Origin of the sequence: Vibrio chanodichtyis, assembly GCF_028863985.1 — a bacterium.
Lineage (GTDB): Bacteria > Pseudomonadota > Gammaproteobacteria > Enterobacterales > Vibrionaceae > Vibrio > Vibrio chanodichtyis.
This window is the reverse complement of record NZ_JARBFT010000014.1, coordinates 1-57671: the sequence shown is the minus strand read 5'-3', so window position 1 is coordinate 57671 and position 57671 is coordinate 1. Positions and strand designations below refer to the sequence as shown.

Genomic DNA, 57671 nt, shown 5'->3' with positions numbered 1-57671 from the left:
TTATCGCTCTCACCAATGAAGATGAAACCAACATTATGTCGGCCATGCTCGCCAAACGGATGGGCGCTAAAAAAGCCATGGTGTTGATCCAGCGCAGCGGCTATGTTGACTTAGTACAAGGCGGGGTGATTGATGTGGCAATTTCACCACAACAAGCGACCATTTCCGCGCTACTGACTCACGTGCGGCGAGCCGATATTGTTAACGTTTCCTCACTGCGCCGAGGCGCGGCAGAGGCGATTGAAGCGGTAGCGCACGGCGATGAAACCACCTCCAAAGTGGTCGGACGCGCAGTGGGAGATATCAAACTGCCCCCCGGCACCACGATTGGCGCCATCGTACGTGGTGAAGAGGTGCTGATTGCTCATGATCGCACCGCCATTGAGCAAGGCGATCATGTGGTGATGTTCTTGGTCGATAAAAAATACGTGCCCGACGTGGAAGCCCTATTCCAGCCGAGTCCATTCTTCTTATAGATAAAGGTTGGCGCTATGCTCAACTTACGGCCGATTGCTTTTATTATTGGGTTGGTGCTGTCTAAGCTTGCCCTATTTATGTATGTACCGACACTGGTGGCGTTTGTGACCGGCAGTGGCGGTTTCCTCGATTTTGCCCAAGCGGTGATCATTACCCATGTAGTGGCATTTGCTTGTTTGAGCGTTGGCCGTACCCAACACTTTCGGCTCAATGTGCGCGATATGTTTTTGATCACCAGCTTAGTCTGGACCATCGCCAGTGCATTTGCTGCGCTGCCTTTTGTGTTGATCAACCACATCAGTTTTACCGATGCCTATTTTGAAACCATGTCCGGACTCACCACCACGGGTTCAACAGTACTCAGTGGATTGGACTCTATGCCACCGAGCATTTTGCTGTGGCGATCCATTATCCAGTGGCTAGGTGGGGTTGGATTTATTGTGATGGCAGTTGCGGTGCTGCCGATGCTCAACGTCGGCGGTATGAAGCTATTCCAAACCGAATCATCCGATAAATCGGATAAAAGCAGCCCACGCGCCAAAACGGTGGCCAAAAACATTATGGCGGTCTATCTGGTGCTGACCATCTTATGTTTTATGAGCTATCTCGCCACCGGCATGACCCCCTTTGAGGCGATTAATCACGCGTTCACCACCCTTTCGACCGGGGGCTACTCAACTAGCGACAGCTCTATGAATCGCTTTTCCCATGGTGCACATTGGGTTGGCACCTTATTTATGTTTCTTGGCGGGCTGCCGTTTCTGCTGTTTGTACAAGTTCTGCGTAAAAAAAGCCCGCGCTCGCTACTCAGCGATGAACAGGTGCGCGGATTTTTCTGGGTAGTGCTCATCTCCAGCTTAATGGTTGCCAGCTGGTTATGGCTAAAAAACGGTTATCAGATAAGCGATGCACTGCGTGTCGCGATGTTTAACATCGTCTCAGTGATGACCACCACCGGCTTTGGGTTGGATGACTTCACCGCCTGGGGCGCATTGCCTTCGACCATTTTTGCTTTTTTATTAATGGCCGGTGCCTGCTCGGGCTCAACGTCCGGCGGCATCAAAGTGTTCCGTTTTCAAATCGCGATGGCGCTCCTCAAAAAACAACTGCTTAATCTTATCCATCCATCCGGCATCTTTATTCAGCGCTATAACCAACGCCCAGTCAACGAAGAGATCATCCGCTCGGTGGTAGCATTTGCACTGACTTACTTTATTACTATCGTGGTGCTCGCAGGGGCGTTATCGGCCATGGGATTAGACTCGATCACCAGCATTTCTGGCGCTGTGACGGCAGTGGCTAACGTCGGCCCCGGCATGGGAAGCGTGATTGGTCCAACGGGGAATTTTGCCTCGCTCCCAGATGCCGCCAAGTGGCTATTAAGTTTGGGAATGTTAATGGGACGCTTGGAAATCCTGACCATATTGGTGCTGTTTTTCCCGGCATTTTGGCGTCACTAGCCACCATGCGAACATCCTCACTAGCCAGCAGTAATCGGATCGACGTACCAATAAATCGCTAAAAAATGGCAGGTGCAGCCAACGAGCACAAAGGCGTGCCAAATGGCATGGTGGTAAGGAATGCGCTTAGCCACGTAAAAAATCACCCCCAGCGAGTAGATGATTCCGCCCGCCGCCAACAAGGTTAATCCGCCGACAGCAAGGTGAATCGCTAACTGATACACCACCAGCAAGGATAACCACCCCATAGTGAGATAAGTCAGCAACGACAATTTTTTAAAGCGATAAATAAAAGCGATTTTGCCTAAGATACCGATCAAAGCCAGCGACCAGATGACAATCATCAATCCCACCGCCAGCGGAGTGCGCAAACTGACCAACAAAAATGGGGTGTAACTTCCGGCAATCAATAAATAAATCGCACAGTGATCAAAGGTTTTTAACCAGCGTTTTGCCCGTTGATAAGGGATGGCGTGATACAGAGTCGACGCTAAAAACAGCACGATCATGCTGCTGCCGTAAACACTCAGACTGGCGATAGTCAAACTATCTGCGTGCTGGGCGTTGGCTTTTACCAGCAATAACACTAAACCGACGATCCCCAAAATCAGCCCAAGTCCGTGACTGATCGCGTTGGCGATCTCCTCTCTGAACGGATAACGATTCAACATTTCATTTCACTCAATCATACCATTGGCCGCTAGTATTGCACATTGAGCTTACACGCGTTAGCTAAAATTAATCATTATGCTCATTACTAAGCTGGTCAACTATCGACCATTCAAACTGCAAGTGCTATTCTGTATGCGATATGAACACATATCGCTATTCCTGATTCATGATTCGGATCGGCCAGCGCCAAAAGCAGTCGTGCCCAATGATGTTCATCACTCAAGTGCGACGAGTAATGATTCAGGGTTTACTCTCGGCAATGGATATGCCTGACAGTTAGGTTATGTTATGCGCCCAACAACCGTCAGGTTTTCAAATACCAATCGTAGTGCAATGCGTCGCCGTAGTGGCTTTGCCATGGCTCCGGTTGGCAAAAAAACAGCCACCGCACCCACCTTGGTTGAAAGAAAAGTGTTAACCACCTTTCCTGAAACCAAAATCGGTCAGGCGGCTTAAGCGAAAAGCGCAGTTTAGCTGCGCTTTTTTATACGCGCTCTTGGCGTGCAAGACGCTTTTGGCACTGATGTTTTTAACGATTCACTTTTTTTTACCGATCAATTGGTATTGCCGAGCGCTTTTGCTACCTTTAGTCACAAATCACTATAATAACTGTGGAGAAAGTCATGCAATGCCATCGCGTAGAAGAACTACTGCAACTACTGGAGCCTGAATGGCACAAAGATTCTGAGCTCAATCTGATCCAATTTCTGCTCAAACTGGCGCAAGAAGCAGGCTATCAAGGCGATCTGCAAGATTTGACCGATGATGTACTGATCTATCATCTAAAAATGCGCAATAGCGCCAAAGATGAAGCGATCCCAGGGCTAAAAAAAGATTATCAGGATGATTTCAAAACCGCGATTCTCCGGGCGCGCGGTATCATTCAATAGCCAATGATCCTGCGGTGTTTGGCCGCTTAAACCTGTGTCACACCATTCAAAATATCTATCCAGCGGCGTCAGCCGCTTTTTTTACACTGGGTTAACTCAGTCACCGTAGGGGCGAACAGTGCTGATGACACAATGAGTCTCGGCCACCAAGATCTGCAGATTAACACTATACTTAATCGCCAACTCGCGATTGCCTTAGGTTGGTGTGAGACCATAAATTAGTGCTTTAAATAGGTGGTTAATATTGTGCTTATGCCAACAAGGATCGCGCCATGAGTCAGGATAAAATCGATGTCAAACCGATCACGCTGCCAGAGCACGATCGCAAAGCGCCCCACTCCAGACCCGCGCGCGTTAACCCCAATCATCACATTTATGTTCGTCACAGTCGCGGTCGCTACCAACAACTGCGCCGTTATGCTGGTGGCTTGCTCCTGCTGCTGTTTGGCCTGCTGCCATGGCTCACTTATGGTGATCGGCCGGCGATTTTACTCGATATCACGCATCAGCAATTTAATCTGTTTGGCACCACCCTCTACCCACAAGATCTGACGTTACTCGCGCTGCTGCTGATCATCGCCGCCTTCGCTCTCTTTTTTATCACCACCTGGTTAGGCCGAGTTTGGTGCGGTTATCTCTGTCCCCAAACGGTCTGGACATTTGTCTATCTCTGGTTTGAAGAAAAACTCGAAGGCAGTGCCAATAAAAGACGTTTGCAAGACAGCGGCCGCCTCACCCTATCCCTTGCGCTACGCAAAACCATCAAACATGGCGCTTGGTTAGCGATTGCCTTGCTAACCGGGCTGACTTTTGTCGGTTATTTTGTACCGATTCGCCAATTGACAGTCGATGTGCTGACCTTCAATGCCGAGTTCTGGCCACTGTTTTGGGTATTGTTATTTACCGTCTGTACTTATGGCAATGCGGGATGGATGCGCTCAATTATGTGCATTCACATCTGCCCTTATGCACGCTTTCAATCCGCGATGTTTGATAAAGACACCTTGATCGTCGGCTATGATGCGGCACGTGGCGAAACACGCGGTCCACGCACCCGCACCACCGATCGCCAAGCCCAAGGCTTAGGTGATTGCGTCGACTGTGAGCTGTGCGTGCAGGTCTGTCCAACCGGAATCGATATTCGCAACGGCCTACAATATGAGTGCATCAACTGCGGTGCTTGCATCGATGCCTGCGATCATACGATGCAGCGAATGGGCTACGCCACAAAGTTGATCAGTTACACCTCTGAACATCGGCTGCGCGGTAAACCCACCAAAATCATGCGCCCCAAACTACTCGGCTACGCTGGCGTATTGTGCGTGATGCTCGGTCTATTGTTCGTGCAAATCGTCAATCTCGATCCCGCGGGCCTTAGCGTGCTAAGAGATCGCAGCCAACTGTTTAGAACCAACAGCTCGGGTGAAATTGAAAATACCTACACGCTCAAAGTGATCAATAAAACTCAGCAAGTGCAAACTTACCAGCTATCCGTCACCGGACTGGATCAGGTCTCATGGTACGGCAAGCAAACTGTGGTGGTGCACCCGGGTGAGATGATCAATCTGCCGATGGCCCTTGGGGTCGAACCAGAAAATCTCAGCTCTGCGGTAACCACAATTCAGTTTATACTGCACGATATAAGCCACCCATTTACCCTTGAAGTCGAGAGCCGGTTTATTCAGCCGCTCTGACAATCACCCGCATGGTAAAGGGCTCAGTAATGAGTTCTGATGATTTGATGACCCAAGCTACTTTTCACTTTAATGCTTTAACGCCCGATCTGATCTGGTTCGCGCTAGAAAGTATCGGTATTCGTGCAGAATCTGGTTTTTTACCACTCAACAGTTACGAAAACCGCGTCTACCAGTTTAGCGATGAACAGCGACGCCGCTTGGTGGTCAAGTTTTATCGACCACAACGCTGGAGCGATCAACAGATCCAGGAAGAGCACGATTTCGCACTGGAGCTACAACAGCAAGAGATCCCCGTTGTCCCTCCACTAGAGATCAACGGTGCCACGTTACATCACCATCAAGGCTACCGTTTTGCCCTATTTAACAGCATGGGTGGACGCCAATATGAAGTGGATAATGAGCAGCATTTAGAGTGGGTCGGACGCTTTCTTGGCCGGATTCACAAGGTGGGAGCGAGCAAATCATTTCATCACCGCCCCACTCTGTCACTGGATGAATACCTCTATCAACCGCGGCATATTCTGGAATACAGTCACTGCGTTCCCGCGCATTTACAGCGTGTTTTTTTTGAGCAGCTCGACTTGTTAATCAATGAGATACAGCAACACTGGCCAGCGAATCAATCACACATCCGCCTACACGGCGATTGTCATCCCGGCAATATACTGTGGCGTGATGGCCCGATGTTTGTTGATCTGGATGACGCACGCAGCGGCCCTGCAGTACAGGATTTGTGGATGCTACTGCATGGCGATCGCCAAGAAAAATTACTGCAATTGGACATTCTGCTGGAAGGCTATCAAGAGTTTTGCGATTTTAACCCGCAGCAATTGAAACTAATCGAGCCACTACGTGGTCTACGCATGGTGCACTATATGGCATGGCTCGCCAAACGCTGGCAAGATCCGGCCTTTCCGGTAGCCTTTCCTTGGTTTAACGATGCCAAATACTGGGAAAGTCAAATTCTCGCTTTCCAAGAGCAGATTGTCGCCCTGCAAGCCCCTCCGCTATCACTGCAGCCGCAGTGGTAAGCAAGCACAATTATTTTAAGCACCATCAATTTAATGGAGAAAGTCATGAAAAAGCTGTTTGCACTGGTTGCAACCCTGATGTTAAGCGTGTCAGCCTATGCGACTCAATTTAAAGCGGGCGAGCATTACCAAGTGCTGAAGACACCGGTTTCCTCAACCCCTGTGGTCAATGAATTTTTTTCATTCTACTGCCCACACTGCAGTAGCTTTGAACCGATCATCGCCCAATTAAAACAGCAGCTACCAGAAGGCGTTAAATTACACAAAAATCATGTCTCTTTCATGGGCGGTAACATGGGTAAGGTGATGAGCAAAGCTTACGCCACCATGCTAGCTCTCGATATCGAAGAGCAAATGGTGCCAGTACTATTTAACCGCATCCATAGCCAACGTAAGCCACCAAAAGATGAATCAGAACTACGTCAAATTTTCCTAGATCAAGGTGTCGATGCTGCAAAATTTGATGCGGCTTATAACGGCTTTGCGGTCGATTCGATGGTGCGTCGTTTTGATAAGCTGTTCCAAGATAATGGCTTAACTGGTGTACCAGCGGTAGTGGTCAACAACCGCTACTTAGTACAAGGACAGTCCGTTGCCTCACTGGATGAATATTTCGCACTGGTCAACTACCTACTGACCCAAAAACACTAAATGCTGCAAAAACACCAAGCGTTCTGTGCTAAAAAACTTAGCGAGCCAAGCGCTCGCTAAGTTGGATGCTCATCATTAGCGGGTACACCAAAATTACACATTCTGCGCACTAAGCTGTCTAAGCAAGCGATCCATCGAGCGATAACCGAGTGCTTCGGCCAAATGAGCCCGCGTGATCTGCTTTTCATCCTGCAAATCAGCGATGGTACGTGCCACCTTAATAATCCGGTGATAAGCCCGAATCGACAAACCGAGCCGATGCAAGGCACTCTCCAAAAACTCAGCATCCGCCTTCAGCAATGGGCAATCACGATCAATCTCACGGCTTTGCAGCAAAGCGTTTACCTTGCCAGCACGATCTAACATTCGCTCACGCGCCACCATCACACGCTGACGCACCGCCGCGGTCGACTCACCACGATCGCCGCCATGAGCTAAAGTGCCTTTCGGTAGCGCTGGGATCTCAATCGACATATCAAACCGATCCAACAACGGGCCAGAGAGCCGACTTAAATAGCGCAAGATCGTCTGTGGATTGGCCCGCGCTTGGCTGCCTTGATAATAACCGGTTGGGCTGGGGTTTAACGCGCCAACCAACTGAAAACGAGCGGGAAAACGGGTTTTACCTTGCGCACGAGAAATCACAATCTCGCCCGACTCCAATGGCTCACGCAGCGAATCGAGCACCTTGCGTTCAAACTCAGGCATTTCGTCCAAAAATAATAACCCGTTATGCGCTAACGATATTTCGCCAGGACGCGGAATCGTACCGCCACCAACCAATGCCGCCATGGAACTGGAGTGATGGGGAGCGCGAAACGGGCGCAATTTCCAATTGTGTTGGTTAATCTCCTGCTGAGTCAGCGAAGCAATTGAGGCGGTTTCGATCGCTTCTTGATCACTCATGGGCGGCAATAAATCACACAAACGAGACGCCAACATGGTTTTTCCGGTGCCGGGAGGACCTAAAAACAGCAAATTATGACTGCCAGCGGCGGCAATTTCTAACGCGCGTTTCCCTTGCTGCTGACCAATAATATCTTGTAAATCACGGCTGCTTGGCGGTAGCTGCTCGCTCGGCGCACTTTGAAACAGCGACAAGTTTTGTTGACCACACAGATCGGCACACACTTCAAGCAAACTGTGCGCTGATTTATGCGCTGCACCCTTAACCAACGCCGCTTGATCGCCATTAGCATGTGGCACCACTAAACTTCGCTGCACTTGGTTGGCCGCCAAGGCGGCAGGCAACACCCCTTTTACACGACGGATCTTCCCCGATAGCGCCAGTTCACCAATAAATTCGTAACCTTCCAGCTTAGTTCGTGCAATTTGCTCTGATGCGACCAAAATGCCCAGCGCGATCGGCAAATCAAATCGTCCTCCCTCCTTAGGTAGATCCGCCGGCGCTAAATTAACGGTTATTCTTTTGGCTGGAAACTCAAAGCGGGAATTAATAATCGCGCTGCGCACCCGATCGCGTGATTCTTTAACGGTGGTTTCTGGCAGACCGACTAATGTGAAACCTGGCATTCCGTTACTGATGTGCACCTCAACCGTGACCGGAGGAGCCTGCACACCAATACTGGCCCGACTGTGAATAATCGCAAGTCCCATGACATCCCTCTAGGTTGATTTAAACCGCCGGCACCACTAGCAACAGTGACGATAAACCGTGCAGAACAGGTTATATAGCCTGATGAGATCGAATAATAATGTGAAAAAAGAATGAGTTTTTGCTTGTCATGTAACGAACATGTGTGTTAACACTAGAGACAGAAAACGATTGGTAAGATATTAGTTCAACCTAAAGTACGAATTGACTATGAATTTGAACACTCGCATTAACGCTCTAATTAACCTAATTATCGTGGTCATTCTGGTGACGACGCAGGGGCGAGTGGACGAAAGATAACCAAACAAATCCAAAAACCCCCGCACTGAAAAGTCCGGGGGTTTTTTACCATTTAGACAGTACAAAAAAATACATTCTGACCTTGTGTCCGCAAACAACTTAGCGTTGCAGATAGACAGCAAGTGAATTGATCACCATGAACATAGCAATAAACAAGTTATACGATTGGGAATTCATTTCACTAACACCACTGTAGCGTCAAGCAGGATAGGGAGAATCTCTCGCCACTGGCAGTTGCCGTTCAGCAGCCCGTCGCAAGAGTCGCGTTCAGAATCAACAGGAAGCATGGGAGCAGCACATGAAGTGCAAACACAACACCCGCAGCAACAGCAATTGTTGCCGCAAGGAGGCACGATGACTGGCGCACAATTAGTCGTTGCAGCATTACAACAACAAGGCATTAAAACCGTATTCGGTTACCCCGGTGGCGCAATCATGCCGATTTATGATGCGCTATACGATGGTGGTGTCGAGCATATCCTGTGTCGTCATGAACAAGGTGCGGCGATGGCCGCGATTGGTATGGCTCGCTCAACCCAGCAAGTCGCGGTGTGTATGGCGACCTCTGGCCCTGGAGCAACCAATTTGGTGACCGGACTCGCCGATGCACTGTTGGATTCGATACCTATCGTGGTGATTACTGGCCAAGTCGCCAGCTCACATATCGGCACAGATGCCTTTCAAGAGATGGATGTGATAGGCATGTCACTCTCTTGCACCAAGCACAGCTACTTAGTCACCGACCCAAATGAGCTTGCGCCAACCCTGGCGGAAGCCTTTCAAGTAGCACAAACCGGCCGACCAGGCCCGGTACTGGTTGATATCGCCAAAGATGTGCAACTTGGCCAAGTTCCCGTATCTCGTTTACCCAATTTTACTCCGCCAGCGATGCCACAAGTGGATGGTGCACAGTTAACTGCCGCGCAAGCTCTGCTCGCGCAAAGTGAACGTCCGGTATTGTACGTCGGTGGCGGTGTCCAACTGGCACATGCAACCGATACAGTACGCACGTTTTTGCGCGACAATCCAATGCCTGCAGTCAGTACTCTCAAAGGGTTAGGTACGATTGAACGGCACGACCCGCATTATCTCGGCATGCTCGGCATGCATGGCACCAAAGCGGCCAACTTGATCGTGCAAGAGTGTGATTTGTTGATCGCGGTAGGCGCGCGTTTCGATGACCGTGTGACCGGCAAGCTCGATACCTTTGCCCCCCACGCTAAAGTGATCCACCTTGATATTGACGCCGCCGAGTTCAATAAACTGCGCCATGCGCACGCCGCACTGCGTGGCGATATTCAGCAGATTTTGCCGCAACTTAAGCTGCCTCACACTATCGCACCCTGGCTCGATTACAGTGCCAGCCTGCGCCATGAATTAAAATGGAATTACGATCATCCGGGCGAAAAAATCTATGCCCCACTGCTGCTTAAGCAACTATCCGACCTGATGCCAGATAGCGCGATCGTCTCCACCGATGTCGGCCAACACCAAATGTGGGCTGCGCAGCACATTCAACCGCGCGCACCACAAAACTTCATCTCATCAGCAGGCCTTGGCACCATGGGCTTTGGCTTACCAGCAGCAATGGGCGCAGTCGTGGCACGGCCTGACGATCAATCGATCCTGATCAGCGGCGACGGCTCATTTATGATGAATGTGCAAGAACTCGGCACGCTCAAGCGACGCCAGATCCCAGTCAAAATAGTGCTACTGGATAACCAACGGTTAGGCATGGTGCGTCAATGGCAATCGCTATTTTTTGATGGTCGCCACAGCGAAACGATTTTGGATGACAATCCAGATTTCGTAATGCTGGCCAAAGCCTTCAACATCCCAGGGAAAACCATCAGCCGCAAACAAGAAGTTGAGCCTGCGCTACGGGCAATGCTTGCCAGCCCGACCGCTTATCTGCTGCATGTACAGATTGATGAAGAAGAGAACGTGTGGCCATTGGTACCACCGGGCGCATCCAATACTGACATGCTTGAGAATACTTAGGGAGAAGCCACATGCAACGTTATCTACTCGATATTAAAGCCGATGATAAACCCGTGTTATTAGAGCGCGTGCTGCGCGTAACTCGGCATCGTGGCTTTGTGATCAAGCAAGTCGCGGCGACCCAAAACCATGCCAGCAAAATCGCCAGCGTTGAGATTATTGTCGACAGTGACCGTCCGATCTCAACCTTGACCAATCAAATTGAAAAACTGTGGGATGTACGCTCGGTGGAAGTCACCGTGATCCGCAATGACGAACTCCCCAACAACAATTTACAGCAAAAACTTTATGCATAAGGAAGGCAATCATGGCAACAAAAACTGCTGATTATATTTGGTTCAATGGCGAAATGATCCCATGGGCAAATGCGACCGTTCACGTACTGACCCATGCAATGCACTATGGCACTTCGGTGTTTGAAGGTGTGCGCTGCTACAACACGCCAAAAGGCCCAATCATCTTCCGCCACCGTGAACACGCGCTGCGCCTGCTTGATTCTGCCAAAATCTATCGCTTCCCGATCCCCTACTCGATAGAAACCATTATGGAAGCGACCCGTGAAACCTTGCGCGCCAACAAACTCGATAGCGCCTACATTCGTCCACTGGCCTACGTGGGTAACGTCGGTCTTGGTGTGTGTCCACCGACGGGTACAGAAATGGATCTGATGATTGCCGCGTTCCCTTGGGGTGCTTATCTGGGTGACGAAGCGCTGGAAAATGGCGTAGATGCGATGGTGTCTAGTTGGCACCGTGCCGCGCCGAATACTATTCCAACCGCCGCTAAAGCTGGTGGTAACTACCTCTCGTCACTGTTGGTGGGTGGCGAAGCACGTCGCCACGGCTACGCAGAAGGCATCGCGCTGAGTGTCGATGGTTATCTTTCAGAAGGTGCGGGCGAAAATATTTTCGTGGTCAAAAATGGTGAATTACTCACGCCCCCAACCACCAGCTCGATCCTGCCGGGCATCACCCGTGATTCGATCATTACCCTTGCTCGTGACATGGGATACTCAGTGCGTGAAGCCAATATCTCCCGGGAAGCGCTGTATCTGGCCGACGAAATTTTCATGACCGGCACCGCCGCCGAAGTAGTTCCAGTACGCAGCGTCGACAAAATTACCGTCGGAGCTGGCAAACGCGGCCCGATCACCAAAGCCATCCAAAACGCTTATTTTGGCCTGTTCAACGGCAGCACCGAAGACAAGTGGGGCTGGTTGGATTACGTTTACCCAGCTGCGCAATAAGGAGTTTCCATGCCTAAGTATCGTTCCGCCACCACCACTCACGGGCGTAATATGGCGGGGGCACGCGCATTATGGCGTGCCACTGGCGTCAAAGAGCAAGATTTTGGTAAACCGATCATTGCAGTGGTCAACTCCTTCACCCAATTTGTTCCCGGCCATGTACATTTGAAAGATCTCGGTCAACTGGTCGCACGTGAAATTGAAGCCAGCGGCGGGATTGCCAAAGAGTTCAATACCATTGCGATCGATGATGGTATCGCGATGGGGCATGGCGGCATGCTCTATTCACTGCCTTCTCGTGAGCTGATCGCTGATTCAGTCGAATATATGGTCAATGCCCACTGCGCCGATGCGATGGTGTGCATCTCCAACTGTGACAAAATTACCCCGGGAATGCTGATGGCGGCAATGCGCCTCAATATTCCGACCATTTTCGTCTCTGGCGGGCCAATGGAGGCGGGCAAAACCCAGCTTTCTGACCAGATCATCAAGCTCGATCTCGTCGATGCAATGATGCAAGGTGCAGATCCCAAGGTTTCCGATGCGCAAAGTGAACAGATCGAGCGTTCGGCTTGCCCCACGTGTGGCTCGTGCTCGGGAATGTTTACCGCTAACTCGATGAACTGTCTCACCGAAGCGCTCGGTCTCTCTCAACCGGGGAATGGCTCGCTCCTCGCCACGCATGCGGATCGCAAACAGCTATTTTTGAGCGCAGGGCAACGGATTGTTGGACTCACCAAGCGCTACTACGAACACGATGATGCCGCAGTTTTGCCACGCAATATTGCCAGCAAAGCCGCGTTTGAAAACGCGATGGCGCTGGATATTGCCATGGGTGGCTCGACCAACACCGTATTGCACCTGTTAGCCGCAGCACAGGAAGGTGAAATCAGCTTTGATATGGCTGATATTGATCGCCTATCTCGCCAAGTACCACACTTATGTAAAGTGGCACCCTCGACCCAGAAATACCATATGGAAGATGTGCACCGCGCTGGTGGCGTGATGGGCATTTTGGGCGAATTGCAACGGGCAGGCTTACTTAACGATCAAACCCGTACGGTGTTAGGTCTTTCACTACGTGAACAATTGGCACAATACGATGTGAAACAGAGCGAAGATCACGCGATCAACGTCTTGTTCCGCGCCGGTCCAGCTGGGATTCGCACCACCCAAGCGTTCTCACAAGATTGCCGCTGGGAGACGGTCGATGACGATCGCCAAACCGGTTGTATCCGCGATCAAGCCCACGCTTACAGCCAAGATGGTGGGCTGGCGGTGCTAAAAGGCAATTTGGCACTCGATGGCTGCATTGTCAAAACCGCAGGGGTGGATGCCAGCATTCTGCAATTTTGTGGCCGCGCGGTCGTGTTTGAAAGCCAAGAAGAGGCGGTATCCGGCATTCTAGGTGGCCAAGTGCAAGCGGGTGATGTGGTGGTGATCCGTTATGAAGGCCCGAAAGGTGGACCGGGTATGCAAGAGATGCTCTACCCAACTACCTACCTCAAATCAATGGGACTGGGTAAACAGTGTGCACTGCTCACCGATGGACGCTTCTCGGGTGGCACCTCCGGCTTATCGATTGGGCATGTCTCGCCCGAAGCCGCCAATGGTGGCAGCATAGGTTTAGTGCGCAATGGTGATAGCATCGCGATTGATATTCCCAACCGCTCGATCACGCTCCAAGTCAGTGAAGCTGAACTGGCTACCCGCCGCGCTGAGCAAGATCAACTCGGCTGGAAACCGGTTGATCGCCAACGACCCGTGTCACTGGCACTCAAAGCCTACGCTAGCTTGGCGACCAGTGCCGACAAAGGTGCGGTGCGCGATAAGTCGAAACTTGAGGGCTAAATCATGGAACAAACACAACCAACGGGCGCAGATTATCTGCGCCAAATCTTACGCTCTCCAGTCTATGAAGTGGCCACGATCACCCCTTTGCAAAATATGCCGCGCCTTTCGGCACGAATTGCCAACCAAGTACAAATCAAGCGGGAAGATCGCCAACCGGTACATTCCTTTAAGCTGCGTGGTGCCTACAATATGGTGGCACATTTAAGCCAAGCGCAAAAAGACGCCGGCGTGATCGCCGCTTCAGCCGGTAACCATGCACAAGGCATGGCGCTGTCGGGCAGCAAACTCGGCATCAAAACCACCATTGTCATGCCACGCACGACGCCAGACATCAAAGTCGAAGCGGTGCGTGGTTTTGGCGGTGAAGTGCTGCTGCATGGTAATAATTTTGATGAGGCCAAAGCCGAAGCGGAACGCCTCGCCAAACAGCAAGGCTACACCTTTGTGCCGCCGTTCGATCATCCGTTGGTAATTGCTGGCCAAGGTACGATTGGTATGGAGATGCTGCAACAAAATGGTCATCTCGATTACATTTTTGTGCCGGTCGGCGGCGGCGGTCTAGCCGCTGGAGTAGCGGTATTGGTCAAACAGTTGATGCCCGAAATTCAAGTGATCGCGGTTGAACCGGAAGACTCGGCCTGCCTGAAAGCCGCCTTAGATGCCGGCAAGCCGGTCGTGCTCGATCAAGTCAGCATGTTTGCCGATGGCGTGGCGGTGAAACGGATTGGCGATGAAACGTTTCGCCTGTGCCAACAATATCTCGATGGCCACATCACCGTCTCCAGTGATGAAATTTGTGCCGCTGTGAAAGATATTTTTGAAGATACGCGCGCCATCGCGGAACCTTCTGGCGCACTGGCGCTAGCTGGATTGAAAAAATTTGCCGAACAGCAGCAACTGAAAGGCAAACAGCTCGGCACGGTGCTTTCTGGTGCCAATACCAATTTCCATGGTTTACGTTATGTTTCTGAGCGTTGTGAGCTGGGGGAGAAGCGAGAGGGCTTACTCGCGGTGACCATTCCGGAACGCAAAGGGGCCTTTTTCGAATTCTGTCATATTATCGGCAATCGAGCGGTAACCGAATTTAACTACCGCTATAGTGACGATAAACTGGCCAATATTTTTGTCGGGGTGCGCTTAATTGGCGGACCGGAAGAGTTGAAGTCGATCATCCATGAGTTACGCCAATCTGGTTATCCGGTACAAGATCTCTCCGATGACGAAATGGCCAAACTGCACATTCGCTACATGATTGGTGGACGCCCCTCCAAAACTCTGACTGAGCGGTTGTACAGCTTTGAGTTTCCCGAATACCCCGGCGCACTGCTCAAATTCTTAAGCATGCTCGGTACTCACTGGAACATCAGCTTGTTCAACTACCGCAACCACGGTGCCGACTACGGTCGGGTATTGTGCGGTTTTGAATTGGATACGCCAGATTTAGGCCGCTTCTCGGAACACTTGGTTGAACTCGGTTATCGTTATAAAGATGAAACAGATAATCCGGCCTACCGTTTCTTCCTCGCGAAATAGTCTCCGCCCCACCTTATCCCCACTTTATAGTGGGGCTTTTCTTATGTTCTACCACCTCAAACCATACCTTGAATAAAACTATGCACATGAAGCATAGCGATCATGCTTAACTTTCATTTAATTCATAGTCCAATCAAGACTAGACTAGAGCCAACGCTGACCATGAATGGAGAATCCCATGTTTCAAGCATTAATCTTAAACCAACAAGATAAACGCACCATCGCCACTATCAACACGATTGATGAGGAACAATTACCTGATGGTAATGTACTGATCTCGGTCGATTACTCATCTCTCAACTATAAAGATGGGCTCGCCATCACTGGTAAAGGCAAAATCATTCGTCATTTTCCTATGGTGCCGGGCATCGATTTAGCTGGTAAAGTGCTCAGCTCACAAGATGCACGCTACCAAGCGGGCGATCAAGTCATACTGACCGGCTGGGGCGTCGGTGAAAACCACTGGGGCGGCATGGCACAGAAAGCACGTTTACAGGCTGATTGGTTAGTACCGCTGCCACAAGGCTTAACCAGCCAACAAGCGATGATGATTGGCACCGCAGGTTTAACCGCCATGCTGTGCGTGCAAGCACTACTCGATGGTGGCATTCAACCTGAAGATGGCGAAATCTTAGTTACAGGCGCCAGTGGCGGGGTGGGTTCCGTAGCGGTAACCTTGCTAGCGGCATTGGGCTATCAAGTGGTAGCCGTGACTGGGCGAGCGGCCGAGAATGGTCCACTACTCACGAAACTCGGCGCGAGTCGTATTATTGAGCGTGACCAATTTGCCGAGCCAGCTCGTGCATTGGAAAAACAGCAGTGGGCTGGAGCGATCGATACGGTTGGTAGCCAGATGCTGGCTAACATCTTGGCACAAATGAATTACCACGGTGTGGTCGCGGCCTGTGGTTTAGCGGGCGGTTTCGATCTGCCGACCACAGTGATGCCATTTATTTTGCGTAACGTACGCCTACAAGGGGTAGATTCGGTTAACTGCTCATTGGAAAAACGCGTGGCGGCGTGGCAAAAACTGGTCGAACTGCTTCCTGCCAGTTACTTTGAACAAGCGTGCCACCAAATCGACTTAGCACAGGTAGCGGAATACGCCGCCGCCATCACCAATGGTCAAGTGACTGGTCGGGTGGTGATTAAATTGTAATCTCATCCATTCAAGGCCCTATATGGGCCTTGAATCATCAAGTCCCATATCTTCTACTCGCTTAGCAATCAATTTACCGCACTCCTCTTTGACAATACTGCGCAGCCACTCTTGGGCAGGAGAATGCTCACAGCGCGGATGCCAAATCATCGAATAATCAAAAGGAGTAAATGCAAACGGCAAAGGTTTCACCACCAACTGATAACGCTCAGCCACCAAATAAGCCAAATCCGCAGGTACGGTAATAATAAGCGGCATGATATCAATAATCGCTAGCGCTGCCGCTAAATGATAAGCCCTAAGCACCATTCGACGTGCTGGTTGCCCTTGCAGCGCCTGATCAAGCAGAGCTTTAACTCCATCACTAATCGCAATCATCGCGTGGGGATAATAAATATAATCTTGTAAAGTCATCGACGCTTGAGCTAGCGGATGATGCTCTGATAATAAGCACAGCACACCCACCCGCCCCAAAACTTGACTTTGCAAAGGTTGAATCGAACCAATTGGCCGACAAATCGCCAAATCAGCACCATCATAAGTCAGTTGATCCACTAGCCGCTCATGCTGCAATGGCAATAACTCAAATGCCACATTCGGAGCTTCTTGATAAATGCGTGGTAAAGCAAATGGCAAAATGGTCTGCATCGCATAATCAGTAGTCGCAATGGTGAAGGTTTGTTGACAAGACTTAGGATTAAACTCAGCAGGAGATAATAACTGGCGCAGTGTTTCAAGCGGCTGGCCAAGATCATGCTTAAATGTTAGGGCTTTTTCAGTTGGGATCAGGCGCTGTCCATGACGGGTAAATAATGGGTCATTAAGTAAATAACGCAAACGGCCAAGTATTCGGCTCATTGCTGATTGACTTAGATTCAACCTAGCTGCGGCTTTGCTGACACTGCACTCCTCAACCAACACACATAAAGCAACCAAAAGGTTGAGATCGCGACGGTAGATATCTTCTAATTCCACACTTACATCCGCTTATTACAAGAAGGCCATACTCTAGAGTTTACCCAATCGATAAATAAAATCTCAGCTTTCTCGACTAAAGCTGATACCAAGACTATTGGCAGGCAGCAGCAAGACGACCAGCGAGAGAGTCATAATCAGTATGGATATAGGCGTATAATTAATGGCTGCTACCAGCCAGCTTTTCGCGACTGAATGTTGAATATTTTTTCCTCACCAGTAATATCTACGCCCTAATTGTGATACCCAGCAGGTTTTAGCATGAATTTTAATCCGCACATTGCCACACATACCCTAGAAGCAGAAGGATTACGCTGTCCAGAGCCCGTGATGATGGTTCGGAAAACCATGCGCACAATGCAAGATGGGGAGATTTTATTGGTCACGGCAGATGATCCCTCGACCACGCGGGATATACCGAGTTTTTGCCGCTTTATGGATCATCAATTACTCGGCGCTATCACCGATACTCTGCCGTATCAATATTTGATTAAAAAAGGCCTAGTTGAATAGATCAACGCTGAATCAACCAAGTTTAAATAGCCCCATAACGGCAAAACCACCGAACTGGCCACCTTGCCGTTATGGCTTTTATCAACCTCTATTCGACGCGGTGGATCTCCGCTTGTAGCTGATGGAGCTGCTGTTTGATTTCACGCACTTGATCGTGCAGCGGAATAATATGCGCTACTCGGATCCAAGCTTCGACCGCTAAGGCGGTCATCACAAGCGCACCAATCACCATTGGCATCCATAAATTGGTTAAGGTCATCCCTAGCAGGGTCAAAATTAAGCCAAAGGTAAATAAATAACTTTGGCTTTTGGCACTCATGCCCATATAGCGGGTCAGCATACGGCTTGCTCCTTGTGTCCGTTGATTCTCAGATGGATCTCGACACAACCCTAGCACGAGATGCAGGCTTAGGATGGGCAGTCGATCACGCTGTGCAACGCGGCATAGCCAGATCGCACTGCCCAGTGCAGATTAATAGCACCCAGCAGCAATCGCCAAAGCAAAAAACAGCAGCGCTGTAATTTTACGGATCAATGCCAATGGCAGTTTGTCGGCCGAAAGCTTACCAATCAGCACCACAGGCACGTTGGCTAACAACATACCAATGGTCGTGCCCAAAATGACAAAACTCAGAGCATCAGCATACTGTGCACCAAGAATTGAGGTTGCGATCTGGGTTTTATCGCCAATTTCCGCCACAAAGAAAGCGATAAAACTGGCAATAAATGGACCGCGATTGGAGATAGACTCATCTTCATCCAATTTATCCGGGATCAACACCCAACCCGCCATCGCGAGGAAACTGACCACCAACACCCATTTTAAGATCTCCGGCGAGAGATAGTCTGCAACCACCACGCCGAGCCAAGCCGCTAACGCGTGATTGGCGATCGTAGCCAGAAAAATCGCGGCAATAATTGGGATCGGCTTACGATAACGGCTCGCCAGTAACAAGGATAACAGTTGGGTTTTGTCGCCAATCTCGGCCAACGCAACGGTAGTGATGGAAATTGCTAAAACGCTCATGACATGCTCTTCGGGATAGGGATTATTATGCAACCATAGACAAACAACCACGCCCTATCCCAGTTCGTGTTGTTTGTCTAAGGTCTTGCTAAACCTGAAGGCTCAGGTCTCACACACCATGGTAATTGAGTACCAAATATGTTGATGTGTGAATCGCTAAGTTGACCACTTAACGACCAGCTACTCCCCAAAGACGGGGCGGATTTTAGCCACATCGCGTTCCGAGTGCAACCTTTTGTCTCCAGCTTAATGCACTGGTTACCCGCTAATAACCAGCATGCAGCGATAAAAGCGCAGTGTGACCAATAAATCAGCAAGATTTGCTCTACTTTGTCAGCCAATAACTGGGTATACTTCAGTGTTATCTTTTATCAATTCAGACAGAAGAATCGCGCGAACCTGACTATGCAAAAATACGACATCAAAACCTTTCAGGGTATGATCCTCGCGCTGCAGGATTATTGGGCCCAACAAGGCTGTACTATTGTGCAACCGCTCGACATGGAAGTGGGTGCAGGTACTTCTCACCCGATGACTTGCTTACGAGCATTAGGCCCTGAACCTATCGCGACCGCGTACGTTCAACCCTCACGCCGCCCAACCGACGGCCGCTACGGTGAAAACCCAAACCGTCTGCAACACTACTACCAGTTTCAGGTGATCATCAAACCATCACCAGACAACATTCAAGAATTGTACTTAGGTTCTCTGCGTGTATTGGGGATTGACCCTTGTGTGCACGATATCCGCTTTGTGGAAGACAACTGGGAAAACCCAACCTTAGGTGCTTGGGGTCTGGGCTGGGAAGTGTGGCTGAACGGCATGGAAGTAACTCAATTTACTTACTTCCAACAAGTGGGCGGTCTAGAGTGTAAACCAGTAACCGGTGAAATCACTTACGGTATTGAGCGTCTCGCGATGTACATTCAGGGCGTCGATTCAGTTTATGATCTGACCTGGAACGATGGCCCACTCGGCAAAGTGACTTACGGTGACATCTACCACCAAAATGAAGTTGAGCAATCCACTTACAACTTTGAACATGCGGATGTGGATTTCCTGTTCACTTACTTCGACCAGTGCGAAAAAGAGTGCCAACATTTGCTGGAACTTGAAAAGCCACTGCCACTGCCAGCCTACGAGCGCATTTTGAAAGCGGCGCACGCCTTCAACCTGCTTGATGCACGCAAAGCGATCTCAGTCACTGAGCGCCAGCGCTACATTCTGCGCATTCGCAACCTCACTAAATCGGTCGCCGAAGCTTATTACGCATCCCGTGAAGCGCTGGGCTTCCCTATGTGTAAGCCGTCACAACAGAAGTAAGGGGAACAGCACTCATGGCAAAAGAATTTTTAATTGAGCTCGGCACAGAAGAGTTACCACCAAAGCAACTGCGCACACTGGCTGAAGCCTTTGCGGCCAATTTTGCAACTGAGCTAGCCGCCGCTGACATCGCACACCAAGGCGTGACTTGGTTTGCCACACCACGCCGCTTGGCTCTCAAAGTGGCCAATTTGGCTACAAGTCAACCAGATCGCGTGGTAGAAAAACGTGGCCCAGCGGTCAACGTGGCATTTGATGCCGATGGCAAGCCAACCAAAGCCGCCGAAGGTTGGGCTCGTGGCAATGGCATTACGGTAGAACAAGCCGATCGCCTAGTCACTGATAAAGGCGAATGGCTGCTGTTTAAAGAGCAAGTACAAGGTCAACAAACCGCATCTGTGGTGGTGGAGATGGCCGCCAAAGCGCTGGCTAACCTGCCGATTGCCAAACCAATGCGTTGGGGCGATAAAGAGACTCAATTTATCCGTCCAGTCAAAACCCTGACCATCTTGTTTGGTAGCGAGTTGATCCAAGGTGAAATCTTGGGCGTGAAATCGGATCGCATCGTACGCGGCCACCGTTTCATGGGCGAAGCGGAGTTCACCATCGAATCTGCGCAACAATACCCTGCAATCCTTGAACAGCGCGGTAAAGTCATCGCGGATTACGCAACGCGTAAAGCGCTGATCATTGAAGGCGCGCAACAAGCGGCGCAACAACTGGGCGGTATCGCCGATCTGGATGATGCATTAGTGGAAGAAGTGACCTCATTGGTTGAATGGCCAGTGGTGATGACCGCGAAATTTGAAGAGAAATTCCTCAAAGTTCCGGCTGAAGCTTTGGTGTACACCATGAAAGGTGACCAAAAGTACTTCCCGGTTTATTCGCACCAGATGGATGATGCCAGCAAAAAACTGCTGCCGAATTTCATCTTCGTTTCCAACATCGAATCGAAAGAGCCTCGCCACGTTATCGAAGGTAACGAGAAGGTGGTGCGTCCACGTCTAGCGGATGCGGAATTCTTCTTCAATACCGACCGTAAACGTCCGCTGGTGGATCGCTTAGCTCTGCTGGAAAACGCGATTTTCCAACAGCAACTCGGCACCATTAAACACAAAACCGACCGCATTACTGAACTGGCTGGCTACATCGCCGCGCAGATCGGTGCTGACGTTGAAAAATCTAAGCGCGCTGGCCTACTGGCCAAATGCGATCTCATGACCTCAATGGTGTTTGAATTTACCGACACTCAAGGCGTAATGGGTATGCACTATGCGCGTCACGATGGTGAAGCTGAAGAAGTAGCCGTTGCACTGAACGAGCAATACATGCCACGTTTCGCCGGTGATGCACTGCCAAGCCGTGGCGTTTCTGCGGCGGTCGCGATGGCTGACAAACTCGATACTATCGTTGGTATTTTTGGTATCGGCCAAGCGCCGAAAGGCAGTGACCCATTTGCGCTGCGTCGAGCTTCACTCGGTGTGCTGCGTATTCTGGTTGAATACGGCTACCAGTTGGATCTGGTCGATTTAATCGCCAAAGCCAAATCCCTGTTTGGTGACCGCCTGACCAACGCCAACGTTGAGCAGCAAGTGATTGAGTTTATGCTCGGCCGCTTCCCAACATGGTACCAAGATGCCGGCTTTAGCAGCGACATCATCCAAGCGGTACTGGCGCGTAACCCAACCAAACCGGCTGATTTTGATCAACGCGTCAAAGCGGTATCACACTTCCGTGCACTTGAAGAAGCCGAAGCACTGGCCGCCGCTAACAAGCGGGTCGGCAACATTCTGGCTAAGTACGATGGTGAGTTAGCCGCAGAAATCGATCTGGCTTTGCTGCAAGAAGACGCCGAAAAAACCTTAGCGGAAGCGGTCGAAATCATGGCTGAAGCGTTAGAACCGGCGTTCGCAACTGGTGACTATCAACAAGCCCTAAGCAAGCTGGCTGGCCTACGCGAGCCTGTCGATGCCTTCTTCGACAACGTGATGGTAATGGCCGACGATCAAGCACTGAAGCAGAACCGTCTCACCCTGCTTAACAAGCTGCGTAACCTGTTCTTGCAAATTGCCGACATTTCGCTGCTGCAAAAATAAGCTCGCCCAGCTTTGATCTGACTAAGCTTAAGCCCAACTCCTATGAGTTGGGCTTTGTTTTTCATCGCGCACCCCAAACAACTTGGAGTTGCAGGTAGGCGGCAAGTGAGTGAATCCCCATGAGCATAGATACGCTATGTGATTGGGGTGAAGGAACGTAGCCAACACCGCTGCAGCTTCAAGTCGGAAGGGGATTCAAAAATAGTGCTTTGCCAGTTAAAAACATTGCGCTATGTTGAAACACTACTCTAAACGGCGGAGATCCCACCGGTATATCTTTCACAAACACAACAATCATTAGGTAGTCGAGCAATGCACTATTCCTCTTTTGGCGAAAAGTTTAATCGCTATTCCGGTATTACCCAGTTAATGGATGATTTGAATGATGGTCTGCGCACCCCTGGCGCGATCATGCTCGGTGGCGGTAACCCTGCCGCGATTCCTGCCATGCTCGATTACTTTCACCACACCAGTGCCGACATGTTGGCCGATGGCTCGCTGCTGCATGCGATGACCAATTATGATGGGCCACAAGGCAAAGATGTGTTTGTGAAATCGCTAGCTAAGCTGCTACGCGAAACCTATGGCTGGGAGATCAGCGAAAAAAACATCACCCTGACCAACGGTAGCCAAAGCGGCTTTTTCTACCTATTTAACTTGCTGGCGGGTAAACAGCCCGATGGTTCACACAAAAAAATACTGCTACCACTGGCACCCGAATACATTGGCTACGCCGATGCGGGAATTGATGAAGATATTTTTGTCTCCTACCGACCAGAGATTGAGCTGCTCGACCAAGGACTGTTCAAATACCATGTGGATTTTTCTGAGCTGAAAGTCGATGAGTCGGTGGCGGCGATCTGTGTCTCACGCCCGACTAATCCAACCGGTAATGTCTTAACCGATCAGGAAATCCACAAACTCGACCAATTAGCGCGTGAACACGGTGTGCCTTTAATCATCGACAATGCTTACGGAGTGCCCTTCCCCAATATCATTTTTGAAGACGTTGCACCGTTTTGGAATGACAACACCATCTTGTGTATGAGTTTGTCCAAGCTGGGCTTACCCGGCCTGCGCTGTGGGATAGTGATCGCCAATCAAGCGGTCACTCAAGCGCTGACCAACATGAATGGTATCATTAGCTTAGCGCCGGGTAGTATGGGCCCTGCACTGGTACAACAAATGATAGCAAAAGGCGATCTACTGAGATTAAGCGAGCAGGTGATCAAACCGTTTTATCGCCAAAAAGCGCAACATGCGGTAGAACTGCTGCAAAGTACGATTGATGATCCGCGTTTTCGCATCCATAAACCGGAAGGGGCGATCTTCCTCTGGCTATGGTTTGATGAATTGCCGATCACCACCATGGAGCTGTACCAACGTTTGAAAGCGCGTGGGGTGCTGATAGTACCGGGCGAATACTTCTTTATCGGTCAACCACAAGAGTGGCCACACGCCCATCAATGTTTGCGCATGAACTATGTGCAAAATGAAGCCGAAATGGCACAAGGCATCGCGATCATCGCTGAAGAAGTACAAAAAGCGTATCAACAGGCCAACGTCTAACCCCCCAAACTGAGCAATGTAAAAAGCCCGCGAATTTCGCGGGCTTAATTTATAGCACTTAACAGGCTGGCGGGATTAGACGTCGAGGTTAGCCACTTTCAAGGCATTGGTTTCGATAAACGCACGGCGTGGCTCAACTTGATCGCCCATCAAAGTGGTGAACAGTTCATCTGCGCCCACCGCATCTTCAATCGTCACTTGCATCATACGTCGCGTATCTGGATCCATCGTGGTTTCCCACAGCTGATCTGGATTCATTTCACCCAGACCTTTATAGCGTTGGATCGACAGGCCACGGCGTGACTCTTTGATCAGCCACTCCAGTGCGGCAGCAAAGCTGGTGATCGGTTGCACGCGCTCGCCACGCTTAATGAATGCCCCCGCTTCAATCAGGCCATCTAACGCTTGCGACAGATCAGCCAGTTTGGCGTACTCTTTCGAGTTGATCAGATCAGCACTCAATAAGTATTCATGGGTCACACCGTGAGTACGCACCTGAATTTTTGGCAGATACACATTCAGTTCAGCATTGTGCTCAACCAGCACACTGTATTGGCTGGCACCCACTTCTTTGGCATTCAGTTGCTCAACCAGACGCTCGGTCCAAGCTTGCACCGCAGTTTGGTCAACACACAACTCAGCACTGATACGTGGTACGTACAGCAATTCATGCAGCAGCGCATACGGGTAACGGCGACTCATACGTTCCACCAACTTGATCGCGGCATTGTATTGCTGCACCAGCTTCTCAAGCGGCTCACCTGCCAACGCAGGAGCATCCGGATTAACGTGCAAAGCTGCACCATCCATTGCTAGTGCTACTTGGTACTGGTTCATCGCATCTTCATCTTTGATGTACTGCTCTTGCTTGCCTTTTTTCACTTTGTAGAGTGGTGGCTGCGCGATGTAAATGTAACCACGTTCAATCAGCTCTGGCATTTGGCGGTAGAAGAAGGTCAACAGCAGGGTACGAATGTGCGAGCCGTCGACGTCCGCATCGGTCATGATGATGATGTTGTGATAACGCAGTTTATCTGGGTTGTACTCGTCACGGCCGATACCACAACCCAGCGCGGTGATTAGTGTCGCGACCTCTTGCGAAGAGAGCATTTTGTCAAAACGTGCTTTTTCTACGTTAAGAATTTTACCTTTCAGCGGCAGAATCGCTTGATTCTTACGGTTACGACCTTGCTTCGCTGAACCGCCCGCTGAGTCTCCTTCCACAATATACAGTTCAGATAATGCTGGGTCTTTTTCCTGACAATCGGCTAATTTGCCCGGCAAGCCGGCTAAATCAAGCGCACCTTTACGACGAGTCATCTCACGGGCTTTACGGGCCGCTTCGCGCGCACGCGCCGCATCAATAATCTTGGAGCAGACGTGTTTCGCTTCACTCGGGTTTTCCGCCAAGAAGTCAGCCAGTTTCTCATTCATCGCCGATTCAACCGCTGATTTCACTTCAGAAGAAACCAGTTTGTCTTTGGTTTGGCTAGAGAATTTAGGATCTGGCACTTTGACCGACACGACCGCCGTCAAACCTTCACGGGCATCATCACCGGAAGTCGCCGCTTGCGCTTTCTTCGAGAAACCTTCTTTGTCCATGTAGTTGTTCAACGTACGGGTCAAAGCTCCACGGAAACCGGCTAAGTGGGTACCACCATCACGCTGTGGAATATTGTTGGTAAAGCAGTAAATGTTCTCTTGGAAACCATCGTTCCACTGCATCGCCACTTCGACACTGATACCATCTTCACGCTCTTGATTGAAGTGGAATACCTTTTCATGGATTGGAGTTTTATTGCGGTTTAAGTGAGAAACAAACGCTTGAATACCACCTTCATACATAAAGTGGTCTTTTTTATCTTGTTCACGCTCATCGGCCAGCTTAATCGACACGCCAGAATTGAGAAATGACAGCTCACGCAAGCGCTTGGCGAGAATGTCATAATGGAATTCAATATTGGTAAAGGTTTGAGCACTTGGCCAGAAACGTACCGTAGTACCGGTACGCTCACTCTCACCGACGACGGCGAGGGGTGCTTGTGGCACACCATGGTGATAGATTTGTGAATGGATTTTGCCGCCACGATAAATCGTCAGTTGCACTTTTTCCGACAAGGCGTTAACCACCGAAACCCCAACTCCGTGCAAACCGCCGGAGACTTTATAGGAGTTATCATCAAATTTACCGCCGGCGTGCAGTACGGTCATGATCACTTCTGCCGCCGAAACTTGCTCTTCAGGATGCATTTCAGTCGGAATACCACGACCGTCATCGCTGACTGACACTGAGTTGTCTTCGTGGATCGTCACCACGATGTCTTTACAGTAACCTGCCAACGCTTCATCAATTGAGTTATCCACCACCTCAAAAACCATGTGGTGCAGACCGGTGCCATCATCCGTGTCGCCGATGTACATACCCGGACGCTTACGTACTGCATCCAGACCCTTCAGTACCTTAATACTCGATGAATCGTAATTGTTCGACATGAGTTACTCTCTCACTCTATTGATCCTTGCTCTATTACACCATGGGCAACATGAAAAGTTTTACTGGACTCATCCAACATATCCGCCACTTGGCTTTCGGTAATAGAACTTACAAAAACCTGCGCCCCCGTCCCTTTAAGGCTATCTGCCAAACGTTGGCGACGTAGGCTATCCAATTCGGAAGCAAAATCATCGATAAGATAAATGCATTGCTTGCCGGTTAACTCAGTAAGGTGCTGACCTTGCGCAACTCGCAACGCACACACCATTAATTTCAATTGCCCCCGTGATAACACATCTTCCACTGGGGTTGCGTTGACCTTGATCCGCAAATCGGCTTTATTAGGGCCGCTAACGGTGTAGCCTAATTGCTGATCTCTTTCGAAGTTTTTCTGCAGAATTGATTGATAAGGCTGATCTTTTTCCCAACCTCGATAGTACTTTAAATCAATCTCAAATTCTGGCAAAAATGCGCGACATAACTGCTCTGCCACATTTTTCAATTGATTGACATAATGGGCTCGCCACTGGTCAATCTGCTCCGCCAAATTGGCTAATTCTTGATCCCAATAACTCAGTTCACGGTAGCTGTGCGCGCTTTTCAATAACGCATTGCGCTGCTTAGTCAGCCGCTTAAACCGCCCCCATGCTTCATAAAAGGCGGGTTCAGTATGAAACACCCCCCAATCGATAAAAGCACGGCGCTGTTTTGGTCCATCGGTCAGCAGCTCAAAGCCTTCCGGATGAATCAGTTGCAATGGCAAAATTTGCGCTAATTGCGCTAGCTTCTGCCCAGTTTGGCCGCCTATTTTAACCTCTGTTGAGCCATCACGCTGCTTATTAATGCCAACCGGTAGCTCAAATTGATCAGAGCTCAAACCATGCTCACAAATTCGACCATGGATAAACAGTTCTCGGCACTCGTTTTGAATGATCCGCCCCGTCAGTGCGGTTTTAAAAGAGCGGCCATGACCAAGCAGATAAATCGCCTCAAGCACACTGGTTTTACCGCTGCCGTTTGGCCCAATAAGAAAGTTAAAGCCTGCTGATAGGCGAATATCACAGGCTTTAATATTACGAAACTGTTGGATCACTAACCGAGAAAGCGGCATGGCAACTGGATTACACCTTTAAAGACGGATCGGCATCACCACATACATGGCACTGTCATCCGCGACATTTTCCACCAAAGCGCTGGCATTGGCATCCGACATTGACACACGCACTTGGTCGCAACGCAAGGTATTGAGCACATCCAAAATGTAGCTGACGTTAAAGCCAATCTCGATCGAATCGCCATCAAAGTTCACATCCAGCAACTCTTCCGCTTCTTCCTGCTCTGGGTTGTTGGCGGTAATCCGCATTTCGTTATCGGCTAAATTGACCCGCACGCCACGGAATTTTTCATTGGACAGGATCGCGGCACGCGAAAAAGCTTGGCGTAATTCATCACACCCCGCTTCAAGCGTTTTACTGGTATGTTGCGGTAATACACGGCGATAATCCGGGAAACGGCCATCAACCAGCTTAGAAGTGAAAACAAAGTGGTTAACTTCTGCTCGCAAGTTAGCATTGCCGATTTGCAGTACCACTGGCTGCTCTGGCGCATCAAGCAATTTGACCAGCTCGAGTACCCCTTTACGCGGCACAATGATCTGTTTTTGCGCAAAATCCGCACCAAGCTGAGCTTGCGCCACCGCCATACGATGACCATCGGTTGCTACAGAACGCAAAGTCGATCCTTCAATCTCAAATAGCATACCATTTAAGTAATAGCGTACATCTTGGTTAGCCATTGAAAACTGGGTTTTTTCAATCAGACCACGTAGCTCGGCCTGGGTGAGTGACACTTGTACTTCACTTTGCCAATCTTCGATATTTGGAAAATCACTGGCTGGCAACGTGGCCAGCGAGAAACGGCTACGACCTGAGCGTACTTGAATGCGATCGCCTTCGAGCAGCACAGTGATCACTGCGCTATCTGGCAAACCACGGCAAATATCTAAAAACTTACGGGCTGGCACGGTAATGCTACCGGCTTCAAATTCACCTTCTAGGGTGATGCGGCTTAGCAATTCAACTTCCAGATCCGTCGCGGTCATTGATAGTTGATTATCTTCCACCTTGAGCAACAAATTACCCAAGATCGGCAAGCTAGCACGGCCACCCAAAGTGCCAGATACTTGCTGCAATGGTTTAATTAAGTGGCTACGTTCAATGGTAAATTTCATCGTCTTCTCTTCAACGAAAGTGAAAGCAAAGTGCACTAAACCATAGCGCCAATTAAGAGGAAAGCGTACGGATCAGATTCGAGTAATCTTCTTTGATATCGTGGCTTTCTTCGCGCAATTGTTCGATTTTACGGCATGCGTGTAATACTGTGGTGTGGTCACGCCCGCCAAAAGCATCACCAATTTCAGGCAAGCTGTGGTTAGTTAACTCTTTAGCCAGTGCCATGGCTAATTGACGCGGGCGCGCTACGGAACGCGAACGACGTTTTGATAGCAGATCGGCGACTTTGATTTTGTAGTATTCGGCCACCGTTTTCTGAATATTATCAATGGTGACCAGCTTTTCTTGCAGTGCGAGTAAATCCCGCAACGCTTCACGTACAAAATCAATCGTAATCGGTCGACCGGTAAAATTGGCGTTAGCGATCACCCGATTGAGTGCTCCTTCCAACTCGCGCACATTAGAGCGCAGACGTTTAGCAATAAAGAAGGCCACTTCGTCAGGTAGATGAATTTGGTGATCTTCGGCCTTTTTCATCAAAATCGCGACGCGAGTTTCTAGCTCCGGAGGCTCGATCGCTACCGTTAAACCCCAACCAAAACGTGATTTGAGACGATCTTCTACGCCATTGATCTCTTTTGGATAGCGATCAGACGTCAAAATGATCTGTTGATTGCCTTCCAGCAGCGCATTAAAGGTGTGGAAGAACTCTTCCTGCGAGCGCTCTTTATTAGCAAAAAATTGAATATCATCGATCAGCAAGGCATCAACACTGCGGTAATAGCGCTTGAATTCTTCAATCGCATTGTTTTGCAGTGCTTTTACCATATCTTGCACGAAACGCTCAGAGTGCATGTACACCACTTTGGCATTCGGATTGTTATCAACAATCGCATTGCCTACCGCGTGCAGCAAGTGAGTTTTACCTAAACCCGTACCACCGTACAAAAACAGTGGGTTATAAGCCGCACCAGGGTTATCGGATACTTGACGCGCTGCCGCTAAACCGAGTTGGTTAGATTTACCTTCCACGAAGTTATTGAACTTGTGTTTCGGGTTCACATTCGAGCGGTGAGTAATATCGGCCGCTGCGCTGTCGTCATCCCACGTTTTATGGATCGGTTTACGCTGGGCAAGCTGGGCCGGAGCTGAAGACTCTGCCGCCACATCGGCGGCAGTGCGCACCGGAGCAGGCTTTACTGCTACCACGCGACGACTACCCACTTCAAAGCGCAGGCTAGGCACATCGTTACCACTAAACTCTAGCAGCAAGCGATTGATACTATTGAGATACTTATCGCGCACCCAATCTAATACAAAGCGGTTAGGCGCAAATAAAGTGAGAGTATTGTCATTGAGCTCCGCTTGGAGCGGACGCACCCACATACTAAATTCTGCGGCAGGTAGCTCTTCCTGAAGCCGTTGCAAACATTGCAACCATAGCGAAGATGACACGATTCCCTCACTCAAAAATCAACGATCGGTAAAGAGGGTCGATTCTACCTGTTGATAACTCAGATCGCCAGCGCTGGATCGATGATCCAGTGAATAAGATCTAAGTTATTCACATTGTTTTCGGGTAAATCGGTGAGATCCTCACACATTTTACTCGCACTACCCACATAATGATCCACATTGCTTAGGATCCTAACGAGTTATCCCCACTTTTCTATTCCTGTTCGATTGTTGTTAATAACTGACTATTTATTGGTTTGATCGCGAAATTCTGCCTCTATTATATTGCGTAAGCTGAACCCTAAATTGCTTTATTACATTTGGATCCGTTAAGGATCCTTGAGATTTTACCGTTTGTCCGTATAATCGGCCGACCGCAAATAAAGCGGCAACCAGAATGAATTCGCTTATAGCGTCGGTTCAGACTGGGGAAAGCCAATCATTGACAGCTTTTGTGACAGTGATTACAATTCCGCCTCTTTGTTGAGAGGCGTCGGCGTCTTCAGTGAAGACCTAAATGCCCACGCCGGGTTAACTAAGAACCTAAAACTACTGATCAGTAAAGGTAACAACATGTCTAAACGCACTTTTCAACCTTCAGTTCTGAAGCGCAAGCGTAATCACGGTTTCCGTGCTCGCATGGCGACTGCGAACGGTCGTAAAGTTCTGAATGCACGTCGTGCAAAAGGCCGTAAGCGCCTGTCAAAATAATTCCGAATTATTTTGAGTACGTACGCATTCAATCGGGAGTTACGTCTGTTAACTCCCGAACATTATCAAACAGTCTTCCAGCAAGCTCACAGTGCTGGTTCACCTCATCTCACGATTATCGCTCGCACTAATTCTCTTGCTCATCCACGTTTGGGACTTGCGGTTCCGAAAAAGCAGATTAAAACTGCTGTAGGCCGTAACCGATTCAAACGGATATGTCGGGAAAGCTTTCGTTTACATCAAAATCAGCTACCTAATAAAGATTTTGTTGTCATTGCGAAAAAGAGCGCGCAAGATTTGAGCAATGAACAACTGTTTAATTTGCTTGATAAACTATGGCAACGCCTCTCTCGCCCTTCTCGTGGTTAGCCATTGGTATTGTAAAACTCTACCAGTGGTTCATTAGCCCTCTTATCGGCCCACGCTGTCGATTCACTCCGACTTGCTCTACCTATGCGATAGAAGCGTTGCGAGCTCACGGTTTTATAAAAGGATGTTGGTTATCCACTCAACGTCTATTAAAATGCCACCCTTTGCATGAAGGGGGTTTTGACCCCGTTCCTCCAGTTCAAAAACAAGACAGAGATAAATAACGATGGATTCTCAACGTAATATCTTGTTAATCGCTCTGGCGTTAGTTTCTTTCCTGCTATTCCAACAATGGCAAGCAGCGAAGAACCCGCTACCACAAGCGACACAGCAGGCTCAATCCACTGGCGCAGCTTCTGCTCCTTCATATTCAGATGAGTTAGATCCAGCGCCTAACCAGAATGTCGCGGCACAGGCAAAGATCATTACCGTGACCAATGACGTACTAACTCTGTCTATTGATACGCTTGGCGGCGATATCGTCAATGCACAGTTGAATAAATATACTCAAGAGCTTGATGAACCTGAATATTTTGTGCTGCTAGAAAGCGGCCAAGGGCATCAGTTTGTAGCACAGAGTGGTTTAGTTGGCCCGCAAGGGATTGATGTCACCAGCAATAACCGCCCTGCTTACCAAATCAGTGCCGATAGCTTTACCTTGGCCGAAGGTCAAGATGAGCTACGCATTCCAATGACTTACCAAGCCAATGGTATTGATTACACCAAAACCTTCATCCTTAAGCGTGGCAGTTATGCGGTGGATGTGGTGTTTGATGTCGCAAACCACTCTGGTAACCCTGCCAGTTTAGGTATGTATGCTCATTTGCGCCAAAATCTGCTTGATTCTGGTGGTAACTTAGCGATGCCAACTTACCGTGGTGGTGCCTACTCGACCAGCGATGTGCGTTATAAGAAATACAGCTTTGACGATATGAAAGATCGCAATCTGAGCGCACCGAATAATGTCTCGGTTAACTGGGTCGCGATGATCCAGCACTACTTTGCTGCCGCTTGGATCCCACGTGATGAGCCACAAGCTCAACTCTATTCACGCGTGATTAATAATTTAGGCGACATGGGGATCCGCACACCAAACAAAACCATTGCCGATGGTGAGCAGGCCGAGTTTAAAGCCAGTCTATGGGTCGGTCCAAAGCTACAAGACCAAATGGCTGCCGTTGCGCCTAACTTAGACTTAGTGGTTGACTACGGTTGGCTGTGGTTTATTGCCAAACCACTGCACTGGTTACTGTCGGTGATCCAAAGCTTTGTCAGCAACTGGGGCGTGGCGATTATCTGCCTCACCTTTATTGTGCGTGGTGCGATGTACCCACTGACCAAAGCCCAATACACTTCGATGGCCAAAATGCGCATGCTGCAACCTAAACTGCAAGCGATGCGTGAGCGAATTGGTGATGATCGCCAACGCATGAGCCAAGAGATGATGGAGCTGTACAAGAAAGAGAAGGTTAACCCACTCGGTGGCTGCCTACCTATCCTTCTACAAATGCCGATTTTCATCGCGCTATACTGGGCATTAATGGAATCGGTTGAGCTGCGCCATTCACCTTTCTTTGGCTGGATTCATGACTTATCAGCGCAAGATCCTTACTACATCTTGCCACTGCTGATGGGTGCAAGTATGTTCGTGATCCAAAAAATGAGCCCAACCACGATCACCGACCCAATGCAGCAGAAAATCATGACTTTCATGCCTGTGATGTTCACCTTCTTCTTCCTATGGTTCCCATCAGGTCTGGTACTGTACTGGCTGGTATCCAACATCGTAACGCTGATCCAACAAACGCTGATTTATAAAGCGCTGGAGAAGAAAGGCTTACACACCAAGTAAGTTTGATTAACTAATAAAGAGGCGGCCAAAAGGTCGCCTTTTTGTTGAGCGCTGATTACAATAACGCTAATTCACTCCGGTTTAGGTAACACTATGACAACAGATACCATTGTCGCGCAAGCTACGGCCCCCGGCCGTGGTGGGGTCGGCATTATCCGTGTATCAGGCCCACTGGCAGCCCACGTAGCACAAACCGTAACTGGGCGCACCCTGCGCCCGCGTTACGCCGAATACTTACCATTTATTGATCAGCATGCTCAGCAGATCGATCAGGGCATCGCACTCTTTTTCCCAAACCCTCATTCGTTTACTGGTGAAGATGTATTGGAACTGCAAGGTCATGGCGGCCCAGTGGTGATGGATATGCTGATCCGACGGATTTTGCAGATTAATGGGGTGCGTCCAGCCCGACCAGGAGAATTCTCCGAGCGCGCTTTCCTTAACGATAAACTGGATTTAACCCAAGCCGAAGCGATTGCCGACTTGATTGATGCCAGCTCAGAGCAAGCCGCCAAATCCGCGCTGCAATCGCTACAAGGAGAGTTTTCCAAACGGATCCACAAGCTGGTTGAATCACTGATCCACTTACGAATTTATGTTGAAGCCGCTATCGACTTCCCTGAGGAAGAGATCGATTTTCTCGCCGATGGTAAAGTTTCCGCCGATCTACAAACCATCATCGATAACCTGGCTGCTGTTCGTCGTGAAGCAAATCAAGGGGCGATTATGCGCGAAGGCATGAAGGTGGTGATTGCCGGTCGCCCGAATGCCGGTAAATCCAGCCTACTCAACGCGCTGTCAGGTAAGGAATCCGCTATCGTCACCGATATTGCCGGAACCACCCGCGATGTTCTGCGTGAACATATCCATATTGATGGAATGCCGCTGCACATTATCGACACGGCTGGACTCCGCGATGCGGCGGATGCGGTAGAAAAGATTGGTATTGAACGTGCCTGGCAAGAAATCCAACAAGCTGATCGCGTACTGTTTATGGTCGATGGCACTACCACACAAGCCAGTACTCCCGAAGATATTTGGCCTGACTTTGTCGATAAGCTACCGGAGAATATTGGCATCACCGTGATCCGTAATAAAGCCGATCAAACCGGTGAACCACTTGGGATCTGCCATGTCAATCAACCGACCTTGATCCGTCTATCCGCCAAAACCGGTCAGGGCGTGGATGCGCTACGCGAACACCTCAAACAGTGCATGGGTTTTGCGGGTAACCAAGAAGGCGGCTTTATGGCTCGTCGTCGCCATCTTGATGCTCTCGAACGCGCCGCTGAGCATTTAGAGATTGGCCAACAGCAATTAGAAGGCTTTATGGCGGGTGAGATACTGGCTGAAGAGCTACGAATCACCCAACAGCACCTCAATGAGATTACCGGTGAGTTCAGTTCTGATGATCTATTGGGGCGTATTTTTTCATCATTCTGTATTGGTAAATAGAGTAACGCTATGATTCATATCATTACCGGTAGCACCCTCGGTGGTGCGGAATATGTAGGGGACCACCTCAGCGATCTTCTACAGCAACAGGGATTTGAAACGCAAATTCATAATCAGCCAAGCTTGAATAATATCCCTACCACAGGCACTTGGCTGCTGATCACCTCAACTCATGGTGCCGGGGCATACCCCGATAACATTCAGCCATTTATTCAAGCATTGCAGGATACCCCACCGAATACCGCTGCCCTGCGCTATGCCGTGGTAGCGATTGGTGACTCCAGCTATGATACCTTCTGTGCTGCCGGTAAACATGCTTACCAACTACTGAGTGACATTGGCGCGAAGCCCCTAGCCAACTGCTTTAGTATCGATATTCAACAGCACTCAGTACCAGAAGATGCTGCTGAGGCTTGGCTCAAGCGGGTGATCAATCGTTTTTAAACCATCAATATTCGATCATGAGCGGCGAAAGCCGCTCTTTTTTTAGCTGCTATTGATGCTCTGTGGATAACAGCGCAATCTAAAAATGGTTGAATTGCTGATATTTCATCCAAAACAATTGTGGATAAATCTATTATTATCCGGTGATCTTCCTATATTTATCCATATAACAACTTAATCATCCCCAAGGCACTGTGTATAACCAAGCATTTTGATCCCAGCTAATCCTTGAGTAGATCAATGCTTGATCACACGATATGATCCTCTCAATCTGAATGATCTTGTTGATCATTTTTCACTTATCCACAAAGATCCTCTTGCTTAATAATAGATCTAATAAAAAGATCTCTATAAAGATCTTTATATATATTAATTAGCAATCAGGATTGGAAAAAATGGGAAAGCGATTTTCTAGCCACACGAAAGAGGTTAGAATACGTCTCTTTTGCTAACCCTAGTTTCAATGAATACCTGAGGTCGTTCATGCTTTATCACGAAACATTTGATGTCATCGTCGTTGGTGGCGGTCACGCAGGAACGGAAGCCGCTCTCGCTGCAGCACGTACAGGACAACGTACATTATTGCTGACCCATAATATTGATACTTTAGGCCAAATGTCCTGTAATCCAGCGATCGGCGGGATTGGCAAAGGACATTTAGTCAAAGAAGTCGATGCGATGGGTGGTTTGATGGCACAAGCCATCGATCACGCAGGTATTCAATTTCGTACCTTAAACGCTTCTAAAGGTCCCGCAGTACGCGCAACACGCGCACAAGCAGATCGCGCACTTTATAAAGCGTATGTACGTAATGTGTTAGAAAACACCCCGAATCTCACCCTATTCCAACAAGCGGTGGATGATGTGATCGTTGAACAAGATCATATCCGCGGCGTAGTGACGCAAATGGGTCTTAAGTTCCATGCCAAAGCGGTGGTATTAACCGTTGGAACTTTCTTAGGTGGTAAGATCCACATTGGTCTTGAAAATTATGCTGGAGGTCGAGCCGGGGATCCTGCCTCGATCACTTTGGCACATCGTTTGCGCGAACTTCCATTGCGGATTGATCGTTTAAAAACTGGCACCCCACCACGAATTGATGCCAACAGTGTCGACTTTTCTGTGTTAGAGGCGCAACACGGTGATAACCCAACGCCGGTATTTTCCTTTATCGGCCAACGTGAGCAGCACCCACGGCAAATCCCTTGTTATATCACCTATACCAATGAACGCACCCATGATGTGATCCGTGCCAACCTTGATCGTAGCCCAATGTACGCTGGGATCATTGAAGGGATCGGACCACGTTACTGTCCGTCAATTGAAGATAAAGTGATGCGTTTTGCCGATAAAAACAGTCACCAGATCTTTATCGAGCCTGAAGGGTTAAGCACCACTGAGTTGTACCCAAATGGGATTTCCACCAGCTTACCCTTTGATGTACAAGTGCAAATTGTCCGTTCAATGAAAGGGTTTGAGAACGCTCACATTGTGCGTCCAGGTTATGCGATTGAATACGATTTCTTTGACCCACGTGATTTGAAACAGACCTATGAAAGCAAATTTATTCATGGTTTGTTCTTTGCGGGGCAAATCAATGGCACCACAGGTTATGAAGAAGCGGCCGCGCAGGGCTTAATGGCTGGCCTGAATGCCAGTTTGTACAGTCAAGAAAAAGAGGGCTGGAGCCCACGTCGTGATCAAGCTTATATGGGGGTATTAATTGACGACCTCTCGACCATTGGCACTAAAGAGCCGTACCGCATGTTCACTTCGCGTGCCGAATATCGTTTGCTGCTGCGTGAAGATAACGCCGATCTGCGTTTGACCGAAAAAGCCCGTGAGTTAGGCTTGGTCGATGATCAACGTTGGGCGCGTTTTAACCAGAAAGTTGAACAGATGGCCCAAGAACGTCAACGTTTACAACAAACTTGGATCAATCCCACTTCGGTCGGCGTTGAGCAGCTTAATGCGCTATTGAAAACCCCAATCTCACGTGAAGCCAGTGGTGAAGATTTATTGCGCCGCCCTGAGATGAATTATGATCTGCTCACCACGCTGGCCGCTTTTGGTCCTGCGTTGCAAGATGCTGAAGCGGCAGAACAGGTTGAAATTCAAGTCAAATATGAGGGTTACATCCAGCGTCAGCAGGATGAGATTGAAAAATCACAGCGCCATGAACACACTAAATTGCCCGTCGATTTGGATTACCAACAAGTGAAAGGGTTATCGAACGAAGTGGTGCTCAAACTCAATACGGCTAAACCGGAAACCATCGGGATTGCTTCGCGGATCTCCGGTATTACGCCTGCAGCGATTTCGATTTTATTGGTACACCTGAAAAAGCATGGTCTACTGAAAAAGGGAGACGCGGCGTAATGAATCAATTACGAATCAAACTCGATGCTTTGATCGCCCAAACCGATTTATTGGTGACAGAACAGCAGCGCGAACAGTTGGTTGGTTACGTACAACTGCTTGATAAATGGAATAAAGCTTATAATCTGACTTCAGTTCGTGATCCGATTGAAATGTTGGTCAAACACATTCTCGATAGTTTGGCGGTCAGTCCACATCTGGTTGGTGAGCGTTTTATTGACGTGGGCACCGGCCCTGGATTGCCAGGGATCCCACTGGCGATCATGCATCCGGATAAACAATTTGTGTTGCTGGATAGTCTTGGTAAACGGATCCGTTTTCTCAAACAGGTGATCCATGAGTTAAAGATCAGCAATGTGCTGCCAGTGCAGAGTCGAGTCGAAGAGTTTGATCCTGAGCAAGGCTTTGATGGAGTATTAAGTCGAGCCTTTGCCTCGATGACCGATATGGTTAATTGGTGCCAACATTTACCTAAATCGGGTGGTGGTTTGTTTCTGGCGTTGAAAGGCGTGCGGCCGGATGATGAAATTACCCAGCTTCCCGAGTGGTGTTGTGTGATCGATATCAAAGCTTTGCAAGTTCCTGAGTTAGAAGGTGAGCGTCATCTTGTAATCTTAGCGCGCAAGGAATAACAGCGAGGCATACCGTGGGTAAAATCGTAGCAATCGCCAATCAAAAAGGCGGAGTAGGGAAAACGACAACGTGTATCAATCTAGCGGCGTCAATGGCAGCCACCAAACGCAAAGTATTGGTGGTGGATCTTGATCCACAAGGCAATGCCACAATGGCCAGCGGGGTTGATAAATATCAAGTTGAATCCACGGCCTATGAGCTGTTAGTCGAAGATGCCCCTTTTGAGCAAGTGGTGTGTCATAAAACCACCGGCCATTATGATTTGATTGCCGCCAATGGTGATGTGACTGCCGCTGAAATCAAGTTGATGGAAGTGTTCGCCCGCGAGGTGCGCTTAAAAAATGCACTTTCTGCAGTGCGTGATAACTATGATTTCATCTTTATTGATTGTCCGCCGTCTTTAAACCTCCTTACAATTAACGCAATGGCAGCCGCTGATTCGGTGCTGGTTCCTATGCAGTGTGAGTATTTCGCACTGGAAGGCTTAACTGCGTTAATGGATACCATCAGCAAACTCGCCGCGGTAGTGAACGATAACCTCAAAATTGAAGGTATCTTGCGTACTATGTACGACCCGCGTAATCGACTCGCCAATGAAGTCTCCGATCAACTGAAAAAGCACTTTGGTAGCAAAGTCTATCGTACGGTTATTCCACGTAACGTTCGTTTGGCTGAAGCGCCAAGCCATGGCAAACCGGCGATGTATTATGATAAGCAATCGGCGGGGGCCAAAGCTTATCTGGCTTTGGCAGGTGAAATGTTACGTCGTGAAGAAGTGCCCGCATAACACAACAATAGGAATCGGTTTGGATGACGAAACGTGGTTTAGGAAAAGGGTTGGATGCACTACTGGCTACCAGCTCATTGGCGCGGGAAAAGCAGCACACAGCTTCAATCAGCCAGTCAATGTCGAATGAAGGTGAGTTGGCCGATCTCTCTGTGGCTAATTTGCAACCCGGTGTCTACCAACCGCGTAAAGATCTTTCCCCACAAGCGCTGGAAGAGTTAGCCGCCTCGATTCAATCGCAAGGGATCATTCAACCGATCGTGGTGCGTCAATTGGTCTCTGGTGGCTATGAAATTATTGCTGGTGAACGACGTTGGCGCGCCGCTAAGCAGGCAGGGTTAAAACAAGTGCCTTGTTTGATTAAACAAGCTGATGATCGCGCCGCGATCGCGATGGCTTTGATTGAAAATATTCAGCGCGAAGATCTGAATGTGATGGAAGAGGCGCAAGCTTTAGAGCGTTTACAGCACGAGTTTAGTTTGACTCATCAACAAGTGGCTGAAGTGATTGGTAAATCTCGCACTACTGTCACTAATTTACTGCGCTTGAATCAGTTAAGTGATGAGGTCAAGCAGTTGTTGGCCAGCAAGCAATTGGAAATGGGTCATGCCCGTGCGCTACTGATGCTCAGTGGCGATCAACAAGGTGAAATTGCCCACGCGGTGGCAAAGAAACAGTTGAGTGTTCGTCAAACTGAACAACTGGTCAAAAAATGTTTAGCGGATCCTGTTGTCGTAAAAAATGGCGTAGAGGATTTAGAAATACAACAATTGTCACAAAATTTAAGTAAGAAATTAGCCGCAAAAGTCTCTATAGTGAGATCTGTGAACGGTAAATCTAAAGTGACAATCAGTTTTGATGAACCTCATCAATTGCAGTTACTAATTAGTAAGCTACAGAATTAAGTTGAGATAATTGATAGTTATCAATTATGCAAAACCCCGTTGTTTACGTGAAAGTTGTCGGATTGTATGCATAATTGTAACTGTTGGCGGTGTGTTGATTGCTGGCAGTTACTGCAGCCGTATAATTTTTGCTGATTTTCCAGTCCGAACTGTAGTTCGGGCTGGGTGATTATTAGAGGTAAGAATACATGGTAGCTGTGCTAGCAAGGCAAGGACGAGAGCTTGCAAAGCGATTGTTGTTGATCCAGTTAAGTGCAGTTATGGTTATGGCAATCGTATTTTCAGTGGTTGTTAATGGTGCTTGGGGGCTTTCTGCGTTAGTGGGTGGCGGTATTTTTGTCGTTGCCAATGCCGTTTTTGCGTATTGTGCTTTTCTGTTTGCAGGAGCACGAGCGTTAAAAATGGTCGCCATTTCGTTTTATACCGGCGAAGCGCTGAAAATTTTGATCACCATAGTGCTGTTTTCGGTTGTCTACGTGTATATGCAGTTGGAACTTGTTCCACTGAAGCTAACCTATTTGCTGGCTCTAGGGATTAATATCTGTGCGCCAGTGCTATTCATTAACAACAAAAAATAGGATGAGTTATGGCTGCGCCAGGTGAAGCGCTCACATCTTCCAGTTATATCACTCACCACCTAACTAACCTTTCAACCTATAAGTTTGGGTTAGTGGCGGAAGAGTCGAGTTTCTGGAATGTACACATTGATAGCCTGTTCTTCTCTGTTTTTACTGGACTGATATTCCTTGGAATATTTCGTGCAGTAGCCAGAAAAGCGACAACGGGTGTTCCGGGTAAGCTGCAGTGTGCGGTTGAGATGGTGGTAGAGTTCGTTGATAAAAACGTCAAAGATACTTTCCATGGTCGCAATCCACTGATAGCGCCTTTGGCACTGACTATCTTTTGTTGGGTATTTTTAATGAACTTGATGGACTTAGTACCCATCGATTTCTTACCTTACCCAGCAGAGCATTGGCTTGGTATCCCTTACCTAAAAGTGGTACCTTCTGCTGATGTGAATATCACTATGGCTATGGCTCTAGGCGTATTTGCTTTGATGATTTACTACAGCATCAAAGTAAAAGGCTTGGGCGGGTTTGCAAAAGAGTTAGCACTACATCCGTTTAATCACTGGATCATGATCCCATTCAACTTACTGATTGAAGTTGTTTCGCTACTAGCGAAGCCTCTATCACTTGGTATGCGTCTGTTTGGTAACATGTTTGCTGGTGAAGTGGTGTTTATTCTTTGTGCAGCTATGCTGCCATGGTACTTGCAATGGATGGGATCCCTACCTTGGGCTATCTTCCATATCTTGGTTATTTTGATCCAATCGTTTGTATTTATGATGTTGACCATCGTGTACATGTCGATGGCTCATGAAGATAACGATCATTAATTGAAATTGTAATACCCATTGAATCTTTGGAGAAATTAGATGGAAACTGTATTGAGCTTCTCTGCAATCGCTGTAGCTATTATTGTTGGTCTATGTGCGGTTGGTACTGCGATTGGCTTTGCTGTATTGGGCGGAAAGTTTTTGGAAGGCGCTGCGCGTCAACCTGAAATGGCTCCGATGCTGCAAGTTAAGATGTTTATCATCGCAGGTCTGCTGGACGCGGTTCCAATGATCGGTATCGTAATTGCTCTGCTATTCACATTCGCAAACCCATTTGTTGGTCAGCTAGCTGGTTAATCAAGCCTTGCCTTGATAAATCGTTTCGATTTGTCGTTGATTAACACTAAGTCCATTTTAGGGGGTAGCTGTTGTGAATATGAACGCAACTCTGCTAGGTCAAGCTCTTGCCTTTGGTATGTTTGTCTGGTTCTGCATGAAATATGTCTGGCCACCGATCATCAAAGCGATTGAAGATCGTCAGAAGAAAATTGCTGATGGTTTGCAAGCCGCTGAGCGAGCAAAGAAAGATCTAGATCTAGCACAAGCCAATGCTTCTGATCAGTTAAAGGAAGCAAAACGCACAGCAACTGAGCTCATTGAGCAAGCGAATAAACGTAAAGCACAAATCATTGATGAAGCTCGTGGGGAAGCTCAGGCTGAACGCCAGAAAATCCTTACTCAAGCTGAAGCAGAGATTGAAGCTGAGCGTAACCGTGCTCGTGATGAGCTGCGTAAGCAGGTTGCAACTCTGGCAATTGCTGGTGCGGAGAAAATTCTTGAACGTGCCATCGATAAAGAGGCGCACCAAGATATTCTCGACAATATTACTGCAAAACTTTAATGGAGGGGGCTCATGTCTGATTTGATTACAATCGCACGCCCCTACGCTAAAGCAGCCTTTGATTTTGCGGTGGAAAAACAGCAGTTGAGCCATTGGGATCAGATGCTGGCTTTCGCCGCTGAAGTCGCAAAAAACGCACAAATGCATGAACTGTTAACCAGTTCCGGATCGGCCACCAAGTTGGCGGAGATGTTTATTGCAGTTTGTGGCGAACAGCTTGATGACCATGGTCAAAACCTGATTAAGGTAATGGCAGAAAATGGACGTCTGTTGGCGATTCCTGCGCTTTATGAGCATTTTTTGGTGCTAAAGCAGGAACATGAGAAACAAGTGGATGTGGATGTGATTTCCGCCACCGAACTCAGTGAACAACAGCGTTCAGATATTGGCAGCAAGCTTGAGCAGCGTTTAGAGCGCAAAGTTCAGCTGAATTGCAGTGTAGATGAGACTCTGCTTGGCGGAGTTATTATTCGAGCCGGAGACTTAGTCATCGATAACTCAGCACGCGGACGTTTGAAGCGTCTGAGCGATGCATTGCAGTCTTGATGGGGATTGGAGCATGCAACTTAATTCCACGGAAATTAGCGATCTGATCAAACAACGTATTGAATCTTTCCACGTTGTGAGTGAAGCGCGTAACGAAGGTACTATCGTGTCAGTTAGCGATGGTATTATTCGTATTCACGGCCTTGCGGATGTTATGCAAGGCGAAATGATTGAATTACCAGGCAGCCGTTATGCACTGGCACTTAACCTTGAACGTGATTCGGTTGGTGCGGTGGTGATGGGGCCATACGCTGACCTGCGTGAAGGTATGAAAGTCACGGGTACTGGCCGTATTTTGGAAGTGCCAGTCGGTCCAGAACTGCTCGGTCGAGTCGTGAACACCCTTGGTGAACCGATTGATGGTAAAGGCCCACTCGGTGCCAGCTTGACTTCACCAGTGGAAGTGATCGCACCGGGTGTTATCGATCGTAAGTCGGTCGATCAACCAGTACAGACTGGTTATAAATCCGTCGACTCGATGATCCCAATCGGCCGTGGCCAGCGTGAGCTGATCATCGGTGACCGTCAAACCGGTAAAACCGCGTTGGCGATTGATGCGATCATCAACCAGAAAGATTCGGGTATTTACTCAATCTATGTCGCGATCGGCCAGAAAGCATCAACCATTGCCAACGTGGTGCGTAAACTGGAAGAGCACGGCGCACTGAAAAACACCATTGTAGTGGTGGCTTCAGCGTCAGAATCAGCGGCACTGCAATACCTCGCACCTTACTCAGGTTGTGCGATGGGTGAATACTTCCGCGATCGCGGTGAAGATGCACTGATTGTCTACGATGACCTGTCTAAACAAGCGGTCGCTTACCGTCAAATTTCACTGTTGCTGCGTCGTCCACCAGGCCGCGAAGCTTTCCCTGGCGACGTATTCTACCTCCACTCTCGTCTACTTGAGCGTGCTGCTCGTGTTAACGAAGCTTATGTAGAGCGTTTCACCAATGGCGAAGTGAAAGGTAAGACCGGTTCGCTGACAGCGCTACCGATTATCGAAACTCAAGCGGGTGACGTATCGGCTTTCGTACCAACCAACGTAATTTCGATTACCGATGGTCAGATCTTCCTGCAAACTGAGCTATTCAACTCGGGCGTACGTCCAGCGGTTGACCCTGGTATCTCTGTTTCGCGGGTGGGTGGTGCTGCGCAAACTAAGATCATTAAGAAACTGTCTGGTGGTATTCGTACTGCTCTGGCGGCTTATCGCGAACTTGCGGCATTTGCTCAGTTCTCTTCTGATTTGGATGAAGCGACCAAGCGTCAGCTGACTCATGGTCAGAAAGTGACTGAACTGATGAAGCAGAAACAGTACGCGCCAATGTCTGTGTTTGATCAGGCGCTGGTGATCTTTGCCGCTGAACGTGGCTATCTCACCGATGTTGAGCTGAATAAAGTGCTCGATTTCGAAGCGGCTCTACTATCGTATGCTCGTGCTCATTACGCTGAATTGGCAGCGCAAATTGACAAGACAGGTGCTTATAACGACGACATCGAAGCTCAGTTAAAGCAACTGGTTGACGATTTCAAAGCAACCCAAACTTGGTAATGAGGTCGGTGGCAGTGTTAGCACTGCCACCAACTAATGGAGAGTAACGATGGCCGGCGCAAAAGAGATACGTACTAAAATCGGGAGTGTAAAAAGCACTCAGAAGATTACCAAAGCGATGGAGATGGTGGCTGCTTCAAAAATGCGTCGTTCACAGGACGCCATGGAGTCATCACGCCCCTACGCGCAAACGATACGTAAAGTGATCGGTCATGTCGCCAGCGCAAGTCTAGAGTATCGTCATCCGTATCTAGAAGAGCGTGAAGCGAAGCGAGTGGGTTACATCATTATTTCGACAGATCGTGGCTTGTGTGGTGGCTTGAATATTAACTTATTCAAAAAAGCCATCACTAGTATGCAAGACTGGAAAGAAAAGGGTGCTGAGATTGAGCTAGCGATTATCGGCTCAAAAGCGACCGCCTTTTTCAACAATAGTGGCGCTAAAGTCGCTGCACAGGTTTCTGGCTTAGGCGATAGCCCAAGTTTGGAAGATCTGATTGGTTCGGTCGGCGTGATGCTGAAGAAATACGATAAAGGGGAATTAGATCGCCTTTATCTGGTGTTCAATCAGTTTGTGAACACCATGGTGCAACAACCCAAGATCGATCAATTGCTACCTTTGCCAAAATCGGACAGCGCAGAGATGCAGCGCGATCACATGTGGGATTACATCTACGAACCAGAACCTAAGCCTCTATTAGATGCGCTGTTACTGCGTTTTATTGAGTCTCAGGTTTATCAAGGGGTAGTAGAAAATCTGGCGTGTGAGCAAGCAGCCCGAATGGTGGCAATGAAAGCTGCTACCGATAACGCGAGCAACCTGATTGATGATTTACAACTTGTGTATAACAAAGCCCGTCAGGCGGCGATTACACAAGAATTGACGGAAATCGTAGGCGGCGCGGCTGCGGTTTAAGCTTAGGTAAAACTAACAGTTTAGAGGATTAACGATGGCTACAGGTAAGATCGTACAGATCATCGGTGCAGTAGTCGACGTAGAGTTCCCACAGAGCGAAGTACCTAGTGTTTATGATGCTCTGAATGTTGTGGATTCCAACGAACGTCTGGTTCTGGAAGTTCAACAGCAATTAGGCGGTGGCGTGATTCGCGCTATCGTGATGGGTAGCTCGGATGGTTTACGTCGTGGAATGACAGTACAAAACACTGGCGCTCCAATTTCAGTACCAGTAGGTACTAAAACCCTAGGTCGTATCATGAACGTGCTTGGGGATGCGATTGACGAACGTGGCGAGATTGGTGCAGAAGAGGTGTATTCAATTCACCGTCCTGCGCCAAGCTATGAAGAGCAGTCAAGTGCTACCGAACTTTTGGAAACAGGGGTTAAGGTTATCGACCTGATCTGTCCGTTTGCGAAAGGCGGTAAAATTGGTCTGTTTGGTGGTGCGGGTGTTGGTAAAACCGTTAACATGATGGAGCTTATCAACAACATCGCACTGCAACACTCTGGTTTGTCGGTATTTGCAGGGGTTGGTGAGCGTACTCGTGAGGGTAACGACTTCTACCATGAAATGCAGGAAGCCGGTGTAGTTAATATTGAACAACCAGAGCTGTCAAAAGTAGCGATGGTGTATGGTCAGATGAACGAGCCACCAGGCAACCGTCTACGCGTGGCGTTGACCGGTTTGACCATGGCAGAACGCTTCCGTGATGAAGGTCGTGACGTACTGCTGTTTATTGACAACATCTACCGTTATACCCTAGCGGGAACCGAAGTTTCAGCTCTGCTTGGCCGTATGCCTTCAGCGGTTGGTTATCAGCCAACGCTGGCGGAAGAGATGGGTGTGCTGCAAGAACGTATCACCTCAACCAATAAAGGTTCGATCACGTCAGTACAAGCGGTATACGTACCTGCGGATGACTTGACTGACCCATCACCGGCCACTACGTTTGCGCACTTAGATGCCACCGTAGTTCTGAACCGTAACATCGCTGCTATGGGTCTATACCCAGCGATCGACCCATTGGATTCGACTTCACGTCAATTGGATCCATTAGTGGTTGGTCAAGAGCACTACGATGTAGCGCGTGGCGTGCAAGCCACTCTGCAGCGTTATAAAGAGCTGAAAGACATCATCGCGATTCTGGGTATGGACGAACTGTCTGAAGCGGACAAGCAAGTTGTTGCTCGTGCGCGTAAGATTGAGCGTTTCTTAACTCAGCCTTATCACGTAGCAGAAGTCTTCACCGGTGCACCGGGTATGTATGTATCCCTAAAAGAAACCTTACGTGGTTTCAAAGGGTTGCTGGCAGGTGACTACGATGACATTCCAGAGCAAGCGTTTATGTACTGCGGTACTATCGACGATGCGATTGAGAATGCGAAGAAGCTATAAGGCTGACTAGGAGGCGATATGGCAGCAATAACCTTTCATCTGGACGTGGTAAGCGCAGAGAAAAAATTGTTCTCTGGCTTAGTGGAAACGTTTCAGGTGACCGGTAGCGAAGGTGAGCTGGGTATTTTCCACGGCCATGCACCGCTGCTGACCGCTATCACGCCTGGAATGGTGCGTATTGTGAAACTGCACGGCCACGAAGAGTACATTTATGTCTCGGGTGGTATTGTTGAAGTTCAGCCAGGCACAGCAACTGTGTTGGCTGACACGGCAATTCGTGGAGAAGACCTAGACGCAGCTAAGGCTGAAGAAGCCAAACGTCGTGCGGAAGAGCGAATTCTTAACCAGCATGGCGATATGGACTTTGCACAAGCGGCCAGTGAACTGGCTAAAGCCATCGCGCAGCTTCGTGTGATTGAATTGACCAAAAAGCGTCGTTAATCATGCAGATAAGCTGATCAAAAGCCTGACGGATGTCAGGCTTTTTTGTTGCGATTAAATCATACCTCACCCATAACAACCGGTTGCTATCGAGTTATTGAGTGATTGATCATTTATATAGGCACTGCTGAATAAAAATGATCACTCTTCTTGTTTTCGAGATAGCCACCAATTAACTATTTTCGATTTGCTGTTTAAAATACAACGCAGAACAATAATTAGGTACTAGGTAAACGACACATGAAATTCAGTACGGTAATTCTCGCAGCAGGCAAAGGAACGCGTATGCATTCGAATATGCCGAAGGTGCTGCATACCTTAGCGGGTAAACCCATGGTTAAACATGTGATTGATGCATGTAATAACCTCGGTGCGCAAAATATCCATTTAGTGTATGGCCACGCTGGTGACCAGATGCAGCAAGCCTTGGCTAGTGAAAACGTGAACTGGGTTTTGCAAGCACAGCAATTGGGCACCGGCCACGCGGTTGATCAAGCGTCGGCCCATTTTCACGATGATGAAAAAATTTTGATCCTGTACGGCGATGTACCACTGATTTCTGAAGAAACCATTGAAAGTTTACTCGAAGCACAACCGAATGATGGTATTGCGCTGCTGACCGTAGTGTTGGATGACCCAACTGGTTATGGTCGTATTGTGCGTAAACGTGGCCCCGTGGTGGCGATTGTTGAGCAAAAAGATGCCAGTGAAGAGCAGAAACTGATCAAAGAAGTCAATACCGGGGTATTGGTGGCGACCGGGCGTGATTTAAAACGTTGGCTGGCTGGTTTGAACAATAATAATGCCCAGGGTGAATACTATCTCACTGATGTGATTGCGGCCGCGCATAGTGAAGGTCGGGCTGTGGAAGCGGTTAATCCAGCTCATTCGATTGAAGTGGAAGGGGTCAATGATCGTATCCAGTTAGCTCGTCTCGAGCGTGCGTTCCAAGCGCGCCAAGCAAAAAAACTGCTCGAACAAGGGGTGATGCTGCGTGATCCGGCCCGTTTTGATCTGCGCGGTACCTTGCAATGTGGCTATGATGTTGAAATTGATGTCAATGTGATCATCGAAGGCAATGTTTCGATCGGTAATAATGTGCTGATTGGTGCAGGTTCGATACTGAAAGATTGTGAGATTGACGATAACACTGTGATCCGCCCATACAGTGTGATTGAAGGCGCTACGGTCGGCGAAGATTGTACAGTTGGGCCTTTTACTCGTCTGCGCCCGGGTGCTGAGCTGCGCAATAATGCGCATGTGGGCAACTTTGTTGAAATGAAAAATGCCCGCCTCGGGGAAGGTTCCAAAGCCAATCACCTGAGCTATCTTGGTGATGCTGAGATTGGTACTGGGGTTAATGTTGGTGCCGGCGTGATCACCTGTAACTACGACGGTGTGAACAAACATAAAACTGTGATTGGTGATAATGTGTTTGTTGGCTCCGATAGCCAATTGATTGCACCGGTGACTATTGGTCATGGCGCAACCATTGGTGCGGGTACTACCCTAACCAAAAATGTGGCCGAGGGTGAATTGGTCATCACTCGTGCTGCTGAGCGTAAAATTGCCGATTGGCAGCGTCCACTGAAAAAATAGTCTCTCACTGAAAAAATAGTCTCTCACTGAAAAATAGTGTTTCGCTTGATCAGCGAATGGGATACACCATAAAGCTAGAGCCGCCAATGCGGCTCTAGCTCTTTTTCACCATTGTTATCCCCACCAGCAGGTAAAATAACACACGATGGCTATAGGGAGAGGGATTAGTGGTGACTCACATGGTTCGTCGCCGTGAATGATCCAGTCGGCTCGCCATGAGCCATTTTATAACCGAACCATAATCCCGCCGTGCATAGCACAATCGCCATCCCAGTGACGGGTTGCGCTTGACTCGCCAGCGCTGCCACTAACGCACTGGCTAAACTGCTGATACTGATCTGTAAGCTATTTTGTAAGCCTGCCGCGGTAGCTGGGCTGTGTTTGGCACTGGAAAGAGCACGGTTAACTACGATCGGATACAGCGCACCGTTGGCGACGGCAATCAAGCAAAAGGGTGCCAGAATTGGCCAAATAGAGCTGAGTTGCCATTGTGATGCAACCAAAATCATCGCCGCGGAGAGGGTAAACAAAGCCATCAGTAGTTTGAGTACCAAGCCATCACCATATTGGTTAACCGCTTTTTTACCTAAGTAGCCCCCCGCCATAAAGGCGATGGTTTGTGGAATGAAGCTTAGGCCAATATCACGCGCTTGATAACCAAGCTGGGTCATAATTTCTGGCATGCCAGTTAGATAAGCGAAAAAGGCCGCGGAAGCGCAAGCAAACATCATTACATTGCCAAGATAGGCTTTGCTGTGCAGTAAGCCTTTAATATCTTGGGCGATCGAAGTGGTTTTCGGTTCAGTAACTTGATTGGTTTGCAAGCTAGTGCTGACCACCAACACCATACCCATTAAGGCTAAGCTGAAAAAAATACTCGGCCAACCCAAGTGATCGCTAAGCAGTACGCCAAGTTGTGGCGCGAGAGCAGGAGATAGCGCCACTAACGGCATAATTGTGGCAAACACTTGTTGGCTCACCGAGCTTGAATAGCGCTTGATCACCATCGCTTGCCAGATCACCGCCGGGGCGCACACTCCAATCGCTTGGATAAAACGCAGTAGTAATAGTTGCCACACTGAGGTGCTGAATGCGAGACCTGTAGAGGCAAGCGTAAACAACAACAGACCGGCCAATAACGTATTACGATGGCCAAATTTATCACTGGCCAATCCCCACATCAGTTGGCCTAATGCCATTCCGACCAAAAACACGGTTAAAGAGAGCGCAATTTGCTCAGGGCCAGTGCTTAGCGCAACTTCCATCACTTTAAACGCGGGTAAATACATATCGGTAGCGATAAAACCGAGCATCGACAGCGCGGCGAGATACACTAATTGCCAGAAAGAGACGTTCATTTTTTATCCATCAAAACTATTCACACATAAATTTTTCAAGATCCATTCGCCTGAGCTAGGATTTTGCTGTGCTTACATTCTATTTTTGTCTGGCCATGAAGAGAAACGGCAATTTTTTCGGTTATCATACAAAAAATTTGATAGGTAGGTGAGTGATGTTTTCTAAATCCTCTTTAGAGCTGTTGGATGTGGTGGCACGCTTAGGCAGTTTTACTGCTGCGGCAGAAGTACTGCACAAAGTGCCGTCAGCCATCAGTTATAGCGTACGCCAAATTGAGCGTGAACTTGGTGTGATGCTGTTTCGCCGCTTGCCGCGTAAAGTGGAGCTGACCCCTGCGGGTGAGCTATTTATGCTTGAAGCCAGGCAATTGCTGCGCCAGATGGAAGATATCCGAGCACAAACCAAACGGGCTGCGCATGGTTGGCGTAAGACTTTGAAAGTGACACTCGATAATGTGGTTAAGCTGGATAAGATGAAGCCAATGGTAGAAGCTTTTTACCAAACCTTTGACTTTGCCGAGTTGCAGATCAACATGGAAGTATTTAACGGCTCGTGGGAAGCGATTGCACAGGGGCGTGCTGATATTGTGATTGGTGCAACGGCCGCGGTGCCGGTCGGCGGAGATTTTGAAGTACGCGATATGGGTATACTGGATTGGGCATTTGTGATGTCCCCACAGCATCCTTGTGTGCAACAGCAAAATTTTAGCCAAGAATTTATTAGCCAGTTTTTGGCGATCTGCCTCGATGATACCTCAAGCGTGTTACCTAAACGGCATACTGAGCACTATCCTAAGCAGCGACGTTTACTGTTGCCTAATTGGCATAGCGCAACCGAAAGTTTAAAAAATGGCTTGGGAGTCGGCTATATGCCAAGACATATGGCCCAGCCACTGTTGGCGAGTGGTGAGTTGGTTGAGCATGTGTTGCCCGAGCCGGCACAATTGAGCCACTGCTGTTTGGTCTGGCGCAAAGATGAGCATCATAAATTGATTGAGTGGATGGTGAATTATTTGGGTTGTAGTGAGCAACTGTATCGCGATTGGCTACAAGCTCAATAATAGCGCTGGCTCTATCGAGTATTGAGTGCTTGGTGGCCAGCCTCTACACCAACTGGCCACCAAGCGCTCGCGTGAGTGAGATTCAGCATTGACTTATGGACGCTCAAAAATGGTCGCGATCCCCTGACCTAAACCAATACACATAGTCGCAAGGCCATATTTAGCCTTTTGGGCTTCCATGAGATTGATCAAGGTGGTAGTTATTCGAGCACCCGAGCACCCGAGTGGATGGCCAAGCGCGATCGCCCCTCCATTGAGATTGACCTTTTGATCCAGATCTGCGAGCAAATCCAAATCATGGATGCAAGGTAGAGCCTGAGCCGCAAAAGCTTCGTTGAGCTCAACCACCTCAATCTGTTGCATGGTTAAGCCGGCCCGCTTGAGGGCTTTATGGGTGGCAGGGACAGGACCATAACCCATGATCGAGGGATCGCAACCGGCTATCGCCATGGCTTTAATCCGGGCACGAATGGTTAAGCCGAGCGCGTGGGCTTTTTGCTCACTCATGATCAACAAACAGGCTGCTCCATCAGAAAGTGCCGAGCTACTTCCCGCGGTAACGGTGCCAGCGGCGGGATCGAATACGGGTTTAAGTGCGGCTAATTTTGCCAACGTGGTATCTGAGCGGATCACCTCATCGTGGTCGAGCATAAACAGCGTTCCATCGCTAGTGTGCCCTTGGGTCGGTAAGATTTCGTGGTCAAAGTGCCCAGCAATGCTGGCCGCGTAAGCGCGCGCATGTGAGCGTGCCGCAAACTGATCTTGCTGCTCACGGCTGATACCATGCAACTTACCGAGTAGTTCGGCGGTTAATCCCATCATGGCAGCGGCTTTTGCAATGCGTTTACCGATCGCTGGGTGGAAGTTTACCCCGTGAGTCATCGGCAGATGTCCCATATGTTCGACGCCACCGACTAAACAAATTTCGGCATCACCCACCATAATTGCCCGTGCCGCATCGTGCAGCGCTTGCATTGATGAGCCACATAAACGATTTACGGTCACCGCGCCAATTTCAATCGGTAATCCAGCGAGCAGTGCGGCATTACGTGCCACATTGAAGCCTTGTTCAAGGGTTTGCTGAACACAGCCCCAATAAATATCTTCGATTTCTATAGGGTTAACCGATGGGTTACGCGCCAGAATTCCTTGCATTAAATGGGCACTGAGATCTTCGGCGCGTTGGTGGCGAAACGCGCCACCTTTAGAGCGCCCCATCGGAGTTCGCAAACAATCAACAATCACGACCGTATTCATGGTGTTACTCCTGTTCTAAACCGATATACCCTTCCTACTTGAAGCTGCAGCAGTGTTGGCGACGTTCGTTCACCCCAATCACATCGTTTGCCTACGCTCATGGGGACTCACTCACTTGCCGACTACCTGCAACGCCAAGTGGTTTGGGTATAGATAGCGTGCCGATTGGCGATGAGTGATAGAAAGTTTCCCCCTGTTTGGCCATGATGTTGAGTCGTGCTGGCACATGATAGAGCAGACCAAGGTGCGCGTATTGCTGGGCCATGGTGACATAATTGGCGATGCCGAACTGATCGAGATAACGCAATACGCCACCCCGAAAAGCTGGGAAGCCGAGTCCGTAAACTAATGCCATATCGGCTTCCGCCGCTGAGGCAATAATCTCTTGCTCAAGGCATATCACCACTTCATTAATCATCGGGATCATGGTGCGTTCAATGATGGTTGGTGGATCAAAGTGCTGTGCCGCACCGCACACTGAAGCCAGAATGGTAAGTACATCAGCATCGAAAGTTTTTGTCGGTTTACCTTTATCATCGGCCGGATAGTGATAGAAGCCGCAGCCACTCTTCTGGCCTAATCGCTGTGCTTGGTACAAAGCGTCAATCACATCAGGATCTTGTTTGGCCATTCGAGCTGGCAAGCCTTGTGCCATCACGCCTTGTGCATGATGGGCGGTGTCAATCCCAATTACGTCGAGTAGATAGGCCGGCCCCATTGGCCAGCCAAATTGTTGTTCCATGACGTGGTCGATGGCAGTAAAACTTGCGCCATCGCGCATCAGCAGGCTAAAGCCCGCCAAGTATGCAAATAGCACGCGATTAACGAAAAATCCCGGTCCATCATTGACCACGATCGGTGATTTCCCCATTTTGGTGGCATAAGCCACCATACGGTGGATCGTATCTGGTGAGGTGTGCTCACCTCGAATGATTTCGACTAACGGCATGCGGTGTACTGGATTAAAAAAGTGCATACCGCAAAAGTTATCCGGCCGCTGCAATGATTTGGCCAGCCAGTTAATCGGAATAGTCGAGGTGTTAGAGGCCAAAATAGCGTTGTGTTTGAGGTAAGTTTCGACCTCACTGAGCAGCGCCGCCTTGACTTGGGGATTTTCTACTACTGCTTCAATGACCACGTCTGCTTGTTCAATGCCGGCATAGTGTAACGATGGGGTAATTTCAGTGAGAATTTGCGTGACTTTGAAACTGTCTAGCTTGCCATGTGCTAACTGTTTATTCAGTAATTTGGCCGCTTCAGTCATTGCTTGTTTTAAACGGGTTGGAGCTAGGTCTTTAATAAAAACGGGCACGCCGCTAAAGGCTGACTGATAGGCAATCCCTCCCCCCATTATACCTGCACCGATGACGGCAGCATGGTGGGTTGGTTGGCTAGCTGCGGTGCTGGATTGTTTGGCGAGTCCTTTAATATATTGATCATTAAGAAAAATGCCTACCAGCGCTTCGGCTTGGCTCGATTTTGCGAGTTGGATAAAGTGCTTACGCTCGATGTCGAGCGCGGCTTGCCGCGATAAACTTGCTGCTTGTTCAATCGCATTGATGGCCGTCAGCGGAGCGGGGTAATGTTGGCCAGCGACCTGAGCGACCACTCCTTTGGCGGTGGTAAAACACATTAGTGCTTCGAGTTTACTCAGGGCGAGTGGCGCGATTTTTTGTTGGCGGCGCTGTTGCCAGTCCAATTTCCCGCTGAGCGCTTGAGTTAATATCGCAATCGCACTAGCGATCAGTTGGTCACTCTCAACCAGCGCATCCAACAATCCGAGTTGTAACGCTTGCTCGGCTGGGCAGGTTTTGCCTTGAGTAATGATGTCTAATGCCGTGTCTGCACCCAGTAAACGAGGCAAGCGAACCGAACCACCAAATCCAGGCATGATGCCGAGTTTGGTTTCCGGTAAGCCGATGTTGGTAGTGTGATCGCCAATGCGAAAATCAGTGGCGAGCACACACTCACAGCCACCACCAAGCGCGTGACCTTTTAATACCGCGATGGTTGGGAACGGTAAGTCTTCCAGTTTGTTAAAAATGCTATTGGCAAACTGCAACCATTGGTCTAACTCGCTTTCTGGCTTAGCAAACATACTGAGAAATTCGCCAATGTCCGCCCCGACGATAAAAGCTGGCTTATCAGAGCTTAAGATTAGACCTTTGATGCTGGGATCCGCGGCCAACGCATCGAGTGCCGCATCAAGAGATTGAATGGTGTGCCGATCCAGTTTGTTGACTGAAGCTGGAGCGCAAAAGCACAGCTCGGCAAGGCCATTCGCCAGTGGTTTTACCTGTAGATTTTTTGCTTGGTAAATCATGGTCTATCTCCGTGACATACAATCAGTGATTGAAACAACGATGATATTTTGAATATGCAGATTTGACGGGTGACCTAAGTTTGGACACGATATCGGTCAAATTCAACACGCATTGCACACAATCGGTTAACAAGTGGCGAGGGCTAATTCGAGCTTGTGGCAAGCCTGTGTTACACTCAGCCAGTTTTTGTTGAGGCGCTAAGTTATGAAGCTCGATCCTTACCATATTCCCATCGCTTCGGTTCAATATGAAGAAGAGATTAAGAAGAGCTTGTTTGTCACTACGTTAGCCCATACGCCAGATAGCCACAGTGCAAAAGCTTTTATTGAGCAGATTAAGCAACGCCATACTGGAGCTCGTCATCATTGTTGGGCTTTTGTGGCAGGGCGCCCTGAAAACTCGATGTTATGGGGATTTAGTGATGATGGTGAGCCCTCCGGTACCGCAGGCAAACCGATGCTGGCTCAACTGACCGGTTCTCATATCGGTGAAATCTGTGCGGTAGTGACCCGTTATTATGGCGGTGTTTTACTGGGCACGGGTGGATTGGTGAAAGCTTATGGTGGCGGGGTGCAGCAAGCGCTGAAACAACTACAAACCATTGAGAAAAAAATCACCACCCAATTAAGTCTGACGTTAGACTACCCGATGATCCCACTGATGCAGGCGCTGTTGATGGAGTTCTCTGCGCAACAGATCGCTGGCGATTATGGCCAACAGGTACATTGGGTGGTCGAGCTAGAAGTGTTACAAGTCGCCGCTTTTTGTCAGGCGGTGATCAATAAAAGCAGCGCTAAGGTTATTATTGAACACTTAGATAATGATTAATCTGCCCATCACTGGGCTTTAAATACCCTAAATCGGAATATCGCCGCCGTCATGCAGTTTCGTTCAATTATTCGTATCGTTGGGCTTTTGCTCGCCCTGTTTAGTATCTCGATGCTGGCACCCGCGCTGGTGGCGTTAATTTATCGCGATGGTGCCGGCGTGCCATTTGTCTCGACCTTTTTTGTGTTGTTGTTGTGTGGCGCACTATTTTGGTTTCCTAATCGACGTCATAAACATGAACTGAAAGCGCGTGACGGTTTTTTGATTGTCGTCCTGTTCTGGACGGTTATCGGTAGTGCGGGCTCATTACCATTTCTGCTGTCTGATAATCCGGGTGTTTCGGTGACGGATGCTTTTTTTGAGTCGTTTTCGGCTTTAACTACCACCGGCGCTACTGTCATTGTTGGGTTAGATGAACTCCCCAAAGCGATTTTGTTCTATCGCCAATTTTTGCAATGGTTTGGTGGTATGGGGATTATTGTACTGGCGGTGGCGATTTTGCCAGTCTTAGGGATTGGTGGCATGCAGCTGTATCGTGCCGAAATTCCAGGCCCAGTTAAAGATACCAAAGTGACCCCGCGCATTGCTGAAACGGCCAAAGCGCTGTGGTATATCTATTTAAGCCTGACTATTGCATGTGCTGGCGCATTTTGGATGGCCGGCATGACCTTGTTTGACGCCATTTGCCATAGTTTCTCCACCATCGCGATCGGTGGCTTTTCAACGCATGATGCCAGCATGGGCTATTTTGACAGCTACGCGATTAACCTGATCACTGTGGTGTTTTTGCTGATCTCATCATGTAACTTTACCTTGCACTATGCAGCGTTTGCGACCGGTGGCGTACATCCTAAATACTACTGGCGCGATCCTGAGTTTCGCGCTTTTATGGTGATTCAAATCTTACTGTTTATGGTTTGTTTTTTGATTCTGTTTAAACACCATACCTATGACAGTTTTTATCAAGCTTTTGACCAAGCACTGTTCCAAACGGTATCCATCTCGACTACCGCCGGATTTACCACCACCGGATTTGCGGATTGGCCGCTGTTCTTGCCAGTGCTGCTGCTCTTCTCTGCTTTTATTGGTGGTTGTGCCGGCTCGACGGGAGGCGGTATGAAAGTGATTAGGATATTGCTACTCACCTTGCAAGGAGCGCGGGAGATGAAACGCTTGGTGCATCCGCGAGCCATCTACTCCATCAAATTAGGTGGTCTAGCACTTTCACAGCGCGTGGTTGATGCGGTGTGGGGATTTTTTTCGGCCTATGCCTTAGTGTTTGTGGTGTGCATGCTGGCCTTGATTGCGACCGGAATGGATGAATTGAGCGCGTTTTCCGCAGTAGCGGCTACGCTGAATAACTTGGGCCCCGGTCTTGGTGAAGTTGCAGTACACTTTGCTGATATCAATGACCACGCTAAGTGGATTTTGATTGTTTCTATGCTGTTTGGTCGGCTAGAGATTTTCACGTTATTGATTTTGTTCACCCCCACATTCTGGCGTAACTAATCATAACTATAATAGCAGCAGCTTAGGAGGAATGGGTGAGAGCGTTATTACTGTATTCAAGCCAAGAAGGGCAAACGCGTAAAATTATCCAACGTATCGCCGCGCAGATGCCAGAATATACTTGTGAGGTGCAAGACTTACATCAAAGCATCGATATTGACTGGGCGGAATACGACAAAGTACTGATTGGGGCATCAATTCGCTATGGGCGACTTAATCCCGCCCTGTACCGTTTTATTGAGCATCACTTAGTGGGATTAACCAGCCGCAAAGCGGCCTTCTTTTGTGTCAATTTAACCGCTAGAAAAGAACAGCAAGGAAAAGATACTCCACAGGGCAGTGCCTATATCCAAACTTTTCTGAAAAAGTCGGCTTGGCAGCCAGAGCGAATCGCGGTATTTGCTGGCGCACTTTATTATCCGCGTTATCGCTGGTTCGATAAAATGATGATCCGCCTGATCATGACCTTAACTGGTGGCGAGACCGATACGAGTCAAGAAGTCGAGTATACCAACTGGGATAAAGTCGCTAAATTTGCTCAACAATTCCGCAATTGGTAGCAAAAAACATCATTTCTGGGGTTTGCTGATGGCTTTTTCATCAAACAGTCAAAAGGAAGGAAAAAAAGCACAAAAAACACTTGCCAGTGTGAAGCAGATCTCTATAATGCGCCCTCACTGACACGGCAGACGCCGCAAGGCTTCAGAGCCAGTCAGTGAGGCAAAACGCTTCGATGCAAAAAGATGAAAAAAGTGTTTGACACTGACAATTATCTCGCTAGAATGCACAGCCTCT

Annotated in this window: 53 protein-coding genes and 1 riboswitch (1 of these 54 running past the window's edge); of the genes, 41 read left to right on the top strand and 12 right to left on the bottom strand. The window is 48.8% G+C overall.

The window, feature by feature from the left end:
• Together trkA and PUN32_RS12090 are read left to right on the top strand one after the other, a co-directional pair.
• Positions 1-476: the end of a Trk system potassium transporter TrkA gene (gene trkA, locus PUN32_RS12095; protein WP_166013974.1), read on the top strand. Its footprint begins 901 nt before the window's first position; only the last 476 of its 1377 coding nucleotides appear in the window; the start codon falls outside the window, past its left edge; it ends in the stop codon at positions 474-476.
• A 15-nt stretch (positions 477-491) separates the two neighbouring features.
• Positions 492-1937 carry a TrkH family potassium uptake protein gene (locus PUN32_RS12090; RefSeq protein ID WP_274723448.1) on the top strand — a complete coding sequence of 482 codons (1446 nt, stop codon included), beginning with the start codon at positions 492-494 and terminating at the stop codon, positions 1935-1937.
• A gap of 20 nt (positions 1938-1957) precedes the next feature.
• On the opposite strand, the gene trhA is transcribed toward PUN32_RS12090, so the two are convergent.
• The gene (trhA, locus tag PUN32_RS12085) at positions 1958-2608 is read right to left on the bottom strand and encodes a PAQR family membrane homeostasis protein TrhA (RefSeq protein WP_274723447.1); all 651 of its coding nucleotides are present in this window, start codon (positions 2606-2608) and stop codon (positions 1958-1960) included.
• Between the two features lie 289 nt (positions 2609-2897).
• On the opposite strand from trhA, the gene PUN32_RS12080 reads away from it, so the two are divergent.
• From PUN32_RS12080 to PUN32_RS12060, 5 genes are all read left to right on the top strand, one after another.
• On the top strand, positions 2898-3065 hold the full coding sequence (locus tag PUN32_RS12080; RefSeq protein ID WP_274723446.1) for a hypothetical protein: 168 nt from the start codon (positions 2898-2900) through the stop codon (positions 3063-3065).
• A gap of 167 nt (positions 3066-3232) precedes the next feature.
• A complete protein-coding gene (locus tag PUN32_RS12075) occupies positions 3233-3499 on the top strand; it encodes a YihD family protein (protein WP_166013977.1) in 267 nt (88 codons plus the stop codon).
• Between the two features lie 272 nt (positions 3500-3771).
• Entirely contained in the window at positions 3772-5193 is a 1422-nt protein-coding gene (ccoG, locus tag PUN32_RS12070; protein ID WP_274723445.1) for a cytochrome c oxidase accessory protein CcoG, read from the top strand.
• A 47-nt stretch (positions 5194-5240) separates the two neighbouring features.
• Positions 5241-6227 (top strand): serine/threonine protein kinase, encoded by a 987-nt coding sequence (locus tag PUN32_RS12065; RefSeq protein ID WP_274723460.1) that lies wholly within the window; start codon positions 5241-5243, stop codon positions 6225-6227.
• A gap of 45 nt (positions 6228-6272) precedes the next feature.
• Positions 6273-6878, top strand: coding sequence for a thiol:disulfide interchange protein DsbA/DsbL (locus PUN32_RS12060; RefSeq protein ID WP_166013979.1), 606 nt, complete (start codon positions 6273-6275; stop codon positions 6876-6878).
• Between the two features lie 93 nt (positions 6879-6971).
• Here the strand turns inward: PUN32_RS12060 and PUN32_RS12055 are convergent, their stop codons facing one another.
• Complete coding sequence (locus tag PUN32_RS12055; RefSeq protein WP_274723444.1) at positions 6972-8495, bottom strand: YifB family Mg chelatase-like AAA ATPase; 1524 nt, start codon at positions 8493-8495, stop codon at positions 6972-6974.
• 652 nt (positions 8496-9147) lie between these two features.
• Here PUN32_RS12055 and ilvG point away from each other — a divergent pair.
• From ilvG to acuI, 6 genes are all read left to right on the top strand, one after another.
• A complete protein-coding gene (gene ilvG / locus PUN32_RS12050) occupies positions 9148-10794 on the top strand; it encodes an acetolactate synthase 2 catalytic subunit (RefSeq protein ID WP_274723459.1) in 1647 nt (548 codons plus the stop codon).
• A gap of 11 nt (positions 10795-10805) precedes the next feature.
• A complete protein-coding gene (gene ilvM / locus PUN32_RS12045; protein WP_166013981.1) occupies positions 10806-11090 on the top strand; it encodes an acetolactate synthase 2 small subunit in 285 nt (94 codons plus the stop codon).
• Positions 11091-11101: 11 nt separating this feature from the next.
• Positions 11102-12040, top strand: a complete 939-nt coding sequence (ilvE, locus tag PUN32_RS12040) for a branched-chain-amino-acid transaminase (protein ID WP_274723443.1) — start codon at positions 11102-11104, stop codon at positions 12038-12040.
• 9 nt (positions 12041-12049) lie between these two features.
• Positions 12050-13891, top strand: coding sequence for a dihydroxy-acid dehydratase (gene ilvD, locus PUN32_RS12035; RefSeq protein ID WP_274723442.1), 1842 nt, complete (start codon positions 12050-12052; stop codon positions 13889-13891).
• Positions 13892-13894: 3 nt separating this feature from the next.
• The gene (gene ilvA, locus PUN32_RS12030) at positions 13895-15427 is read left to right on the top strand and encodes a threonine ammonia-lyase, biosynthetic (protein WP_274723441.1); all 1533 of its coding nucleotides are present in this window, start codon (positions 13895-13897) and stop codon (positions 15425-15427) included.
• Between the two features lie 178 nt (positions 15428-15605).
• Positions 15606-16586: an acrylyl-CoA reductase (NADPH) gene (gene acuI, locus PUN32_RS12025; RefSeq protein WP_274723440.1), complete on the top strand. Its 981-nt coding sequence runs from the start codon at positions 15606-15608 to the stop codon at positions 16584-16586.
• An 18-nt stretch (positions 16587-16604) separates the two neighbouring features.
• Here acuI and PUN32_RS12020 read toward each other — a convergent pair whose 3' ends face one another.
• Positions 16605-17561, bottom strand: coding sequence for a LysR family transcriptional regulator (locus PUN32_RS12020; RefSeq protein WP_274723439.1), 957 nt, complete (start codon positions 17559-17561; stop codon positions 16605-16607).
• A gap of 261 nt (positions 17562-17822) precedes the next feature.
• Between PUN32_RS12020 and tusA the strand changes: the two genes are divergently transcribed.
• Positions 17823-18074 (top strand): sulfurtransferase TusA, encoded by a 252-nt coding sequence (gene tusA, locus PUN32_RS12015; protein ID WP_166013985.1) that lies wholly within the window; start codon positions 17823-17825, stop codon positions 18072-18074.
• A gap of 88 nt (positions 18075-18162) precedes the next feature.
• Here the strand turns inward: tusA and PUN32_RS12010 are convergent, their stop codons facing one another.
• Positions 18163-18414 (bottom strand): hypothetical protein, encoded by a 252-nt coding sequence (locus PUN32_RS12010; RefSeq protein WP_166013986.1) that lies wholly within the window; start codon positions 18412-18414, stop codon positions 18163-18165.
• Positions 18415-18546: 132 nt separating this feature from the next.
• Positions 18547-19101 (bottom strand): TMEM165/GDT1 family protein, encoded by a 555-nt coding sequence (locus tag PUN32_RS12005; protein WP_274723438.1) that lies wholly within the window; start codon positions 19099-19101, stop codon positions 18547-18549.
• Between the two features lie 90 nt (positions 19102-19191).
• Positions 19192-19302, bottom strand: a riboswitch (yybP-ykoY riboswitch).
• 204 nt (positions 19303-19506) lie between these two features.
• Between PUN32_RS12005 and glyQ the strand changes: the two genes are divergently transcribed.
• From glyQ to PUN32_RS11990, 3 genes are all read left to right on the top strand, one after another.
• Positions 19507-20424: a glycine--tRNA ligase subunit alpha gene (gene glyQ / locus PUN32_RS12000; protein WP_166013988.1), complete on the top strand. Its 918-nt coding sequence runs from the start codon at positions 19507-19509 to the stop codon at positions 20422-20424.
• 14 nt (positions 20425-20438) lie between these two features.
• Positions 20439-22520, top strand: a complete 2082-nt coding sequence (glyS, locus tag PUN32_RS11995) for a glycine--tRNA ligase subunit beta (RefSeq protein WP_274723437.1) — start codon at positions 20439-20441, stop codon at positions 22518-22520.
• A gap of 312 nt (positions 22521-22832) precedes the next feature.
• Complete coding sequence (locus PUN32_RS11990) at positions 22833-24089, top strand: valine--pyruvate transaminase (protein WP_274723436.1); 1257 nt, start codon at positions 22833-22835, stop codon at positions 24087-24089.
• A gap of 75 nt (positions 24090-24164) precedes the next feature.
• Here PUN32_RS11990 and gyrB read toward each other — a convergent pair whose 3' ends face one another.
• From gyrB to dnaA, 4 genes are read right to left on the bottom strand one after another with little or no spacing between them, the layout of a single operon-like run.
• Positions 24165-26582, bottom strand: coding sequence for a DNA topoisomerase (ATP-hydrolyzing) subunit B (gyrB, locus tag PUN32_RS11985; RefSeq protein WP_274723435.1), 2418 nt, complete (start codon positions 26580-26582; stop codon positions 24165-24167).
• 11 nt (positions 26583-26593) lie between these two features.
• Positions 26594-27694 carry a DNA replication/repair protein RecF gene (gene recF / locus PUN32_RS11980; protein WP_274723434.1) on the bottom strand — a complete coding sequence of 367 codons (1101 nt, stop codon included), beginning with the start codon at positions 27692-27694 and terminating at the stop codon, positions 26594-26596.
• Between the two features lie 18 nt (positions 27695-27712).
• Complete coding sequence (gene dnaN, locus PUN32_RS11975) at positions 27713-28813, bottom strand: DNA polymerase III subunit beta (RefSeq protein ID WP_274723433.1); 1101 nt, start codon at positions 28811-28813, stop codon at positions 27713-27715.
• Positions 28814-28865: 52 nt separating this feature from the next.
• The gene (gene dnaA, locus PUN32_RS11970) at positions 28866-30269 is read right to left on the bottom strand and encodes a chromosomal replication initiator protein DnaA (RefSeq protein WP_166013994.1); all 1404 of its coding nucleotides are present in this window, start codon (positions 30267-30269) and stop codon (positions 28866-28868) included.
• Positions 30270-30842: 573 nt separating this feature from the next.
• Between dnaA and rpmH the strand changes: the two genes are divergently transcribed.
• The 20 genes from rpmH to glmU all read left to right on the top strand — a co-directional run bounded on the left by rpmH (position 30843) and on the right by glmU (position 48539).
• Complete coding sequence (gene rpmH / locus PUN32_RS11965; protein WP_166013995.1) at positions 30843-30980, top strand: 50S ribosomal protein L34; 138 nt, start codon at positions 30843-30845, stop codon at positions 30978-30980.
• A 45-nt stretch (positions 30981-31025) separates the two neighbouring features.
• Positions 31026-31349 (top strand): ribonuclease P protein component, encoded by a 324-nt coding sequence (gene rnpA, locus PUN32_RS11960; RefSeq protein WP_240911933.1) that lies wholly within the window; start codon positions 31026-31028, stop codon positions 31347-31349.
• Complete coding sequence (gene yidD / locus PUN32_RS11955; protein WP_166013997.1) at positions 31316-31573, top strand: membrane protein insertion efficiency factor YidD; 258 nt, start codon at positions 31316-31318, stop codon at positions 31571-31573. The genes rnpA and yidD overlap by 34 nt, the downstream gene beginning before the upstream one ends.
• Before the next feature lie 2 nt (positions 31574-31575).
• Positions 31576-33201, top strand: coding sequence for a membrane protein insertase YidC (gene yidC / locus PUN32_RS11950; RefSeq protein WP_274723432.1), 1626 nt, complete (start codon positions 31576-31578; stop codon positions 33199-33201).
• A 93-nt stretch (positions 33202-33294) separates the two neighbouring features.
• The gene (gene mnmE, locus PUN32_RS11945; RefSeq protein WP_274723431.1) at positions 33295-34656 is read left to right on the top strand and encodes a tRNA uridine-5-carboxymethylaminomethyl(34) synthesis GTPase MnmE; all 1362 of its coding nucleotides are present in this window, start codon (positions 33295-33297) and stop codon (positions 34654-34656) included.
• Between the two features lie 9 nt (positions 34657-34665).
• Positions 34666-35100: an FMN-binding protein MioC gene (gene mioC, locus PUN32_RS11940; protein ID WP_166014000.1), complete on the top strand. Its 435-nt coding sequence runs from the start codon at positions 34666-34668 to the stop codon at positions 35098-35100.
• A gap of 483 nt (positions 35101-35583) precedes the next feature.
• Positions 35584-37479, top strand: coding sequence for a tRNA uridine-5-carboxymethylaminomethyl(34) synthesis enzyme MnmG (mnmG, locus tag PUN32_RS11935; RefSeq protein WP_274723430.1), 1896 nt, complete (start codon positions 35584-35586; stop codon positions 37477-37479).
• Positions 37479-38111 carry a 16S rRNA (guanine(527)-N(7))-methyltransferase RsmG gene (gene rsmG / locus PUN32_RS11930; RefSeq protein ID WP_274723429.1) on the top strand — a complete coding sequence of 211 codons (633 nt, stop codon included), beginning with the start codon at positions 37479-37481 and terminating at the stop codon, positions 38109-38111. The genes mnmG and rsmG overlap by 1 nt, the downstream gene beginning before the upstream one ends.
• A gap of 14 nt (positions 38112-38125) precedes the next feature.
• Positions 38126-38899, top strand: a complete 774-nt coding sequence (locus PUN32_RS11925) for a ParA family protein (protein ID WP_166014003.1) — start codon at positions 38126-38128, stop codon at positions 38897-38899.
• Between the two features lie 23 nt (positions 38900-38922).
• Positions 38923-39804, top strand: a complete 882-nt coding sequence (locus PUN32_RS11920) for a ParB/RepB/Spo0J family partition protein (protein WP_274723428.1) — start codon at positions 38923-38925, stop codon at positions 39802-39804.
• A gap of 188 nt (positions 39805-39992) precedes the next feature.
• The gene (locus PUN32_RS11915; protein WP_274723427.1) at positions 39993-40382 is read left to right on the top strand and encodes a F0F1 ATP synthase subunit I; all 390 of its coding nucleotides are present in this window, start codon (positions 39993-39995) and stop codon (positions 40380-40382) included.
• A gap of 8 nt (positions 40383-40390) precedes the next feature.
• On the top strand, positions 40391-41203 hold the full coding sequence (gene atpB, locus PUN32_RS11910; RefSeq protein WP_274723426.1) for a F0F1 ATP synthase subunit A: 813 nt from the start codon (positions 40391-40393) through the stop codon (positions 41201-41203).
• 39 nt (positions 41204-41242) lie between these two features.
• On the top strand, positions 41243-41500 hold the full coding sequence (atpE, locus tag PUN32_RS11905; protein WP_000450922.1) for a F0F1 ATP synthase subunit C: 258 nt from the start codon (positions 41243-41245) through the stop codon (positions 41498-41500).
• Between the two features lie 73 nt (positions 41501-41573).
• Positions 41574-42044 (top strand): F0F1 ATP synthase subunit B, encoded by a 471-nt coding sequence (gene atpF, locus PUN32_RS11900; protein WP_166014007.1) that lies wholly within the window; start codon positions 41574-41576, stop codon positions 42042-42044.
• A gap of 12 nt (positions 42045-42056) precedes the next feature.
• Positions 42057-42590 carry a F0F1 ATP synthase subunit delta gene (atpH, locus tag PUN32_RS11895; protein ID WP_274723424.1) on the top strand — a complete coding sequence of 178 codons (534 nt, stop codon included), beginning with the start codon at positions 42057-42059 and terminating at the stop codon, positions 42588-42590.
• A gap of 13 nt (positions 42591-42603) precedes the next feature.
• On the top strand, positions 42604-44145 hold the full coding sequence (gene atpA, locus PUN32_RS11890; protein WP_166014009.1) for a F0F1 ATP synthase subunit alpha: 1542 nt from the start codon (positions 42604-42606) through the stop codon (positions 44143-44145).
• A 49-nt stretch (positions 44146-44194) separates the two neighbouring features.
• Positions 44195-45061, top strand: coding sequence for a F0F1 ATP synthase subunit gamma (atpG, locus tag PUN32_RS11885; protein WP_274723423.1), 867 nt, complete (start codon positions 44195-44197; stop codon positions 45059-45061).
• Positions 45062-45095: 34 nt separating this feature from the next.
• Positions 45096-46499, top strand: coding sequence for a F0F1 ATP synthase subunit beta (gene atpD, locus PUN32_RS11880; protein ID WP_166014011.1), 1404 nt, complete (start codon positions 45096-45098; stop codon positions 46497-46499).
• An 18-nt stretch (positions 46500-46517) separates the two neighbouring features.
• Positions 46518-46940 (top strand): F0F1 ATP synthase subunit epsilon, encoded by a 423-nt coding sequence (locus PUN32_RS11875; protein WP_274723422.1) that lies wholly within the window; start codon positions 46518-46520, stop codon positions 46938-46940.
• A gap of 240 nt (positions 46941-47180) precedes the next feature.
• Entirely contained in the window at positions 47181-48539 is a 1359-nt protein-coding gene (gene glmU, locus PUN32_RS11870; RefSeq protein WP_274723421.1) for a bifunctional UDP-N-acetylglucosamine diphosphorylase/glucosamine-1-phosphate N-acetyltransferase GlmU, read from the top strand.
• A gap of 164 nt (positions 48540-48703) precedes the next feature.
• Here the strand turns inward: glmU and punC are convergent, their stop codons facing one another.
• On the bottom strand, positions 48704-49897 hold the full coding sequence (gene punC, locus PUN32_RS11865) for a purine nucleoside transporter PunC (RefSeq protein WP_274723420.1): 1194 nt from the start codon (positions 49895-49897) through the stop codon (positions 48704-48706).
• 155 nt (positions 49898-50052) lie between these two features.
• Between punC and punR the strand changes: the two genes are divergently transcribed.
• Entirely contained in the window at positions 50053-50958 is a 906-nt protein-coding gene (punR, locus tag PUN32_RS11860) for a DNA-binding transcriptional activator PunR (protein ID WP_274723419.1), read from the top strand.
• A gap of 93 nt (positions 50959-51051) precedes the next feature.
• On the opposite strand, the gene fadA is transcribed toward punR, so the two are convergent.
• Positions 51052-52215, bottom strand: a complete 1164-nt coding sequence (gene fadA, locus PUN32_RS11855) for an acetyl-CoA C-acyltransferase FadA (protein WP_274723418.1) — start codon at positions 52213-52215, stop codon at positions 51052-51054.
• Between the two features lie 97 nt (positions 52216-52312).
• Positions 52313-54538: a fatty acid oxidation complex subunit alpha FadB gene (gene fadB, locus PUN32_RS11850; RefSeq protein ID WP_274723417.1), complete on the bottom strand. Its 2226-nt coding sequence runs from the start codon at positions 54536-54538 to the stop codon at positions 52313-52315.
• Between the two features lie 205 nt (positions 54539-54743).
• Here fadB and PUN32_RS11845 point away from each other — a divergent pair, with 205 nt between their 5' ends.
• From PUN32_RS11845 to hemG, 3 genes are read left to right on the top strand one after another with little or no spacing between them, the layout of a single operon-like run.
• On the top strand, positions 54744-55367 hold the full coding sequence (locus PUN32_RS11845; RefSeq protein WP_274723416.1) for a YigZ family protein: 624 nt from the start codon (positions 54744-54746) through the stop codon (positions 55365-55367).
• Positions 55368-55418: 51 nt separating this feature from the next.
• A complete protein-coding gene (locus tag PUN32_RS11840; RefSeq protein ID WP_274723415.1) occupies positions 55419-56876 on the top strand; it encodes a TrkH family potassium uptake protein in 1458 nt (485 codons plus the stop codon).
• Between the two features lie 35 nt (positions 56877-56911).
• Positions 56912-57436, top strand: coding sequence for a menaquinone-dependent protoporphyrinogen IX dehydrogenase (hemG, locus tag PUN32_RS11835; protein WP_274723414.1), 525 nt, complete (start codon positions 56912-56914; stop codon positions 57434-57436).
• The last annotated feature ends 235 nt before the right edge of the window (positions 57437-57671 follow it).

What these genes read in the sequence shown, in the direction of transcription:
- PUN32_RS12090 (WP_274723448.1), top strand. Translation starts at nt 492, where the DNA reads ATGCTCAACTTACGGCCGATTGCTTTTATTATTGGGTTGGTGCTGTCT.
- trhA (WP_274723447.1), bottom strand. Translation starts at nt 2,608, where the DNA reads ATGTTGAATCGTTATCCGTTCAGAGAGGAGATCGCCAACGCGATCAGT.
- PUN32_RS12080 (WP_274723446.1), top strand. Translation starts at nt 2,898, where the DNA reads ATGCGCCCAACAACCGTCAGGTTTTCAAATACCAATCGTAGTGCAATG.
- PUN32_RS12075 (WP_166013977.1), top strand. Translation starts at nt 3,233, where the DNA reads ATGCAATGCCATCGCGTAGAAGAACTACTGCAACTACTGGAGCCTGAA.
- ccoG (WP_274723445.1), top strand. Translation starts at nt 3,772, where the DNA reads ATGAGTCAGGATAAAATCGATGTCAAACCGATCACGCTGCCAGAGCAC.
- PUN32_RS12065 (WP_274723460.1), top strand. Translation starts at nt 5,241, where the DNA reads ATGACCCAAGCTACTTTTCACTTTAATGCTTTAACGCCCGATCTGATC.
- PUN32_RS12060 (WP_166013979.1), top strand. Translation starts at nt 6,273, where the DNA reads ATGAAAAAGCTGTTTGCACTGGTTGCAACCCTGATGTTAAGCGTGTCA.
- PUN32_RS12055 (WP_274723444.1), bottom strand. Translation starts at nt 8,495, where the DNA reads ATGGGACTTGCGATTATTCACAGTCGGGCCAGTATTGGTGTGCAGGCT.
- ilvG (WP_274723459.1), top strand. Translation starts at nt 9,148, where the DNA reads ATGACTGGCGCACAATTAGTCGTTGCAGCATTACAACAACAAGGCATT.
- ilvM (WP_166013981.1), top strand. Translation starts at nt 10,806, where the DNA reads ATGCAACGTTATCTACTCGATATTAAAGCCGATGATAAACCCGTGTTA.
- ilvE (WP_274723443.1), top strand. Translation starts at nt 11,102, where the DNA reads ATGGCAACAAAAACTGCTGATTATATTTGGTTCAATGGCGAAATGATC.
- ilvD (WP_274723442.1), top strand. Translation starts at nt 12,050, where the DNA reads ATGCCTAAGTATCGTTCCGCCACCACCACTCACGGGCGTAATATGGCG.
- ilvA (WP_274723441.1), top strand. Translation starts at nt 13,895, where the DNA reads ATGGAACAAACACAACCAACGGGCGCAGATTATCTGCGCCAAATCTTA.
- acuI (WP_274723440.1), top strand. Translation starts at nt 15,606, where the DNA reads ATGTTTCAAGCATTAATCTTAAACCAACAAGATAAACGCACCATCGCC.
- tusA (WP_166013985.1), top strand. Translation starts at nt 17,823, where the DNA reads ATGAATTTTAATCCGCACATTGCCACACATACCCTAGAAGCAGAAGGA.
- PUN32_RS12010 (WP_166013986.1), bottom strand. Translation starts at nt 18,414, where the DNA reads ATGCTGACCCGCTATATGGGCATGAGTGCCAAAAGCCAAAGTTATTTA.
- PUN32_RS12005 (WP_274723438.1), bottom strand. Translation starts at nt 19,101, where the DNA reads ATGAGCGTTTTAGCAATTTCCATCACTACCGTTGCGTTGGCCGAGATT.
- glyQ (WP_166013988.1), top strand. Translation starts at nt 19,507, where the DNA reads ATGCAAAAATACGACATCAAAACCTTTCAGGGTATGATCCTCGCGCTG.
- glyS (WP_274723437.1), top strand. Translation starts at nt 20,439, where the DNA reads ATGGCAAAAGAATTTTTAATTGAGCTCGGCACAGAAGAGTTACCACCA.
- PUN32_RS11990 (WP_274723436.1), top strand. Translation starts at nt 22,833, where the DNA reads ATGCACTATTCCTCTTTTGGCGAAAAGTTTAATCGCTATTCCGGTATT.
- gyrB (WP_274723435.1), bottom strand. Translation starts at nt 26,582, where the DNA reads ATGTCGAACAATTACGATTCATCGAGTATTAAGGTACTGAAGGGTCTG.
- recF (WP_274723434.1), bottom strand. Translation starts at nt 27,694, where the DNA reads ATGCCGCTTTCTCGGTTAGTGATCCAACAGTTTCGTAATATTAAAGCC.
- dnaN (WP_274723433.1), bottom strand. Translation starts at nt 28,813, where the DNA reads ATGAAATTTACCATTGAACGTAGCCACTTAATTAAACCATTGCAGCAA.
- rpmH (WP_166013995.1), top strand. Translation starts at nt 30,843, where the DNA reads ATGTCTAAACGCACTTTTCAACCTTCAGTTCTGAAGCGCAAGCGTAAT.
- yidD (WP_166013997.1), top strand. Translation starts at nt 31,316, where the DNA reads ATGGCAACGCCTCTCTCGCCCTTCTCGTGGTTAGCCATTGGTATTGTA.
- yidC (WP_274723432.1), top strand. Translation starts at nt 31,576, where the DNA reads ATGGATTCTCAACGTAATATCTTGTTAATCGCTCTGGCGTTAGTTTCT.
- mnmE (WP_274723431.1), top strand. Translation starts at nt 33,295, where the DNA reads ATGACAACAGATACCATTGTCGCGCAAGCTACGGCCCCCGGCCGTGGT.
- mioC (WP_166014000.1), top strand. Translation starts at nt 34,666, where the DNA reads ATGATTCATATCATTACCGGTAGCACCCTCGGTGGTGCGGAATATGTA.
- mnmG (WP_274723430.1), top strand. Translation starts at nt 35,584, where the DNA reads ATGCTTTATCACGAAACATTTGATGTCATCGTCGTTGGTGGCGGTCAC.
- rsmG (WP_274723429.1), top strand. Translation starts at nt 37,479, where the DNA reads ATGAATCAATTACGAATCAAACTCGATGCTTTGATCGCCCAAACCGAT.
- PUN32_RS11920 (WP_274723428.1), top strand. Translation starts at nt 38,923, where the DNA reads ATGACGAAACGTGGTTTAGGAAAAGGGTTGGATGCACTACTGGCTACC.
- PUN32_RS11915 (WP_274723427.1), top strand. Translation starts at nt 39,993, where the DNA reads ATGGTAGCTGTGCTAGCAAGGCAAGGACGAGAGCTTGCAAAGCGATTG.
- atpB (WP_274723426.1), top strand. Translation starts at nt 40,391, where the DNA reads ATGGCTGCGCCAGGTGAAGCGCTCACATCTTCCAGTTATATCACTCAC.
- atpE (WP_000450922.1), top strand. Translation starts at nt 41,243, where the DNA reads ATGGAAACTGTATTGAGCTTCTCTGCAATCGCTGTAGCTATTATTGTT.
- atpH (WP_274723424.1), top strand. Translation starts at nt 42,057, where the DNA reads ATGTCTGATTTGATTACAATCGCACGCCCCTACGCTAAAGCAGCCTTT.
- atpA (WP_166014009.1), top strand. Translation starts at nt 42,604, where the DNA reads ATGCAACTTAATTCCACGGAAATTAGCGATCTGATCAAACAACGTATT.
- atpG (WP_274723423.1), top strand. Translation starts at nt 44,195, where the DNA reads ATGGCCGGCGCAAAAGAGATACGTACTAAAATCGGGAGTGTAAAAAGC.
- atpD (WP_166014011.1), top strand. Translation starts at nt 45,096, where the DNA reads ATGGCTACAGGTAAGATCGTACAGATCATCGGTGCAGTAGTCGACGTA.
- PUN32_RS11875 (WP_274723422.1), top strand. Translation starts at nt 46,518, where the DNA reads ATGGCAGCAATAACCTTTCATCTGGACGTGGTAAGCGCAGAGAAAAAA.
- glmU (WP_274723421.1), top strand. Translation starts at nt 47,181, where the DNA reads ATGAAATTCAGTACGGTAATTCTCGCAGCAGGCAAAGGAACGCGTATG.
- punC (WP_274723420.1), bottom strand. Translation starts at nt 49,897, where the DNA reads ATGAACGTCTCTTTCTGGCAATTAGTGTATCTCGCCGCGCTGTCGATG.
- punR (WP_274723419.1), top strand. Translation starts at nt 50,053, where the DNA reads ATGTTTTCTAAATCCTCTTTAGAGCTGTTGGATGTGGTGGCACGCTTA.
- fadA (WP_274723418.1), bottom strand. Translation starts at nt 52,215, where the DNA reads ATGAATACGGTCGTGATTGTTGATTGTTTGCGAACTCCGATGGGGCGC.
- fadB (WP_274723417.1), bottom strand. Translation starts at nt 54,538, where the DNA reads ATGATTTACCAAGCAAAAAATCTACAGGTAAAACCACTGGCGAATGGC.
- PUN32_RS11845 (WP_274723416.1), top strand. Translation starts at nt 54,744, where the DNA reads ATGAAGCTCGATCCTTACCATATTCCCATCGCTTCGGTTCAATATGAA.
- PUN32_RS11840 (WP_274723415.1), top strand. Translation starts at nt 55,419, where the DNA reads ATGCAGTTTCGTTCAATTATTCGTATCGTTGGGCTTTTGCTCGCCCTG.